The organism is Lysinibacillus sp. UBA5994, assembly GCF_002429725.1.
Taxonomy (GTDB): Bacteria; Bacillota; Bacilli; order Bacillales_A; family Planococcaceae; genus Lysinibacillus; species Lysinibacillus capsici.
In genome coordinates, this window is record NZ_DJAU01000058.1 from 1 (window position 1) to 57,671 (window position 57,671).

Genomic DNA, 57,671 nt, shown 5'->3' on the forward strand with positions numbered 1-57,671 from the left:
GACCCCGACCACCGGTATCATCAAATTAATAAAAATTAAGAAAGCTCATAAATCTTGATATAACAGGGTTTATGAGCTTTTTATATTAGGGGAATTGCAACAGGTTTAGAAAGAGAAGGATTCTTTTTGAAGAAAAGGTCAACGAGAATAAAAAAAGTATAGAAAATTCATTGGAAGAGAATAGTATGAGTTTTAACGTAGAAGTTACTCATGGGTTTGAATCTCCAAAGGAATCATTAGAAACATAATTAAAACAAGAATGTTTATATTAGCATTCTTGTTTTTTTATGTGATAAAACATTGTGTGTCAGAACGTTCGCTATGATAGACTAAGCAGTTATGTTTATGTAAAACAGGTAAATTTGTTTTACAAATTTTACAGGGCTTTAGAGGGTAATAAATATCTTTACAATATTTTTCTATAAAGGTTGTGCCATTTTAGACGCCTGAAAAGAATAGGTTTATCCTATAGATTTTAGGTAAAAGACAAAGACATCTGTTTCAACATCAATAATTTTTTGAACTTTGGTGGAGAGAGAATATTTTCTTTTATACATTGATTTTTAGATTTCTATTTTTAAGATCTTTCATGGACCAATAAAACCCTACGAGTTGCATCTTCTAGTTGATTGAAAGTTAACAATCAACTAGAAGGTGCAGTTTTTATATATGTGTTGAGTGATGGACTTGATGTGGATGTAATCGATAGCACAAGAGTTGTCATTTTACTCCACTACATTTATATAATCATAAACGTAATGGAGTAAGTAGAAAAAATACGGTTATGTGGAAGAAAGAAGATGATAAGAGTAAAGAGACTGTTAGAGCTTATGACTGTGTATAGTAGTAATACAGGAACAGTATTAAAGGATTGTTCACAATGTAAAAGAGGAGGAAGTGGTAAAAGGGATGCGTGTAAAAAAATCAAAGTATCTTCTTTCCTATAAAGAAGAGGATGAATATCTAATTATTAATATTTATACGAATCAAATTTACGCACTAGATAAATTTAGTTCATTTATTTGGGAAGAGTTTGATAAAACACCAATAGTCTCTGATATTTCCAAATTAATAGCTAAAAGGACAAATGAAGATATTTTAATTATTCAAAAGGATTTAGATGGATTTTTAAATTCGTTGTCAAAAGGAGGTTTAATTAAATTTGTATAATATTTTATATTTATACAAAGAATTAATATTTTTAGATTTCCAAATACGGAGAAAAGGTTTTGATGAAGTCTTTAGACGCTATATAAAAAAATATACTATAGAGGGTTCTAAAGAGATTTTTACTGAGGAGAATTCTGAAGAGATTTTGGAGTGGTTTATTCTTTTAGACCAAGTTTGCTGTTGGTATCCTAGGAAAGCAGATTGTATACACAAAACGTTAATTGGTTATAAGATACTTCAATCTAAGTATGGTATACCAGTAAACATGGTAATAGGGATAAAAAAATTTCCCTTAGAGGCACATGCCTGGATTCAATATCAGGGCCACAATCTATTTGAAGAAATGGAAAATCTTGATTCGTTGAAAGTGATTATAGATTCAAACTCGTATATGAAGGGAGTTGAACTTAGGTGAATTGGTATGTGTTTGAATTTATGGATAATTCGGAGGGAGAAGTGGATAAAAATGGACATCTTAAGATCAACAGTAAATCAAAAGTAAATTATTTCAACACATCCTCACAGAACTTTGTTTTGAAAGCAGCATATGCTCAAAATACGACCCCATATGTGTTTTTTGAAAATAATGATGTGTTAATAGTGGGAGACATTGTGATATACAATATTTTGAATCATGGTGTATATGAAAATGTTGATTGGACTGAGCAAGAATTACTCACTAATTTAATTTCCCTTTATAACACATTTGGTTTGGATTTTGTGAAGCGTTTAGATGGCGAGTTTTCATTTGTTCTATTTGATAAAAAGAATTTAACATTAATGGCCTGTAGAGATACCTTGGGGGTAAAAAGGCTCTTTTATTTAAAAACCGATACAAAATTAGTAGTTGCGAGCGATATCTTTCTATTGAAAAGTTATCTAAATACACCTGAGTTGAACGGTGTTTACTTTCAAGAATATCTAAATGCAAAAGGAATTGTTGATTCCTATTTAACGCCATATAAAGAGATCTTGCGTTTACCGAGTGGGAATATGTTTGTTTATGAAAATAAGGAAATTAACCTAATAAACTATGTGAATTATGATGAATTATTTTCTGATAAATGGATGATGAAGGAGACAACTATAAATCGGGAAGCGTTAATTGAAGAATTCGAAAGTATTTTGAACAAAGCAGTTTTGAGGAGAGTACGGAAAAGCGAGCGAAATACGGTGTTATTAAGCGGTGGCTTAGACTCAACTACTATTTTTAATGTGTCAAAACGATTGGGGCATAGATACGGAGAAATTAATTCGGTAAGCGTTGTTTTTGATGAATTAAAGGAATGCGATGAAAGTGCATATATAACGGAATTATTAGAACAATATAATTCTAAAGGTACTTTTCTAAATTATGATTCAGTATTGATGTATGAAGATCTTCGGAATAATATATTACGTTTTGACGAACCGTATGCTACTGCTCCTACATGTGAATTTATTTCTCCCTTAATAGAGTCAAGTGTGAACAATAATACATATAGTATCCTAACAGGTTATGGTGGTGACCAACTTTTAACGAATCCGCCGTATTTATTAAGAGATTACGTTAGAGAAGGAAAAATAAAGGATATGTTCGGCGATTTAACTAAATATTGTATGTATACAAATATGTCTGCTTTTAAAGGATTACGTGAGTACATCATTCAACCACATCCTTTTAGTAGAACAACTAAAAATAAACGGAATCATGCTAGAAATTTATTGCATCAAATGTTAAATGCAAAAGCCAATCATTATATGGATAGGGCGATAGGTGGCTTTTATGGTGCGGATATAAAACATCCTTTTTTAGATAGGGAGTTAATTTCTTTTATGATTAAAATCCCTAGTCATATTCTCTTTGATCCTTTCTACACGAAAAAAATTTTAAGAGACTCTCAGAAAAATAAGTTACCTGACAGTATTCGACTGCGTATAAATAAAACATCACACATTGCTCATACATTAAAGAGTATAAGGAAAAATTGGAATTCAATTTATTCTAATGTAAAGTCACCTTTAGTTGTCTCAAAGTTAGGTCTTTGTTCCGAAGAGTTTTGGGAAGAAAATTTATATAAGTGGAGAAATGGTTTGTTGATAGATGAGGCTTTTTTATTACTGTTCTCCATTGAAGTATGGATTATGCAAGAAGTGTAATGAATCAATATTAATAAGGAGGCTGTTAGTGTAGGTGTATTGTGCTATTTCTAAGGGTTGCAGGAGGAAATAATTATGTTAATGACATATAGCAAACCAATGCTTTTAGATAGTGGAAATAGTTCGGAAATCATTAAAGGTCAATGTGGCTGGGGTAAAGAATTGCCATTTTTTGATGAAACAGGTGCTGTAAAAGGTAGTTATAGAAGACGTAAATATAGAACCGAACCATGTTATGGTCCTGGAGTTGTAAATATATGTTACGTTTGTAAGACTGAAACGGTTAGTTGTTCTGCAGAAAAAGATGACTGCTAACTTATAAATAGGTTAATACCAAAACTATTTTATTTATTTCGATGTTATGTTCTACTTTTTTATTACATAAAAGTTGTAACAGGAATGTATAGTCAAGAACAGGTTTTGGTGAAGAGTCTACGATGAATCGTTATGGTTCTATAGCAGAAAATAAATACAAAAACTAAATTTGCCCTATAGTAATAGCACAATACTCCTACAAAATGTGAAATGAACGTTTTCATATTTTTCTAACTGATAAATAAAGTATGACACTAATTTTCGGGATTGTATTTTTGATTTTCTTTTTTTACAATTTGACAAAATTAAGAAACTGCATTGATTTTCAGCGGAGATTTATACAGATTGAGCAAATAGATTTCCTGGAAAAGGGAAGAACATATTTGATTTCGGATGAAAATAACATTTTTGATAACTTATATGTTTTGAATGCTTTTTATCGTAGAATTTCAAAAAAGAGAGAAGTTATTTTGATAAAAGTGTTATTTGAAAACGATAACGAGATAAAAGTCGAACATTTGATGAAATTAAATCAATTGCAAATTGAAGAAATTCCAGTATTACTATATATGGGTGAAAAATATTATTGGGAAGATATAATGAATTTTTCTTCATAAGGTAAATCTCTTTGAAACAATATAAAATTTTGTGTGTATTTTACTATTAAAATCCTTGTATATTAAAGGATTTTAATAGTGGCTTGAAAGAAAAGGAGTTGACTGAATATCATTATTGTTTATCTGGTTGTAGCAATTATTTTTCTAAAAAACGGATTCAATAAAGTTTTTAAAATTTATCATTATTACGTGGCGATAAATGAAAAAATAACAATATCTCCGATATTCGTAAGCATTTTAGTGAGTTTAGATGTGCTTGTAGGTATCTCCTTATTAATTCAATTTGTGAATGTTTACATATGTATGACCGCTGTAATGTTGCAATTGTTCAATCTTTTTTTACTGTTTAAACCTTCTAAAGGAGGAAAGACACGTAACTGTGGTTGTTTTGAAAACATACCTATCAATATAAATATAAAAAATTTAGGATACAATTATGTGAAATTCACATTAACTTTCTTAATTTTTTTAGGAGAGATACTATGATTTATATTTTTTGTTATGGTTCTGCTTTAGTATTGATACTTTCTGGGATTTCTAAATTAATCTCACATTCAAATACAAAGCAGTTTTTTTTAAAGTATATTCCTATCAATGATATTTTAATTACATTTTTGGCATTGTTATTCCCATTATTTGAAATTGTAATAGGTGTCAGTTTGTTTATTTATGCTCACCCTATACTTTATATTAGTGCCTTATCTTTAATTTTACTCTTTATAATTATTAATTCGTATGCACTTATTAATAAGATAGAAGAGGACTGTAAATGTTTCGGCAATTTAATTCCAACTAAGACAGGACTGGGTGGCTTAATACAAAGTCTATGCATGTTTTTCAGTATAGTGCCACTACTCTATTTTGATAAAGGTAATATGAATATACTTGACTTTGGCAATATATTTTATCTCGTACCTGTTCTTTTATGGTTCATCACTTTAATAATTATTAGAAGAAACGTAGAGGTGGTGTAACGATGGACATGGAAATTTATTATGCTTTCGTCATCATTTCTTGTGTATTAATGCTTAGCATTTTGATTTCATTAAGAACTAGACGAGTGCTAAATGTAGAAAAATGGGGACCGATGGAAAAAAACGTTTTTCCGTTGATTCCATTGAAGAATAAACAATTTGAATCTGTTAAAGTTCAAGATATTATGAATGAGATTAATGTGCAGACTTTAGTATTTATTGATAGTCAGTGTTCTGCTTGTAAAGCAACATTAAAAAAACTCAATTTTTTAATTCCTGTTAAAAAAGAAAAGTATATTTTTATAGCAACGGATACTATAGAAAATCGGGATAACCTGAGCTATTTAGAGGATGAATATATTTATTTTATAGAAGAAGAAATTCTTTCTAATCAGTTAAAAATAGATGTCTTTCCAATGTATCTAGTTTTGAATACTAATAATTTTGTAGTAGAGAAGAAAGGAATCGCAAGTTTAGAAAATCTTTTGGATGTGAATGACTATGAAGTTGAATGAATTAAAATTCCATGAGAAAGATCGACCTGTTAGAGACTTTTTCTATTCACAGTATTTTTATTTGAAAAATATTTGGAGAGAACAAAAGAGCATATTTCTTTTTTTAACTATTTTAAGCATAATAACTTCTATTATGTTACCTTTAGAAATTTTGCTACAGAAAAGGTTGATAGATCAACTAACGGTGGTGCAGAAAATTCCTAATGAATTGGGGTTTGTGTTAGTTCTCCTTGTAGCAATAACGTTTCTTAGTCTATTTGGACAACTATCTGGAAAAATTCAAGATTATCTATTTCGAAAAATTTCTTTAAGAGTGAATTATTTATTTAAAGCGATGTTAAACAAAAAAGTAACTAGCGTTTCTTTAGAAAACTTTGAGTCTAGCTTTTTTTACAATCAAGTGAATCTGGCAGCCAAAGCATTGGAAGGAAATGGGTTAGGTACAACATATTCTTTTTTGCAGATCATTACAAGTGTATTTTCGTTATTTTCAGTTTTTGCGATTTTAATGGCTATTCATTGGACATTACCTTTAACTGTGCTTTTATCAACAATTCCCGGGGTTGTCATTGTTTTTTTTAGCAAACTTAAAAATTATAAAGTTGAAAAAAACGTTGTATTTAAAGAAAGAGAGCTTTCTTATACAGAATCCCTTTTTTTTGACAAAAGCTATTTAAAGGAAATTAAAGTGTATACATTGAGTGATTATTTACTGGAAAAATGGAAAAAACTTTATTTTTATACGATGAACAAGAGACTTGAAGTGACAAAGTGGGAACTGAAAAATAGTGCAGTGATGATACTATTTGTAGGAGTTATCAATACAGGTGTATCTGTATTCTTTGTTTATCAACTAGTAGAGAACGCTTTAACAATAGGGAGTTATGTGGCGTTAACTGCAGCTATAATTACTTTACAGGGCATTTTTGCTCAAATTGGTGCACATATAGCTTCTATTTTTGAAGCAGCTATTTATAATAATGCATTAATCAAGTTGTTGAAAATAGAACATTTTGATGACGAAAAGAGAGAAGAAATTAATTCTATTGAAACGATTGATATTAAAAATGGCACTTTCAACTATCCTTATTCTGATATTTCAGCTTTTTCAAAATTGAACTTTTCAATACGAAGAGGAGAAAAAATTTCGATTGTAGGTGGAAACGGTTCAGGGAAAACAACACTCGCCCATTGTTTAGTAGGATTATTCAATTTGACAGAAGGAACGATTTTAGTAAATGGAGAAAATATGACCGACATTGATAAATCTAGTTTACATAAACAAGTTGCTGTTGTTTTTCAAACATTCCCTAAATATATGTATTCCTTAAGAGAAAATATTGGTTTTGGCAATGTAGATGACATGGAGAATGACCAGAAAATATGGGATGTCATAAGAAAAGTAGGATTGGGACATAAATTATCAATCCATAATGTTGACTTAGATACTTATTTATCTAAAGAAATGGATGGCGGAATTGATCTATCTGGGGGAGAATGGCAAAAAATAGCTTTAGGACGAGCGCTAATGAAGGATGTTAGTTTGATTTTGTTGGATGAACCTACAGCGTCATTAGATCCTCATTCAGAATTAAAAACACTTGAATTATTTGATAGCATGACAGATGATAAAACAACGATTACGATTACACATAGAATCGGACCCACGAAATTATCAGATAAGATTATCGTAATGGATAAGGGGAAAATTGAAGAAATTGGTACTTTTGATGAATTAATAAATAATAAAGGATTATTTTATCGTATGCATCAAGCCCAATCCAAATGGTATGAGCGAAAGGAGCATTTTCATGAAACCGTTGAAACTACATGAGACACAAAATATGAAAGAAACCCCATTAGTAGTGATGAAAAATGTGTCAAAGGAATTTCAGTCAAAGGATTTTATTGTACAAGCACTAGATACAATCAATTGTGAAATTTACCAAAACGAAATCGTAGCAATAATGGGTACGAGTGGTTCAGGGAAAAGTACATTACTTAATATTTTAGCTGCTTTAGACAAACCTACACATGGGGAATTAATGTTTCAAGGTGTACCAATGATTGAGCAATTTCAAGAACCGATAGCATCGGAATTTAGAAAACGAAATATAGGTTTTATATTTCAAAATTTTAACTTATTAGATGAATTGACGGTATCAGATAATGTGGCTCTGCCTTTAATTTTGCTAGATGAGGACTCTAAAAAAATTGCGCAAAAGGTGAAAGATGTTTTAACAAAAATGTCAATTAGTGATTTAGCTGTGAAGAAACCACATGAATTATCTGGTGGGCAAAAACAACGAGTGGCTATATCACGAGCGATTATTGCCAATCCGCTATTATTACTGGCAGATGAGCCAACAGGGGCCTTAGATGTGAATACAACTAATGATATTTTAACAACACTTGTTCAATTGAAAAATCTAACAAATCAAACAATTATATTGGTAACACATGATCCACATGTATCGACTTATGCTGATCGTGTACTATTCTTTCATAAAGGGAAATTAGTAGATAGTTATATCAATCAAGTAAATAGCGATAATTTATCGATGATTTTTGACAAATTTAAAAACATACAGAGGAGTTATCTCAATGTATGATTTAAAGAATATTGCTTGGAAACTTTGTAGAGCTGCTAAAATACAAGTAATCATTGCCATACAAGTTGTAGCACTCGCTGTTTGTTTAATTGCAACAATGTTGATCTATGTTGAAAATGCACGAACAGAAATGGAAGACAATATTCGTAACTTGTATGGGGATGTGGATATTTCTGCTGGTTATAACCTTTCATCTAGTCAAGAGTCTAGTCAATGGATTACGAAAGAAAGTTTTAATCAGATTAAAACTTTAGAAGAAGTCGAGCTTGTGGAACCGATTTTACTACAATTTACATCTATTGATAAGATTGAAGGAGCCTATACATTAGGTGTTACAAATGGGCATTTAACAAAAGGATTTTATCATTTGAACGACATACCGAAAGATAATGAAGTTATTATTTCACATTCGTTATCAAAAACATTAAATAAGTCTGTTTCAGATTCAATTATGGTAAATGGTAAGCCGTTTCTTATAAAAGGAGTGCTATCTCCTAATGAATATGGAGAAGATGCGCCTATTCTCTATATGGACATTGATTCTTTGAAAATTGTAAGTAGTATTCCATCGGATGTAAAAGGCTTGTTTGTCATGATTAAAACAACGGATGTGTGGCAGACAGCTACTGTATTACATCAATTTTTCCCAAATATACGTGTAGATATAACGAAAGAAACGGACTGGGTACAAGCAAATTTAAATTCCTTACTCGTTTTCATCATGATGTTAGTGTTTAGTATTATCATTATTAGTGGTCTATTATTGAAGTCCACTTTTTCATTATTATTTAGTCGTTTACAAGCCCAATTTTTCGTTTTAAGAACAATGGGAGCAACGACAGGGCAACTAAAAAAGATTGTCAACTATCAATCGACTATCATATTACTAATAGGTGTGGGGACAGGCACAATCAGTAGCCTTTTGTTGCTAAAATTCGTTGTCCCATCTTTGGTTGAGATGGTTGGCTTACCACAAGCCCATTTTAACATTCCTGTTGTCTATTTTTCAGCAATTTTACTTGCTATTTATTTCTTACTCTACATGTTTGTGTTTGTTCAAGTAGCGAGGGTAACTAAAATATTACCTTTAGCAATGAAAAGAAATTATGAGTTTAAATCATATCATTGGACGAAATGGAAGACCGTACTTACTTTTATAGTAGGTGTGATGTCCTTACTTATTCTTGCACAAGGTATTTTGCAAAATGATGCAATTCAATCAATTATTCTCATTTTTACTGGAAGTGTATGTATCATAGGTTGTCTATTCTTTTTATTCCCATATATGATAGTATACACATTGAAAAAATATTCTTCCTGGATTCATCGCTATTTAGGAAACAAAGCGCACTATGTAAAAATTCAATTCATCCCTAATTTAAGTAACTATGTTCCTGTTGTTTGTATATTAGCGATTTTGATTATGATTATTACGTTTAATGGTACATTTTTGAAATCTATTGTACAATCCGAGGAAACAACGATTGAAAAAACCTATCCGTATGAAGTAGCGATTGATAATCCTTATTTTGAAAATATTTCTTATAATGATATAGAGTTATTGCGAAAAAAAATTTCAATAAAAGAAATACAATTAGATAGTAAGGGTAGTTCTTTTCTCACTAATAATGGTGTTAATCTGAATTATTTTGCCAAAGATTTTGGTGGAGCAGATAGAGTTGAAATTACAGATGATGTAGCTGATAAGTATGATTTAAAAATAGGCGATGTTTTAGAAGGCGATTACTTAGATAGACGGTCAAATGAAAAAGTCATTCGTTTAAGAATTACTGGAATTGTTCCAACTGAAAACAAATATAAACAACTTTTTGTTGATTGGAATTCCCCTTTGATTAAAGATGTTGTAACAATTGATAAAATCCATTTAACTTTAGGTAATGGCACAACATTAGACGATCTCCAACAGACGATTCATGATTGGCCAACGTTAAAAATTGTGGAGCGAGCTGTTCTTTTAGAGCAAGCCTCGGAATGGTTTTATCAACGATGGGCAATGTTCATGCTCATTTTGACTGCTTTAGTAGTAGCGAGTTGTACTGGTCTAGTGCAAACGATTTTTCATATAATCTTTAAAAGAAGAGACCAATACAATACACAACGTTTAATCGGGCTTGCCCCAAAAGAATTAAAACAGGTTATTTGGTCTGAAGTTCTCTTTATTGTCACTATCGGTTTACTACTTGGATTAACAAGTGGCATGTTTTTAACAAAGTTAATCATGCAAATTGACGCAGATGGGCCAATAGAATGGGATTTCTTATTTATATTTAGTTCAAGTATAGGTACAGCGATGATTATTTTAGTATGTTGTCGACTATATATTGCTCGATTTGTAAAACGGAGTGTTATATAGAAATGTTCGTGTCAGATAACAGAATAATGTATATCTTAGTACATTCAGATTACACGCTTATGCAAGAGCTTTTAAAAAATATGTTCACTATGTATAGACCGTCTTGGGTAGTTGATACCATTAACTTGTTGAGTGAGGTTGTCATAAGGATAAATGCCAATAAAAAATATGATGTTGTGTTAATTGACACATCTTATAAGCATTTTGTTCACTATATACCATATTTAAAAAACCTCGAAACAATGAAATGCCAAATTGTTTTTATGACAGATGAAAATATTGGAGAGATTCATTACTACACAAATAATATCTTGAATTGTAAGGTAATAAATAAAAATATGACGATAGAACAACTAGTTCATATCATTGAAGGAGACTCAATAGAAATAGTTGATACAAGACGATTGGGCGGATTGAATATGTTAGAAATGAATGTGCTCATGGAATTGGCAAAGGGTCACTCCATTGACTTTCTTTGTAACTCTCAAAAATTTACAAATACAGAGATAGAGCAATCGATTAGACATATTAATGCATATTTTGGAACATCTCATTATTTAGAAGCAGTTTATAAAGCATATACAGAAAAACTTATTTAAGGGAACGTTAAGTGGCACTTTACGCTTACGTTCTTTTTTTGAACGTTTATGTAAAAGAGAAGATTGAAAATAGGCGATTATCTTTAAAAATATACTTTTTAGGATATTTTTAACTATTTTGATGTTACATGTTTTATACTAGTGATCAAGGAGGTGATGAGATGGAATTTACTGCAAAAGAGGAAATGCTAGTAGATTTTTTTGAACATAGAAGACCGTTAACACAGTTAGATAAAATTAAATTAGTGTATGGATTTCGTGTTGTTACAAGCGAGTTAAAAAAATTTTTGATTATTTACGGTATAGCTATAGCGTTCGGTTTATTTTGGAGAATGTTACTGGTTCAAATTGGATTTCTATTGGTGCGTCAAGTAGCATATGGTGCGCATTGTTCATCATTTAAAACGTGTCTTATTGTTAGTTGTATTTCATTTCCGTTCATCACATGGCTAGCTGTAGCATTGCCTATCACTTCACTCGTTGTTTGGGGGGCGTTTTTGCTAGGAGCTGTCATCTTGTTGTTTATTGGTCCAGTGAGTTCTAAAAAAACAAAAGTACAGGGTGAAGCTCATCGAACATTTTTGTTTAAAAAACTGTATAGCAGACTTATTGTGTTGGGGGGACTACTCGTTATTTTTCCAACATCCATAAGTGTATTTTTCTTAGCAGGATTTTTGAAGGGGATTGTTTTAGTGGTTATTGCAAAAATAGGAGGATCTCATTAATGAAATTTATTATCGACAATATTATTGATTATTTATATAATTTATTCGTTAAATTGGCTGACTTTAGCTCTGTTTATATGTGTTGGGGAGCTTTAGGAGAAGAGGAGTTGCCACAAGAATTAAATTTCAATAAATTTGAAAAAAATACATAAATATTCTAAGATAGATATTGATTATATGTTATTTTGGAAGGATCATGTTATTCGTATGTGGAGTATATCCTATTTAACTTTGATTATTTATCAATTTTTGATATTAAGTATTTTACCGTTATATTTTAGCAAAATTGCAATAACCAAAAAAATGATATTGAAGATTTCTTTATTAATAGTTTCGCCATCAGTAGTGTTGTTTGCTTTTATAGGTGTCTATGCTATGGCGTACATCCTATTAGTGGAAAGTTTCTTCGTCTACCGGCAAACAAAGCGTTGGCGGAATGTGGCCCATGTGCTGTTTACGATTGTTTTAGTTGTTTTGGCAGATCATATTTCTTCGCTTGTCGTGTATCATTTATCGAATGGCATGGATGCTATCATCACTTCTCCATTGGTACAACTCATTTTTTCGATGAGTATCCTATTTATATTGGTGCTTGTCTACATAAAGTTATTCGATTATTTTGTTAGATGGTATGTGTTTAAGCAATACATTATACCTGCAATGATTCCCTTGATGCTTATGACGATTGTCTTTATGTATACTGATATTGTGTTGATGGATGGTACATCGTTTATCAAAAGTGTCCAACATAATTTGTTCTTTTTTGTGATTTATTTGATGATCTTTATCATTATTATTGGTTTCTTTGTTTACTTAGCTATTAAGAACATACATATTAAACAAAAGGAAATGGAATTAGAAGAATTTAATTCATATGTGTCTTCGCTTGAAGAAATTAATAGAGATATGCGTCAATTTAAACATGATTATATGAATATTTTAACATCAATGCGTCATTTTATAGATTCTAAAAGTTACTCAGAACTAGAAACATATTTTTATCGACATATTTTACAAACTGAAAAGAAAGAGCAAGCGCATGAAATATCCTTTTCGATGCTTAACTGTTTAAATATAGCTAGTTTAAAAGGACTTTTAACAACAAAACTTATTCAAGCGCAAACGTTTCACGTTCCAATGTACATTGAGATTGTCGAAAAAATCGATAGAATAGCATTGGATGAGATTCAATTAAATCGTATGTGCGGCATACTATTGGACAATGCGCTTGAAGCCAGTAAACATGCTACAGAGCCTTGGATTCGATTAGCATTTATTCGAATGGAAAAAGCTGTGTTAATTGCATGTATGAATACATTTTCATCCAATAAAAGTTATGAGTTAAAAGTGCATGAAATTTTCAAAGAAGGCTTCTCGACAAAAGGAGAGGAGCGAGGCTTGGGCTTATCTATATTACGTCAAATGGTAGATGCATCTCCAAAACTTCGTTTAAATACAAAAATAAATGGCAATTTATTTATACAAGAGTTGTTTATTGAGGAGGAGGGGGTGTAAATATGAAAGTGATTATTTGTGAAGATAATGTTGTACAATTAGAGCATATCAAAAAAACCATTAAAAACTATGCTATGATGGAAGGGAACGGGATTGAAATTGTACTTACAACTACAAACCCTAATGAAGTCATTACATATGAAAAAGCAGATTGTTATTTTTTGGATATTGATTTGAACCATGAGGTGACAGGGCTTATGTTAGGGGATATGATTCGCCAACGTGACCCATTGTGCAGTATTATATTTGTCACAACCCATGCAGAAATGACCTATTTAACGTTTATGTATAAAATTGCTGCGTTAGATTTTATTATTAAGGATCACACAGGTATGTTACAGCAAAAAATATTAACAACACTAAAAGTTGCATATGAAAAGTATATACAAATTGGCCAACAACAATCACCTTCACAGATTCAAATAAGAGCAAATGGTTATACAAGGAATATTGCTATTCAGGATATATACTTTTTTGCGGCATCCCCAAAATTACATAAAATTATATTACATTTAGAAAATGAGCATATTGAGTTTTATGGTCGCTTAAAGGATTTTAAGGAAGCACATACATCGATGTATCAATGTCATAAGGCTTTTATTGTGAATAAACAAAACATTGAATTTGTAGATCATAAGGAACGAGTTGTATATTTCAAAAATGGTGAAACTTGCTTTGCCTCTGCACGACTTATAAAGGGGTTAAAATAGTTAGACATCCACCTAGTAAAAAAACTTATGCTTACTTTTTCATCGATATAACAAGGATTGTGAGTTTATTTTGTATGACTGAACTCGCAATCCTTTTGCTTTAGACGTTCCTGATAAATGTGTGAAACAACCTTTGTTAAATGTGCTATATACTCTGTTGCTTCAATCTATACTACTACGGATAAGAAATGTTTAAAGATACTATTCTAATCACCATTAAACACTGTATTATAATAATGAAATAGTTCTATTATTCTTCCCATATCCAAATTGGCTGCTGAAGAACGATGGAAGTAAAATGAGGGTTGATTCTTTTAGAATTCACTGTCATCTCGTTGCTAAGAACAATCACTGTTAACTTCTCGTCATTGAGCCGTGCTATGACGGAAACGACTTAGATAGGAGATGACTTATTTGAATAGACCCTCCATTCGGAAAGTCTGGAAAGTATTGTAAAATTGGATTATCTAGGTTTAAAAGTCCTTTTTCTTCTAGTTGCATGATCGCTACAGCAGTGAATGTTTCTGAGTGTGGTTGGGCTATTAGGTAAATCAGTGTCTGCCAAACCGTAACCTTTTGTAAATAAAATTTTACCTTTCTTTGCAATAAGAACGATATCTTGAAATTTTTTATTTTTTAAGTATTGATCGATTTTTTCAGCCATACTTCCAATAGATTACTATGATTATTACGTCCAAAATTACTATAGACACTATGACAATAACAAGGGTAGAAATAAAGAAATTCTTGGAAATTTTTCGTGTATATAACTTTTGATTTATGTAATCTGTTAAACAAACCTTATTATAAGTTTTACAAAATATATAATTGTTATTAAAAATATCAACTCATTTATAGTAGGAGAAATTTTGTTAGCAAAAAAGATTTTAGCAAGTAAAGATAAATAAGATTCAAAAAAGAAGCCACTCTATGGGATAAAAATGTCTTTATAGAGCGGCTTTTTATATAATCTCTAAATTTTTACGATTAGTTCATGCTCTGTTCATTTAACAATTTTAAGCTAGGAGTAATCAAAGAAATGGAGGGGTTAGTGATGAATCTTGCCTGGAAAGAAATGAAGAAGAATAAAGTACGGTTTTTAATCTTGGGCTCCATCATCTTCCTAGTTAGTTTTTTAACGTTTATTATCTCGGGTTTAGCAAATGGTCTGTCACAGGATAATGCAGCTTTAATTAAGGATTTACCGAAGGGACAATTTTATATGGCTGAGGATGCGGATGGCACGTTTAATCTTTCAAGAATCGATAGCGACCTGCAACAGAAAGTCATAAGTAAAGAAAAAGAGGCAGTAGCTTTTTCGATCCAGATGGGCTTTTTAAATGATCAGGATGATAAACAACAAAGTGTAGCCTTTGTGACATCAACGGAATCTACACTTTTTAGCAATGTGCATCAAGACGAGGTGCTTTTGGATAGCTCACTACAAGATAAAGGAATACAAGTTGGAGATATATTAACGAATAATCAATACAGTGGAAAGTTCATTGTAAAAGGTTTTGTAGAGCAAAAAAAATATAGCCATGCTCCCGTTGCTTATGTTAGTGAAGAGGCTTATCAGGAGATGTATCGGGTAGCTGATAAACAATTAATTTTTGTACCAAATAGTGAGCCAAATGATATTAAGGGATTGCAAGCATATAGCAATAAAGAGTTTCTCAATACTATCCCTAGTTATAATGCGGAACAATTATCTTTAAATATGATTATATGGTTCTTAGTTGTCATTAGTGGGATGTTGTTTGCTATCTTCTTCTATATGATGAATGTGCAAAAAATTGGCTTGTATGGCATTTTAAAAGCGATTGGATTAAAAACAAGTAAGCTATTTAAAATGATCTGGACACAGATGGCTATTATTACAATCTTTTCACTTTTGGTATCTGTCAGTCTTAGCCAGCTATTTAATATAGTTGCTCCTAAGGGGATGCCATTCACTTTAACAATAGGCACTACAACACAGTTATCCGTTGTATTCCTCCTCATAGGCTTTATTGGTGCGACCTTGTCAGGAATGCAAATTAAAAAAATTGAACCGTTACAAGCAATACAGCAAGGGGAGGCTTAATCATGACGTTATTTACAATTGATGAAGTACGAAAAACGTTTAAGAATGGTGAAGTCGAGGAAGAGATCTTAAAGGGCATCAATCTTTCTTTAAATGAAGGAGAGATTACAGCATTGGTAGGTGCTTCTGGCTCTGGGAAAAGTACATTATTAACGATCGCTGCAGGACTACAACCCGCAACAGATGGGCAAGTGTTATTTGAAGAGCAGAATCTTACGACGATGAAAACCGACCAGGTACGAAAATTACGTGCAAGTAAATTCGGTTTTGTTTTTCAATTTGCACATCTCGTTCCATTTTTGACAGTGGAGGAACAATTGCTATTAATGCTAGATGTAGCTGAATCTCCATTAAAAAAGAATGAACAGAAATATGAAGTCAATCGGCTATTGGAGTTAGTTGGAATGGAACATCGTAAAACTGCCTATCCTTCCTCCTTGTCAGGGGGAGAGAAGCAACGTGTAGCAATTGCACGTGCTATTATTCATCAACCGAAAGTATTGTTTGCTGATGAACCAACGGCTAGTTTAGATTCACAGCGCTCTAAAGAGATTATGTTGTTATTAAGAACATTAACAAAAACTTTAAATATAACAACATTATTAGTGACGCATGACGAAGAAATGTTGGCATATACAGATCGTATTATTAAAATGAGCGATGGTGTCGTATTATAAAATAAGCAAGGCTCCCATTAGTAGGGAGCCTTGTGAAACATTAGGTTAAACGTGCATTACGACTCACTTTACAAACCATTCTCATTAACGCTTTGTGTAAAAAAGGAAAAATAGTAAAAACAACATCCAGTGTTTTGCGCATTGGCATTGGACAAATGATAGGCTTATTTTGATGAACACCCTCTATAGCCATTTTTGCAATTCGCTGAGGTGAGATCATTTTTTGCTGCTTTAATTGTTTGGTGATAATGGATTTATCCATATGAATCGCCTTTGCATTATCGAAAATTGGTGTATCCACAAACGTTGGACATAGAGTGCTCACCTTAATCCCGAATTCCTCAGCCTCATAGTGTAGAGAGGTTGTTAGTCCTATAACAGCATGTTTGGTAGTAGCGTATGCAGTAGAAAAAGGAGAAGGTCCTAACCCTGCAGCAGAGGAGGTATTGACGATATGACCAAAACCTTGTTTTTTCATAAGTGGGTAGCCTATTTGAGTCCCATAAATGACACCCCATAAATTAATGGCCATAATTTCTTTCCAATCCTCAATAGTCATTTCACCCATCTCCCCATACATAGCGATACCAGCATTATTAAACAGATAATCTATACGGTGAAATTCTTCAAATACATCATGAATGACAGAAGCTACATTTTTGTAATCGGTTACATTTAAATGTACAAATTTTACATGGGCGATATCCTTATTTAACTCTGCTTCTAACACACGACCCTCATGATCTTGAATATCAGCGATAATGACAAATATATGTCGAGCAATTAATTCTTGGCAAATAGCCTTTCCTATCCCTGATACACCGCCAGTAACAACAGCAATCTTTCTCATCTTTAGGACCTCCCAATTTTGTCTCCTTCGACTTTATAAAGTTCAATGATAGAGCTATATTGCTGTGCCACTAAATCAGCACCTTTACTATTCAAATGAACACCATCTAAAGTTACATGTAGCCCTCTTTTTTGAGATAATTTATCGATACGTAAAGGACTTTTGTAAAATAAAACATCCAGTAGGACTCTTATTACATTCGTATTAATAAAGCTTGAGCACTCCAAATGTTCTAAATGCTCTTTAAAGAGATTTTGCATATTTACAAAATAAACATTGCCAGATTTCAATGAAATAGACTCCATAACAGACGTTAATTGTGTTATTTCTTTGTTAGAGGGATTTTGAAGATCTTCTCCTACTAATGCTGGAGATACTAATACAACATTTTTGGAAGCGTCATGTGCTTTCTCTAATACCTTGAGGCAGTACTCTTCGAATTCAATGTGATCCTTCGCCACAGGCTGTGCTTGCACCTTTAATAATTTTGAATAGACGTCATTGACGCCTATCCAAAGAATAAGGAGATCATAGGAAGATTGGAGCGGCATTTTTTCCAAGCGAGTAAATAAACTTTTAATCGTCTCGCCTGGATTTCCAAGATTATCGAATGAAATATGAGGATATTGATGTTTCAAGAGATCATAAAATGAAACGCCTGGACGACCTTCTGTTAAGCTATCACCTATTAAACCTACTTTCATTTAAACCCCACCTTTTTTAATTTCTTTTAAGAAAATCGTTATTGCCTGTTGAAAGAGTGGTTCTAATGATTTCAAGTTATGAGTATTGGTCAGCTGACATAATCCACCTAGCCATGTGCCAAGTAAGACGGTCCATGTATCTACATTGCCATGAACAAATTCGTTTTGGTCGATGCCCTCTTGAAGAATTGCTCGATAAGCATTCATTGGCGTAATAGCTAAATTGTATAACTGTTGTATTGAATCAGGACTTGATTTGGGATTAGATGCCAGTTCCTGACCTGACTTTAGTAAGGGTGTTTGATACTCATAGAGGACATGCATGGCCATACCATACAATTTATCTGTTGATGTGGTGTATGAAGATTCTTGTTGCAACCATTTGTCATGCCAATTTTTCATCGATTGCTGCGCCAAAAGCACAAATAACTTTTCTTTATTTTCGAAATGATAATAAATATGTCCTTTACTATAACCAGAGGCTTTTGAAATATCACCAACAGATGTCTGATTATAGCCATGTTGAGAAAATAATTGGATGGCATGTTTGATAATCTCAATCTTTGCCTTGTCACTGTCATAGCGTCTTTTACTCAATGTTGTACTCCTTTAATGATTTGAACAATCGTTCTAATTTAATTATACATAATTTTCTAACTAATTAAATACATAAATTTTTTATTTGGAATATTGTCAAATTTCTAAAGTTGCAGGAAGGGAATTCCAATTAATTGTTGAATTATTTGTTATGCTAAAAATGAGGGGGTATATGTATGGGAAAAGTGATTGGCTTTGAATTAAATAGTCAGGAACCGGAGAAAGCGGCAGCTTTTTATAGTAAAGTGTTTGGCTGGGAGGTGGCAGCTCCAAAGTGGGATTATTGGGCAGTTATGACTGGGAATGAAGACAAAGCTGGAATTAATGGTGGCATTGGTAAAGGACCAAGCGATTTTCCGCATGGTACAAGAATTCAAATTGAAGTGGAGGCAATTGACGAAGTCATTGCACAGGCAAAACACAATGGTGCTACTATTTTGCGTGACAAAATGGCGTTTGATGATTTCTATCTAGCTTATTTGGTCGATCCGACTGGAATAGGAATTGGATTAATTCAATATAAAAATAACGAATAAAGTCTCTTTTAATAGAGGCTTTTTTCATTTTAAGCATATGGGTACGTCTTTATGGGTATAGAATCGAAGGAGGAGGGATAATGTGAAGAACATATTGAAGCTAGTATGTTTGATCCTGATAACGATTGGTATATTACCGAAGGAAGTGCAGGCAGCCAGCTTTATCGATCTAACGGATGATACATTAACGACGGAAATTCATTATTTAGTAGAACAGGATATTGCGAAAGGGTATTCGAATAACTTGTTCAAGCCGAATGATTTTATTACGAAAGCACAAGTAGCTGTAATGCTAACACGTGCTTTAGGATTAAACACGATCCATGTGCAAAATCCAAACTATCAAGATGTCACAACTACTCATAAATTTTATAAAGAAATTGCGGCTGTGCAAAATAAAGGTATATTTGATACTGCCCATAAATTTCATCCAGATGCACCGCTTACTAGGGGGGAAATGGCGATTGTGCTAAATAGGGCCTTTCAATTAAAAGGTTCAGATCCTTATTATTTTACAGATGTGAGTAAGCAGACACCAGGTTATAAAGAAATTTTAACACTGGCCCATAATCATTTAGTAAGGGGCTATGAGAATGGTTCGTTTAAACCTAATGCCCCTGTTACACGCGCCCATTTCTCAGCGTTTTTAGCGAGAGCAATGACTCTTTCTAAACCTAACTTGCTAAGGGACCCCGCATTTGAATATACGTATGCCTATTATTCTTTAAGTGACAATAAGCGTTATACTTTAAACTATCAATATCAGCAACACGACGGTAAAAATGATGTATGGACAGTCAAAAATGTAAGTACAGGACAAACTATCTCTGATGAGCTTTTATATGGTCATGATCGTGCATACGGACAAGCAATTTCTAGTGAAGCTAACACACATTATGATTTATATATAGAACTTCCACTTAGAATAGGTGTTGTTTTACATGAAGATGATCCAGGGGTTTCAGCAGGGGAACGAGTAACTGTAAAATCTACTGATGGTACGGTACAAGCTGGTGATGTGCAATATACGGGCGTGGTTATAGTCGAGAAAAGGTCAGAATTTAGTGATGTAGTGAAAACTTATTACTTTGTAGATGATATAGGTTTAGTTAAAGAGCTACACAATGACATAGTTGTGTTTGAATTGCTCAATAGGACAATGAAATAATGTGAAAGGAAAGCAAGCCACCGATGGACTTGCTTTCCTTATTGTTGTACAGAGATATGAAAAAAACGCTGTAGAGCTTGCAGCCATTCCTTCTCAGTGTTTGTTGTATAGGTAGTTAAAGATTGTCCTTCATAAATTCTAAATTCGTTGTTCATCATGGTATGACGGCCACCAATGGTTCGAATCATAGCAATTTTATTTTTTTGCTTGGAAAGTCGTGGTGCAAATTTTGCATCATTGGCATCGTCGTGAAAACTATAAAGCAAACGCCAACTATGTTTAGCTTGTTCCAACAGCATCCAACCATTCGCTTCATCATAATCTATTTTATATAACTCTTTACCTTCACGGTGTTGATAGCCAGCAATCAGTGGCACTGGTTTACAGGGTGCTAATGCACCGACACCTACATCCGAGATATAGTATTGTCCACTCATATTTACTAGTAATAATTGATGCATAGGAATTTCCTCAGGAGGGGTATTTTCCGCTACGTTGCGCCAAAACTGGGCATAACGATTGGTGACAGAAAAGCCAAGCTCTCGTAGAAGCCAGCTGAATAAGATATTTAATTCAAAACAATTGCCACCACGTTTATCAATAATTATTTTCTTAAATATATCAGGAATAGCGAAGGAGATACCACGATTCAAGGCAACATCTAAATTTTCATAGGGAATGGTTAATAGATGTTTAGTTTGTAGTTGTCCAAGTAGTTGAATAGATGGCTCTAACGTTCCTTGAAATTGAATATACTGTAAATAGTGCTGAATTTGTAAATTCATAAAATCGCCTCACTTCCTTATTAATAACATAACCGAAATAGTCTTAGATTACACGCATAAACTGAAGTAGGAAATGATAGAAAAATAGCTAAATAACTAGTAAGATTAATATATTAGCTACTATAAAGTGAAATATTTTACATATTAGTTAATAATATTAATGGTAAGGTAGGTATCGTATAAAGAATGAAATGGATAGAAGTGAATACATATGAGGAAATGAGTGAAGTGGCAGCTACTATTTTCTCAAAACAAATACAAGAGAAACATGATAGTGTTTTAGGTTTAGCAACTGGTGGATCACCTGTAGGCATGTATAAAGAATTAGTGGCACGACACCAAGCTGGCCATTTATCTTTTAAGGAAGTACAAACTTTTAACTTGGATGAGTATGTTGGCATTGAGCAATCAAGTCCAGCAAGCTACTTTACATTTATGCATGAGAATTTATTTAATTTTGTGGATATACAGCCGAAAAATGTCCATTTGCCAAATGGACAGGCAGCCAATTTAGCTGAAGAATGTGCTGCATATGATAAGCGCATTGAAGAAGCAGGAGGCATTGATTTACAGCTTCTAGGTATCGGTGTAAATGGACACATTGCTTTTAATGAACCAGGCACATCGTTTGATGCCAAGACGAATATTGTGGAGCTAACAGAGTCAACAAGAACAGAAAATGCTATTTATTTTGATGATCCGTCTGAAGTACCAACACATGCCATTACAATGGGCATCCACTCCATAATGAAAGCAAAGGAAATCGTTCTCATTGCCTTTGGTGAAAAAAAGCTCGCGGCGATTGAGAAATTGAAAAGTGGTCATATTACAGAAGAATTCCCAGCAAGCCAATTATTAAACCATCCTAATGTTACAGTAATTTATGGTGGTACGAATTAGCAAAAATAAGCAAAGACTTCTTAGGGTTGAAGTCTTCGCTTATTTGTTTTTCCTGATAGAATAACTCCTGCAACAACCGCTAGTCCACCTATAAGCTGAAATGAATGCAATTTCTCATCAAGAAAAAGGACGGCAAAAATGGAGGCAAAAACAGGAATGAAATTTAAATAAATACTTGCCTTGTTCGCTCCAAGCTGTATAACACCACTGTTCCAGCAGAGAAAAGCAATGATAGAGGCAAAAATACCAACATATAAAATAGCAGCAAAGGTTGACCATTCCCAATGAATTGCTGTTGCACTAGACAGTGTTTCATAGAGAGAAAAAGGAAATAACATCATAGCCCCAAGTCCAATCGTCACTAGAAAGGTAGACTGCCCTGGTAAGCGAGTTGCATATTGTTTAATGAGTAATGAATATATGCTCCAACATAATACTGCTGCGATTACAATTAAATCCCCTTTGTTGAAAGTAAAATCGACAATCCTTGTAAAAGAGCCACCCATTATAATAAAGGCAACTCCACTCAGTGATAGAACGGTCCCTATTAACTGATATTTTGATAGTTTTTCCTTCAAAAAAATAAAGGAAAGTATGTAAATCATTATGGGCGTAGAAGAGTTCATTAAAGATGCATTAATAGACGTTGTGTAATGTAATCCAATGTAAACAAGTGTGTTAAATGCTGTAACCCCTGTTAATGAAAGAATGATGACAATCAACCAATGTCTTTTCAGTATCCGCCATTCACGTTTTAGTTGGTGAAATGCAATGGGAAAAAAGATAATAAATGCGACGCACCAGCGTAAAAAGGCAAGTGTTAGGGGAGGGATATCTTCACTAACGGCACGTCCAATAACAAAATTACCACCCCATAAAAGAGTTGCGAGTACTAATAATAGATATGGTGGAATTTTCAAGATGCTTTAACCCCTTTATTAATTGAATAGTAAAGTTAATTATAGGCAGTCAGTATAGCAATAATCAATGCCCCTGAAGTTTTGCTATGCTAAAATAAGGAAAACAAGAGGAGGAATAACTGTGAAAAGTACCGTACCATGTTTACAAAAGGGAGATTTAGTCGGTGTTGTTGCACTTTCAAGTCTTGTAGAGCCTGAAAAACTAGGAGAAGCAGTAGCTTTTTTGGACGAGTTGGGTCTTCGCTATATTGTGGGTGATACGATTCATGCAAAACATGAATATTTGGCAGGAAGTGATGAAATCAGACTAGCTGATTTTCATGAGATGGTAAAAAACCCAGAAGTGAAAGCAATCTTTTGTATAAAGGGTGGCTATGGCTCTGCCAGAATTGCTGATAAAATTGATTATGCTTTAATAGAAGAAAATCCTAAAATTTTCTGGGGCTTTTCTGATGTTACATATTTACATTGTGCGATTAATGAATATGCCAATATGGTGACATTTCATGGGCCAATGCTGATGTCAGCTAATAAGATGGATGATTTATCAAAGAAAATGTTTTTACAGCTATTCTCCCCGATGGAAATTCAATATACAGAGGCAATTTCTCCGTTAACAACGATTGCTGGGGGCATCACACGTGGTGAAATGATTGGAGGAAATCTCTATCGTCTTGTCAGCACACTAGGTACCAAATTTGAAGTGAGGACTGAAGGCAGGATTTTATTAATAGAGGATGTAAATGAAACAATTCCAGTTATTGATTCAATGCTTCAGCATTTAAAACAAGCAAGGAAGTTTGAGCAATTAGCAGGAGTCGTCATTGGTTCGTTTACACAGACAGGATCTGAGGAAGCGGCTCTTCATTCGTTAATGAAGGAGTATTTTGCAGATTTAGGAATACCAGTTGTGGCAGGTTTTAAGTTCGGACATGAAACAACGAATATAGCGATTCCATTAGGAACAGAAGCAATTTTAGACGCACAGGAAAAGGTATTGAAAATATTACCAGGTGTGCATGTATGATAGGAAGAGGAAATATGGCTATTGAAAAAATACTGTATGAAGCTGCCGTTGCACTAGCAGAAAAAAGATATCCCTCTGGATGGGGAGGAGCTGCAGCCTTATATACCGCGGATGGACAAATTTTAACAAGTGTCGCACCCGAGGTCATGAATGCTGCTACTGAATTATGTATGGAAACAGGTGCTATTTTAGAGGCACATAAATTGAATACAAAAGTTACACATTCGATTTGTGTTGCTAGGGAAGATGAAACATCTAAATTTGTAGTGCTGACACCCTGTGGAGTCTGTCAGGAAAGACTTTTCTATTGGGGAGAAAATGTAAAGGCAGCGATTACGAATGCAGATGGAGAATTGGTATTTAAATCATTAAAGGAAATTCAACCTTATCATTGGTATAAAGCATATGAACAATAAAGTAAAAGACATTACAAAAAATGTAATGTCTTTTTTAGCTTCGTTAATAAGGCTCAGCATCGTGTCCTTTATTCATGGCATCTTGAGGTGCTTGGTCACCCTTGATATTGCCAAGTGGTTTTGATGCAGAGGAATCTTTTTTAGCGTTGTGCAAACCTTCCTTGAGTAAGCGACCATATTCTTCGTCGGCTTCTTGTGCCAAAGCAATCATGGCATTTTGAATATCCTCATGACAGACCGATAGATCACGGATTAAATTTTCAAGAAGTTCATCGCGTTCCCACTGTTCAAAGTTACGATAAGTTTCACCAGCCTGTTTCGTATTACTTTGACGATCAATCGATTCACGAACAAGGTTTCCTTCAATGTATGGTGTATATTCTTTACCAGCTTGTGTTGCTTCCTTTAACCCATTCAGCATGGATGGCTCATAGTTAATATGTGGATTTTGTCCAGGTGCCAAATCACGCTTATACATCATTTGCCCACCATGTTGATTGGTCGCTACACGTTTTTTTGGTGCATTAATTGGAAGCTGTAAGTAGTTGGCTCCTACACGATGGCGTTGTGTATCAGAATAAGAGAAGGTACGACCTTGCAACATTTTATCATCAGAGAAGTCTAAGCCATCAACAAGCACCCCTGTCCCGAAAGTAACCTGTTCCACCTCAGCAAAATAATCTTCAGGGTTTTTGTTTAGCACCATTTTGCCAACTGGATACCACGGAAATTGATCGTTTGGCCAAAGCTTTGTGTCATCCAATGGATCAAAATCAAGCTCAGGGTGTGAACCATCCTCCATAATTTGAACATGTAGCTCCCATTCGGGGAAGTCTCCACGTTCGATAGCATCATATAAATCTTGTGTAGCATGATTGAAATTTTTCTGTTGGATTTCTTCTGCTTCTTTTTGTGTTAAATTTTTAATACCTTGTAGCGGTTCCCAATGATATTTGACAAGGACTGCCTTGCCTTCACTATTCACCCACTTGTACGTATTAACCCCAGAGCCCTGCATCATACGATAATTTGCTGGAATCCCCCAAGGAGAGTAAACGAATGTTACCATATGGAAGGTTTCTGGTGAGCTAGCACAAAAATCAAAAAAACGTTCAACGTTTTGAATATTAGTAATGGGATCAGGCTTAAAAGCATGAATCATGTCTGGAAATTTGAGCGCATCACGAATAAAGAAGATCTTTAAATTATTGCCCACTAAATCCCAATTGCCATCCTCTGTATAAAACTTTACTGCAAAACCGCGGGGATCACGTAATGTTTCTGGGGAGTGACCACCATGTATAACAGTTGAAAAACGCACAAATACAGGTGTTTTTTTCCCTTTATCCTGAAAGACTTTTGCACGTGTATACTTAGAAATAGGTTCATTGCCAACAACACCATAGGTCTCAAAATACCCATGTGCTCCAGCTCCACGAGCATGCACAACTCGTTCTGGAACTCTCTCTCTGTCAAAATGACTCATCTTCTCTAGGAAATCATAATTTTCCAATGTTGCAGGACCCCGATTACCGACTGTTCGCAAATTTTGATTATTGGTAATTGGATGTCCCTGTCTGTTGGTCATTGTCATATCTTGCTCATGTGTTGCATCATCTTGCTGTGTCATAGTATGACCCCTTTCCTATAGATACTTCCATTTTGTCCTTGAAAGGGGCAAACTAGTCATCCAAATTATCCCTTTGAACTACTTAAAAAAGCTCTCCATACATAAATGTAGGAGAGCCCTGGATGGCGTTTTCAAATGGAATCAAGTTGTTTTGAGTATGGCCATTGCTTATAGTTGGTCATTAGTCATCGGTCATACAGTAACAGGTAACTTGTTATTGGTTTTTAACTAATTAGCTGAAAAGCTAGATTTGAAAACAGCACATCCAACTCGGGTTGGAGTCTCACCGTCCCGAGTCTAGAAATAACGGGAATCGTCAAAGTTAATTTGAATACTGTAATTTTTTGAATTAATAAGATTAGATAGCTTATGTGCATCTTTTTCAAGCTTTGTAGCTCGTTCTCTATATTCATCTGGCTCATACAAAGCAATTTCATATAACATTGTATTTTCGCCATAGCCAAATCTTACACTCTCTTTTTCTCGCATACTGAAATCTTTACACATATCAGCCTCGGCACGAAGTTGTGTTGCTAGTTCGATGGCTTCTACTAGTGCTAGCTTTTGACCTTTAAAGTCTACTGTGTTTTGGATGTTTGCTTCGTAAACGAGGCGGTCTAATGTACGAGTATCTAGACGAACTTGGGCTAAGTCAGCTTCAATAAGGGGGAGTGCTCGATTACTTGTTTTAGGGGCTTGTCCCTTTTCAACTGTTACAAAGGCACTGCGATGTAGTTCGTTTACTAGCTCTTGAGTTTTCTTTCCTAAAATACTTTTTAGTTTAACAGCTTCTGCAAGATTAATCACGAAAACACGTCCTTTTTATAGTGTTATAGATGGTACATCATTTGATATAATTGCGATTTGATAATGTCCGCCATGAATTTGATTAAACATTTTCCCAGCTGACGCTAGCAGTCCATTCGCTGCGTCATTTGTTAAGGAAGGGCGGAAATAAAAAATATGTAACGCATCAGTTGTTTCCTCTGTGACAGCTGTGCGTTTAGAATCAACAAAAGGTGAGCCAAATGCTCCTACCTCATCACGACTATACAGAATATTTTCTAATGTGTTAAAGCGCCCATTCAAACCTTCATAACCAATCTCGTCATGACCAAGATCAATTGTTACAAACCCTTTGATTTGAGCAACATCATATAGCCCAATTGGCATTTCATATTGAAGTGAAAAGAAATTATTTAAATCAACACCTGAATGAATTGGCGTTAAATAGTTTTGCTTACTAATTCGACGCATAAGGCTTTCTGCTGAGTGACGATAGCGATTTGGATCAGCACCAAGCTTTTTCCAAATCTGTCGCCATTCTGCGATCCCCTCACGCTGTGTTACAGGAAGTTCCTGCATTTCAAGAAAAAGATTTTCCTGATACAATTGCATACGCCCTTTAATCATTTGAGGGGATTCTGCTACAACAATTTTGGTATAATGAATAATGCCGATTTTTAGCTCGGGATGTTGTGTTAATAGAGTTGGGTTAATGGAAATTTCCAATGAACATCACCTACTTTATCTATTTCTAATATTGTACCATGTAAGGAGTTGGAAATAAAATGAACATACACGACCTACAACGTGATTTTGTGGCATATGCGATGTCCATTGGTGTTGATAAAATAGGTTTTACAACAGCAGCTCCCTTTACAGAATTAAAAAACAGATTGCGTCGCCAGCAGGAGCTTGGCTATCAGTCTGGATTTGAAGAAAGTGATATTCAAAAACGTACAGAACCCCTTCAATTACTAGATGAAGCAGAGAGTATAGTAGCGATAGCTGTGGCTTACCCTTCACGTATGCAAAATGCACCAATTGGTAAAAGGGGTGCGCGACGTGGAATTTTCTGCCGTGCTTCATGGGGTGTCGATTATCATACAGCATTACGTGAGCGTTTAAAGCTATTATCCACTTGGCTTGAGGAACATGTCAAAGGTGTACGTATTGAATCAATGGTTGATACAGGAGCCCTTGTAGATCGGGCGGTAGCTGAACGTGCAGGCATTGGGTGGAGCGGAAAAAATTGCTCGATTATAACGCCTGAATTTGGTTCCTATGTGTATTTAGGAGAGCTCATTACAAATATTCCATTTGCGCCAGATAAGCCAATGGAAGATGAATGCGGAGATTGTCGACTGTGCTTGGATGTTTGTCCAACGGGAGCCTTAATTCAAGGTGGACAATTGGATGCACAGCGTTGTATTGCTTTTCTGACTCAAACGAAGGGTACATTACCAGATGAGTTTCGTAGTCATATCGGTAATCGACTCTATGGCTGTGATACATGCCAGACAGTATGTCCTAAAAATAAAGGGAAAATTAATTGGATTCATGAAGAATTTATACCAGATCCTGAGCTAGCCAAACCATTATTGACACCGCTTTTAACGATTACTAATCGGGAATTTAAGGGGAGATTTGGTCATGTTTCAGGCTCATGGCGTGGAAAAAAGCCTATCCAGCGTAATGCCATCTTGGCACTTGCTCATTTTAAAGAGGAAGCCGCCATACCAGATTTGATTGCTCTACTTCATAAAGATGACCGTCCTGTCATTCGAGGCACAGCCGCATGGGCTTTGGGTAAGATTGGCGGGAATACTGCACAAACTGCCTTACATGAAGCAGAAGCTACAGAGCAGGACGAAGAAGTGCGAAGTGAAATTTATAAAGGGTTGCAGTTTTTTAAGTAGTGTTGGATGTAGAAGCAATTGACTAACTACAGTTTAATGTAGGGATGAAATCAATTGCTTGGAGTTCCTATGATTGAGAGCGGATCCGCTCTAATTGTGAGAAGAGTCGCTCCAAAAGAGGAAGGCTTCGTTAACTTTTTAAAGAGTCATCTTAAAGAATTTTTTAATAAGGAAGTGTGTCGTTATGCCATTGCATATCGTTTTATATCAACCAGAAATACCAGCCAATACGGGGAATATTGCACGTACCTGTGCGGGTACTAATACATCGCTCCATTTAATTCGTCCGCTAGGTTTTTCAACGGATGATAAAATGCTGAAACGGGCGGGCTTAGATTATTGGCATAGTGTAAATATTGTCTATCATGATTCACTTGAGGATTTTATAGAGTACTCTAAAAATGGAGATGTTTATTTAATCGAAACATACAGTGATGAGCCGTTTACGAAAAATGATTTTAGTGATCAAGACCGAGATATTTATTTTATGTTCGGAAAAGAAACTACAGGTTTGCCGAAGGACTTTGCTTATGAACGCCGAGATATGTGTTTACGTATTCCACAAAGTGATCATGTGCGATCACTTAATTTGTCCAATACGGCTGCAATTGTTATTTATGAGGCATTACGTCAACAAGGATATCCAGGGTTACATTAAAAAGCAGTTCTCCGCTTGTGAGAACTGCTTTTTAATATTAAAACTTTAATAATACAACATTCCCCGCAGGATCCTCTGTTTGGAACCCTCTGATGATTTCTGTAACAGGTGCACCTATACCACGAAGATTATCTTTCATAGTTGCCGCTTGTTCTTCGTTATCTAAACGCAATGAGAACGTTTTTAAGCCAACTTGATTTTTTCCAAGCTTTGGTGCATTCTCTGAGTGCCAAGTATTTAAGCCAATATGATGATGGTAACGGCCTGTAGAAATAAATAATGCTTGGGACCCGTAGCGTGTGACAATATCATAACCTAATCCCTTTGTATAAAATTGCTCGGCTTCAGCCAAGTTAGAGACCGATAAATGAATATGGCCCAATACTGTGCCAGCAGGCAGACCAAGCCAGTTGCCATCGCCCTCTTCTAAAATAGAACGAATATTGAGTGGTTCTGTCACCATATGCACCTGATTGTTATGCCATGTCCATTCACTTTCAGGACGATCTGCATAAATCTCGATTCCATTATGATCAGGATCATTTAAATAGAGTGCTTCACTTACAGCATGATCAGAAGCCCCAAGGTACACACCTTTTTCGTGAAAATGAGAAATAACATTAGCTAAGTCACGTCGACTAGGTAATAATAGGGCGAAGTGATAAAGTCCTGTCGTCATGCTAAGCTTATCTTCTACGGTTTTAGGCTGAACAAGAGTTAATAGAGCTGTTTCTCCATCGGCAGTTAACATAGCTTTATGTGAATCTTGTTGTAACACTTTAAAGCCAATAATTTCTTGATAAAAGGTTAAAGAGCGGTGTAAATCACTCACTTTTATTTCAACATTCGTTACATAGGTGTTTGGTTTTTCATGAAAATGCATTTTGAATACCTCCAAATAGTTATCTTTTTTCATTAAGTTACTTTATGTAAGTTAGTTTATTTTAAAAATAAAGGAAAGTCAAGTATTTCTATATTTCTATTGTTCCACAAAAAAAGAAAATCACTAAGCTTTTCGAAAAGCTTAGTGATTTTCTTGAGATATTATTTGTCAGCTTTGTAGTCGCCTTCGTATCCAGCAGTGAAAATAGCTGTTAAGAAAGCAACTGTTACACCAATGATTAATAATAATTTCATGGAAGTAACCCTCCTCATGTTATAAAGAAATCTCTTTTTAGTATAGCCTATCTACTTTAAAAATGAAACGACATAGCAGAATAAAATATGTCAGAAATGGTTCAAACAGCTTGATATCGGGAAAACTAAAAGTGAGGTGATTAATATGGAAAAAAAGGTGCCAAATATTGAAAACGGGACAATGGTGAGAGATATGAAAGAATTAAAAGATTTGGGCAAGCAGATGGAGCATTTACGTGATGGTCTAGAGCTTGCGGAGGATGAGCGAATCGCTGATCCAATTCAATTGGAAGATGTTGAACAGAAGAAAAAGTAGTATATAAACTAGCCGCTTTATTTTTCTTAAATCCAATTTTTTGTATAATGGAACGAGGATAAGAAAGGGGTTGTGCTTTTTGAATTTACAATCAACGAAAACATTATCAAATGGTGTAGAAATGCCTCGTTTTGGCTTAGGTGTTTACAAAATGACAGAACGTGAGGAAACATTACAGGCTATTGATAAAGCACTTCAATACGGTTATCGAGCTATTGATACAGCATCCTTATATGGGAATGAGGTAGAAGTAGGAGAAGCTATTCGTCATTCAGGCATTCGTCGTGAAGATATTTTTGTTACAACAAAAGTATGGAATAATGACCAAGGATATGATGCAACATTACGTGCTTTTGAGGTTTCGCTAAAGAATTTAAATATGGATTACCTAGATTTATATTTAACACATTGGGCTGTCCCTGAAACATTTGAAGAAACATATCGAGCTATTGAGCGCCTTTACGATGAAAAATTAATTCGCGCAACAGGTGTATCGAATCATCATGAGCATCATTTAGAAAAAATATTGGCTAAGGCAAATACTGCACCGATGGTTAATCAAGTGGAGGTACATCCATATTTACAACAGCAGCCATTAAGGGCATTTTGTAGTGAACACCAAATTGCTGTTACTGCATGGTCTCCACTAGGACGTGGTGGTGTACTTGCTGATCCTACCATTATTGAGATTGGGAAAGAAATCGATAAAACCCCTGCTCAGGTAGTACTGCGTTGGCATTTACAAAATGATACACTCGTTATTCCCAAATCCGTAACACCGAGCCGAATTGAGGAAAATGCACAGATTTTTGATTTTGAATTAACCCAAGATCAAATGGAGAAAATGGCAACATTAAATCGTAACCAACGATTTGGACAAGATCCTGATCATTTTAAATTTGATTTTTAAAAAAGAATAAATCCCGCACTCCTATAGAGGCGGGATTTTTCTTATTGCTCGTCCTTGACGATAATACGTTTATTTAAAAAAGGATGGTCAAATTCTAATTGAATGGCATGTAGTTCGTAGTCATCACTTACTGTTTCTCGTGCACCATACATTGTATCCCCAATAATTGGATGGCCAATATAGGCTAAATGCACACGGATCTGATGTGTTCGCCCAGTCTCAAGTATGAGATGAACGACACAGGAATTTTTGTAACGCGCCACCACTTCATAGTGTGTTACAGCATGCTGTCCAGTTTTGGACACAACACGTCTTGTGGCATGGTGTCTGTCTTTGCCAATTGGTTCAGCAATCGTTCCAGAAGACGTTCGTAAGTTACCTTGCACCTCTGCTGCATACGTACGAATAATGGTTTTTTCCTCAATCATTCGATCGAAAATGGACTTTGCTAAAGGGTGCTTTGCTACTAGTAATAAGCCCTGTGTCCCTTTATCAAGACGATGAACATGTTCAGCATAAATGCCACCCTGTTCTTTGATATGTGCCATGACATGGTTCATACATGTATGTGTATCACGAGCATCATTAGGATGTGTTGCCATACCTTTTGGCTTTGATACGATTAAACAATGGTCATCCTCATAGACTACATCAATAGCACATACAGGTGTTGGTTTGTAGCTAGAAGTTGGAACAGGAAACGTAAATTTTATTATTGTTCCAGTTTGTAATGGTGTATTCCATTGAATCAGCTCATCATTTACCAATGTGATGGCTTTGGCCATACGCAATTCATGAACGAGTTTTTTACCGAGTCGCCAATGATTACGTAGCAATTCTTCCACACTTAAGTTATCTTCAGCAATTTCATAATGAAACATAGATCTTCCTCCGTAGAAAAAACCGTATTCCAAAGGTAGAACACGGTCTTCCGATTATTTTGCAGCTTTAGAAGCTTTGATTAAATAAAAGCTTGCCCCTGCGATTAAAATAAATGCAGTTAATGCTAAAAACGGAATAGTAATAAAGCCTAACCAATTAATATATTGTCCTGTACAAGAAACTGCGCCACAGGAGGGGGCATTTTCAGCTAAAAAGCTAAGCTTTTGAATTCCGTAATGGTAAAGTGAAATACAGCCGCCAACCACAGAAAATACAGCTGTTGTGACAGCAATACGTGCATTTTTTTGTATAAATGCTACTGTCGTCATTATAACAATTGGGTACATAAAAATACGTTGAATCCAACATAATTTACAAGGTTCATAATGACGAATCTCAGAAAAATATAACGAACCTAGTGTTGCTATAGCAGAAACAATCCAAATAAATAATAAGCCATTTTCTTCTTTTTTAGACATATTCAATCTTCCCTTCATAAAACCATGTCCTTGTTCGATTATAGTGGTTCTAGTTTTATATGTAAATCAACTTACACAAAATAAGGTATGTGATGAATTTCAGTCTAAAGTATGAACAGTGGAAGCAGACGCTTTCAATAGCTTAATGGTATCATTAACAATAGTAATGCTAAAGAAGAGGTGTTTTCGTGAGGGAGAATGAGCATTCCAATATCAGTATTTTAAAAGAGATTGCTGAACTATTAAATGAAGAAACTGAAATTGTCACAATGCTAAAAGGTGCGCTCATCAAATTTTTAAATGGCACCAATTTTGAAACAGGCTGGATTTTTTTTATTGATGCAAAGGGGCGTTCAGAACTTGTTGTCCATGAAAATCTACCAGAGGCATTGGAATATAACAATTGCCATTATTTAAAAAAGGGCGGTTGTTGGTGTGTATCGCGTTATCGTAATGAAGAGCTAAAAAAAGCCTCCAATATTATCGAGTGTCAGCGTATTGAAAGTGCCATAGCTGCAAATGTTGGGGATCATGAAGGAATCACGCATCATGCGACAGTACCTCTTCAATCTGGACAAGAACGTTTTGGCGTATTAAATGTTGCATCTAAGGATACAGTACGCTTTTCAGAAGAGGAGCTTGCTTTATTAGAATCAGTTGCCTTTCAGATGGGTTCAGCTATTAAGCGAATTTTACTGACAAAGCAGGAGCAGGAAATGGCGCTTGTGAAGGAACGTAATCGCCTAGCTCGTGATTTACACGATTCAGTTAATCAACTACTATTCTCGGTTACGTTAACAGCTAGGGCTGGCATTGAAATGACGGATGATTGCGAAGTGAAAGAAACATTTAAAGAGATTCAGCATTTAACACAAGATGCACTTACAGAGATGCGTGCGTTAATTTGGCAATTGCGACCTAAAGGATTGGAAAATGGTTTACTTGAGGCCATGAAAGTATACGCTGAAATGCTTGGCTTAAAACTACATGTTACAGTTTCAGGCGTATTGCAATTTCCCTCACGTATTGAAGAAACATTATTTCGCGTAGCCCAAGAGGCGTTAAATAATGTACGTCGCCATGCAGGTGTATTAGAGGCAGCATTGTATATTACTGTTACATCAACAGATATTTTGTTGGTTATTCGTGATGAGGGACGAGGCTTTGTCATTGATAATAATACGAAGTTGCTTTCGATGGGCTTACAATCTATCAAGGATCGTGCAAAATCAGTGGGTGGGACTGCCGACTGGGTAAGTGAAATTGGCAAAGGTACGGAGCTGCTAATCCGCTTGCCATATTAAGGGGGAGAGGACATGATACGTGTATTAATTGCAGACGATCATCACGTGGTGCGTAGAGGACTACTGTTTTTTTTAAAAACACAAAAGGATATTGAGGTTGTTGGAGAGGCCAAAAATGGGCACGAAGCTGTTGCATTAGCAGAAAGCATACAACCAGATATTATTTTAATGGATTTAGTCATGCCTGAAATGGATGGCATCCAGGCGACTAAACGCATCAAAGCGAAGTTTCCACAAATAGAAATTTTAATGCTTACTAGCTTTTCTGATCGAGATCATGTGGTTCCAGCAATGGAGGCAGGAGCGGCAGGCTATCAGTTAAAAGATATTGAGCCAGATGAATTGGTCTTATCCATTCGTCGTATTATGCGTGGTGAAAACACTCTACATCCTGAAGCAACGTCAACGCTTGAAATGGATCGCCAGGAGTCTCAGAATGCACCCCATTTATTAAATCCGCTGACACCTCGTGAACAGGATGTGCTAGCAGAGCTTACAAAAGGAAAGAGTAATCGGGAAATTGCATCCTCACTATTTGTCACAGAAAAGACGGTGAAAACCCATATTTCGAATATTTTTACAAAGCTACAAGTACAAGACCGTACACAGGCAGCGCTGTATGCTGTTAAACACGGGCTAACTGAAGGTAGTGGGATGTAAATAAACGGCGAGCTTCTACTCACATAGAAGCACTCGCCGTTTTTTACATTATTTATGTTGAACAAATAATTTTTTAGATATCTCTAATAATGTAGAGCTAGGTGTTAGTGCTAAATCTTCCTCTAGTCTTTGCGTATATGTTTGGAAAATTTTGAGTGCCTGTTCATGAAGCCCTGCCTGTATTAACGTATATAAATAGTGCTCAAGTTTTTGTTCATTATAGGGATCATACTCTATTAATGCATGTAAAAATTCCATAGCTCTTTCAGTATCTGAAAAGACCGTTGTTTGAAACCCTTTTTCTAATAGCTCTATGTATGATTTCATTAATTTATCTTTATAGGCAGTTGACCATTCATAATCATCAAAAACAAATAAGCCATTCTTATAAATAGAAAGACATTGATTAATCAAAGAAATAGAAGGAAATTCAAGTCTTGAAAAATCCTCATGAAGTTTTTGAAAATCGTATAAATCACATACGATATTTGGTTTTTCGAAGATATAGTATTTATTTGAAAAGACAATACAGTTTTCGTAGCCAATTGTATTTAGAGTTTTCCTTAAATAAGATAGAGCTGTATGAAGATTTGATTTGGCTCGTACATAATCTAAATCTGGCCATAGAATTTCAATTAAATAATCTCGATGAATCGGTATATTTGGATGCAAAATAAAATAAGCAAACAATTCTTTTGTCTTTTCTGTTTTAAATGCCACTAAACTATTGTTACTATAGACGGCAAATTGATCGAAGCATTGTACAGTTAAGACAGTTTGTGTAGCCTGTTGAAGCATTTGCTGAATTGAAAATTCATGCTCAATACGGGCTACAGTTTTTTCTAAACGGGCATGACTGATAGGCTTTAATACATAGTCGAGACTGCCAATTTCATAGGCTTGTAATGCAAATTCATGATAGGCGGTAATGAAAATTACACTGACTTGCGGACGTTCCGTTTTGATAATATCAGCAACTTCAAGTCCTGATAATTCTTGAAGTTTTACTTCTAAAAAGATAGCCTCAAATTCCATAGTTGGTAGTTCATTCAGAAATACTTCTACGCTTGTAAAGGTTTGCATCACCTGTATTTGTTGAAAGGCATGTAGTTTATTTTGAAAATAGTGTAAAGCTAACGGTTCATTGTCTATTAAAACGGCTCGAATCACATCAAACTCTCCTTTATACAATTAAATTAAAAACATTAAACTCTAGTTCATTTTGGGTGAAAAGGCTTCCTATATATAGTGAAGGGCAAGAAAAGTGAAAATCACTCAACTTTTCTATTAAAAATTTGATGCCAGAAAAAAGCAATTTATGGTGTAGTTCTTTCACGGGTGAGAGTCAATGAATCCCGATGTGTTTATCACATCGCGTCAAATCCATTCAAAGAAAATTTCGCCGTTCATTATATAGAAGAAAAAAGTTTTTTAGTTTGTGTTAAGAGAATTGAAATAATTGCTTAGGCGTTAAAATCAAACTATTCTTATACAAAAATGAAACAACATAGTATTGTTAATGAAAGTTGCATATGGGCATAAGCCTTGTTTTTTCTTTTATTGTTAAAATAGTATAATTGTTGTAACAATAATTAGGCGTTATTATAGTACATTTGTCTTAAAAAATACTCAAAAAGTACTTAAAAAATACTTAAAAAGATAGGTTATTAATTAAAATAGAAGTATATATAGGAAAAATGGGATGGCAAGAAAGGAGATTTTACCATGAAATTAGAAAGACTTCTAACCATGACGATGATATTAATCAACCGTAAAAAGGTTAAGGCACAGGAATTAGCAGAGTTATTTAATGTTTCGATTCGTACCATTTATCGAGATATTGAAACATTGAGCTGTGCTGGTGTACCTGTTATTAGTCAGCAAGGTGTAAATGGTGGCATTAGTTTAATCGATGGTTATCGTGTTGATAGGCAAGTGTTGACGAAGGATGAGCTCACGTCACTTTCTATTGCGATTAAAAGTGCTTTGACTACCTATGAAGATTCCCACGCTGAAGCCGTGCTCGAGAAAATAACGAGTATTGCTGATGATCATGTAAAACAATCGATGGACCATCTATTTGTTGATCTTAGTCCATGGGGACCAAACGCTCTCTTTAAAGAGCTTATTACGACGCTCAAGACAGCTATAGAGAATAATCGTTGCATAAGCTTTCATTATTCTACTACTTATGGTGAACAAACAAGCCGAATAGTCGAACCACATACAATTGTTCAAAAAGGGAAGATATGGTATTTGTATGGCTATTGTACATTAAGAAAGGACTTTCGTTTATTTAAGCTTGCGCGAATGAAACATTTGCTTCAAGCTGATTCTACCTTTGAGCGTAAGGAAGTGAATTTAAGTGAACTCCCTTGGGGTAAAGAATGGCATCGACCACAAAACGTAGTCGATTTAGTCATTTCTTTTGATAAAGACATTACAACATTAGTGGAGGAATCCTTTGGTGCAGAACATATAGACCATGAACAATCCATGATTTATATATCTATACCCGAAGATGAATGGCTTTATGGTTTCTTGTTAAGCTTTGGGCATCGCATTAAAATTATGGAACCACTTTATATAAGAGATATTATTCAAAAACGAGCTTTAGAAATTGTTCAATTATATAAAAATCTAAATAATTGATGACAGACAGTTGTCAGGTTTCCTTTGCTATAGTAAGTACAAATAAAGCGAAAGGTGGAATGACGATGCAAAGCTATTGTCAAAGCTGCGGTATGCCTTTAGTAGAAGAGGCATTATTGGGTACTGAAAAAGAAGGGGAAAAAAGTCAGGATTATTGTACATATTGTTACGAGGGGGGCGAGTTTAAACAACCCCAGTTAACAGTAGACGAAATGATTGAAATTTGTGTACCGCATCTTATGGAAGGTGGTATGCCAGAAAATGAAGCACGTAATATGCTGACTTCCTTTTTGCCAAATTTAAAGCGATGGAGAAAATTTGAGTGGCGAGAACCAAAAGTAGTTGAATTAAACTCATTTAACATCGTGGGTATTTCAACTCAAACAAGTAATGCCAATGAAATAACAGAGCAAGCTAAAATTCCGCAATTATGGGATCACTTTTATCAGCAAAATATTACGGACCAAATAGCCGAGCGAAAAAATGGTCATGTCTATGGTTTGTATTCAGACTATGAGACGGATGTGAATGGTAATTATACTCTTACACTAGGTGTAGAAGTAAATAATGATGACATTCAAGCTAATTTAGTAGTAAAAAAGATTCCAGCAGCTAAGTATCTAGTTTTTACATCTGATAAAGGCATGATGCCTGAAGTTGTCATTCAAACTTGGCAAGAGATTTGGGCTTGGTTTGCAAATTCTAAAATTGAACGAACGTATACAGGCGACTTTGAACTGTATGATGAACGATGCGCTAATCCACATGAATCACAAGTGGATATTTATATAGCTATTAAATAAGAAAAGTCTCCTACCAATCAATTGGTAGGAGACTTTTCTTCGTTTTGTGGAGGAATGATATGTGGCTCAATATGCACAAGAACCTGACAAAAGCGATTTTCACGCATAATGGTATGTTCGATTTCTTCAGTTATGCGATGACTTTCAAAGACATTTAAATAAGGATCTACTGTGACAGTTACGTCAATGAAATACATATTGCCATGGGCACGTCCTTTAAAGTCTAAAAGCTCCATTACCCCGTCCACGTTACGGATTAAGACCGATAACGTTTCAACTTCATCGATATCAAATGCATCTGTAAGACTTTGAACAGCTTCCCAAAAAATTTCTACTGCTGTTTTAATAATTAAAAGGGCAACAATGAGAGCTGTAAGTGAATCAATGATCGGAAAGCCGAAAATAGCTCCAAAAATACCAATGGCTGTACCGATGCTGACAAGTGCATCAGAGCGATTGTCAAAGGCAGCAGCTTTAACAGCGGCACTCTTAATTTTCTTTGATAGTGCCAAATTATAGCGATAAACCACATACATGACAACTGCACTACCTATTGCTACATAGGCTGTTAACAGTGAAGGTGTTGTACCAGTGGGCTCCCACAAGCTTTTTAGGGAACTAACTAATACTTGGAGACCGACAACAAGCATAATGAACGATGCGACTAAAGAGGCAACAGTCTCAGCTCGTAAATGTCCGTATTGGTGGTTGGAATCAGGTGGTCTTTGGGCAATGCGTAAACCAACCAGTACCGCGATGGAAGCAATGATATCAGTTGTGTTATTTAAACCATCTGCTTTTAGGGCCTCAGATGTACCAATGTAGCCTATTGTAAGCTTAGCAGAGCTTAGGATTAGATATGTACCAATGGATAGCCATGCACCTTTTTCCCCTTGACGTAAATTTGTATAGAGCTCCATTTTGTTTCCTCCTCGCAAAACTTTCGGACATTAGAAAACGACCCCCTTTTAAAAGGGAGTCGTTTCATCTATTTATTACGGTCGTTGCTCCCACCTATATAAGGTGTGAAGAAAAGATCATATTTATAGCCTAGATTATACAAGCGTGCTTCTAATAGTACCACGACAAGTATGGCAAATCAATTCAATTTTAGTCAATGACTGCGTCATATTCATTTGATAAATCACTGTTAGGTAATTTCAGAACTTCTAAGTATAAAATATGGTGACCATCTAATTCTTTTGCGATAAATTCAAAACCTTGCTCTTCAATACTGTCACCTTCGACTGCATCAAAACGCTTCGTCATGAACCAACCACCGATAGTATCAATATCATCATCTTCTATGTCAGTACCAAGCATATCATTTACATTTTCAAGAAGCATCTTAGCATCTAAAATAAAATGATTTTCTGCAATTTCTTGTACTTCCGGGATTTCGTCTTCATCAAATTCATCTTGAATATCGCCGACAATTTCCTCAATAATATCTTCAATCGTCACTAAACCAGATGTTCCGCCATATTCATCCATTAAAATGGCCATATGAATACGTTCACGTTGAATTTTTAGTAATAGATCGTTAATTTGCGTTGTTTCCATCACTCGAATAATAGGTTGCATATAATCAATGACTGGCTTATCACCATTTTTAGGATCTTTAATGTAAGCGGTTAATAAATGCTTCATGTTAACTAATCCAATAATATGATCTTTATCTCCATCCAGAATTGGATAACGAGTATATTGCTCAACACCCATTAAATCAAACACTTCTTTAATTGTTAGCTCTTTTTCTATGCCGACAATTTCAGTTCGAGGAACCATAATTTCTTTTGCAAGACGATCAGAGAACTCGAAAATACTGTTAACATATTCATATTCTGAGTTATTAATTTCTCCACCTTTTAAACTATCCGACAAAATCATACGCAGCTCTTCCTCTGTATGAGCAACTTCTGATTCTGACATCATTTTTAAGCCGAAAAGACCTGTTAAACCACGGGCAGAGCCATTTAATAGCTTAATGATGGGATAGGTAATATTGTGGAAGATAATTAATGGGCCAGAAAAGTTTAATGTGACAAATTCTGCTTTTTGGATGGCTAATGTTTTTGGCGCCAATTCCCCAATAACAACATGCATAAACGTAACGATTGAGAATGCAAGTATGAATGAAAGGATAGATGTAATACTACCATTCAAATTTAGAAATTCAAACACTGGGTGTAAAATGATTTCAAATGTAGGTTCACCTAACCAACCTAAACCAAGTGCAGTGATGGTAATACCTAACTGACATGCAGATAAGTACTCATCTAAATCTGAAACAACACGTTTTGCATTTTTCGCTTTTTTATGCCCTTCCGCGAGCAATTGATCAATGCGGGTAGATCTCACTTTTACGATTGCAAATTCAGTTGCAACGAAAAATCCAGTCATTATAATTAGTAGGGCGAATGCCGCCAACCTAATGGTTATCTCCAATATGTCTCCGTCCAAATAATTCCTTTGTTCCCGCCCGAATGAGGGAAGTAAACAAAGTGTACACCTCCTATGATTTAAAAAATTGTTGGATGTTTCAATCATAAATTATTTAAAAGAAAAACACAAATATTGACAACAACTTTTTCACTTGTTTTTCATGGATCTTTTGAAAAAATGCAACTAGATTCAAATACCAAAAGATTGTAATTACCATGGCTATATGCTAACTTTAGAAAGATCAAAGATAGTTTGTTTAGGGAAAGAAGCATTTTGCATCTCATATAATACGACACGTCAAAAATCTCAAGAGTGCTTTAGCTTGCGGATTTTTTTAAATGAATTATTTTTTATAGAAAGGGGGAGTCTCAATCGTCATTTGAGACTCCCCCTTTCTAAATGTTTGACCTATTTATTCTTGCTGGAAGCGTAATTTTAAACACGCTTTTTCAACATCATGAACCGTTTCCTTTAAAGGTATTTCACCTGTAAACGGAGCGATAGATACAGGTGCTTTTTCCGTTATGCCTTGCTGTGTTAAAACATAGTTCTTATTATTATACGTTAAATAGAACGTTTTAATCGATTTCTTGCCGAAAGAGCTAGTAGAAGAATCAAAGAAGCCCTTTAGTTGACTGCAATACTCATTGTAAAAGTCGCTTTTATAGCCAGAAAGTTCCTCGAATTTCTTACTATTAACAGCACCCGCTTCATCCACTAATTCGAATATTTTAGCGGAAAATTCTGAAAAAAATTCTTTTACTTTTACACGAATTAACGCTTTTGAATTATAGCTATTTAAGTCATCCGAAAGTGTGACTTTACTCATTGAAATGGCCCCCTGCATAAAAAACATTTACTATTAAGCTGATATCATAAATGTATAAGAAAAATATACAAATTTCAACAGGATTCAACATAATTAGCTTAAATGGCGTGCTATTAATAGTAAATATAGGTATTTTTATACGGGATCACAACGAAAAATTGACTATCAAATTCAATCGTATACATGAAACAGCATAAGTTCATGTATCATTTTTTTAACAACCTCCTCGTCTGATGGAATGGCTCCTATCCACTCAATCGTACCGTCCTTTAAATATTCCGCTTGGTATCGTTCTCGTTGATAAAAAAACGAAATAGACCACCCAGGTAGTTGCGTGTTTTCAAATAGTGGTTTAAAACTGAAATGTTGAATCATCATCAAACCTCGCTTCTTAAAGTATGTAGTCATATTATTCAAGTATAAAGGTATTTTTGCAACTATTCACTTTTCATAGAAGTAAATAGGATGAGATTGAAATTCTAAAGGGGTATTTCTTTCGTTGAAAATCATTGCTCTGCTATAATGAGTGCAGAAGGCGACAAAATACGCCAATCTTGAATACAATTGAAATGAGAGGATACTAATGGATAATTTTATAGTGACATTACTTTTTATGGCTATCATTGGGGCTGCAATTGGGGGCGTTACAAATCACTTAGCCATTAAAATGCTTTTTCGTCCATATAAAGCGATATATATTAAAAATTGGCGTGTACCGTTTACACCAGGGCTTATACCCAAACGACGTGATGAATTAGCTAAACAGCTGGGTCTTACAGTAGTAAATTATTTACTAACGCCTGAAACATTTAGAAAAAAGTTTTTCTCTAAGGATATTCAAGACAAAGTAGAACACTTTGTGCAATTAAAAGTTGAAGAAACAATCTTTACAAACGACAAAACAATTCAGGATTGGCTAAACTTAGCTGGGTTTGCTCATCTACCTACTACCATTGAACAGAAGGTTGAAGCAATTGTTGAGGGACAATTTTCGTCGGTAAAGAATACACTATCAACAAAATCAATTCGTACGCTGCTATCAGATGATATCCAAAATACAATTGATGCTAAAATTCCAGTAGCAGTTCAGCACATTTTAGAAAAAGGCGAGGATTATTTTTTATCACCAGAAGGTGAAATGACGATTAAGGCAATGATTGATGACTTTTTATCATCAAAAGGGTCTCTAGGCGGCATGATCAATATGTTCTTAGGTGATTCCTCTTCATTAGTTGGGAAAGTTCAACGTGAGCTTGTGAAGTTTTTACAAGCACCAGGAACAACAACATTACTAACAAAAATATTTTCACAGGAATGGGAAAAACTTAAAGATCGACCAGCTATGGACTTTTTGCAAGATGTTCAATTTGACCCCATTTTATCGAAATTACAAGTGTACGTGAAAGAACAATTAGCAATCTCTGAACGTTTAAATCAACCGATTTCTTATTATTGGCCAGAAGGAAATGACTGGGCGAAGTATACCGTGATTCCACAAGCTATAGAAAAAGCTTTTGTGAAGGCAGAGGAAAAACTTGAGGATGTACTAAAACGTTTAAACTTACAAGAGGTTGTGCGAGAGCAGGTTGATTCATTCCCAGTAGAGAAATTAGAGGAGCTTGTATTAGGTATTTCAAAACGTGAGTTTAAAATGATTACTGTATTAGGTGCAGTGCTTGGTGGATTGATTGGGATTGTGCAAGGCTTGATTGTTTACTTTATTTAAAAGGAGATTGTATGAATGATTAATATTTATAATGACATTAATGCGTTAGAAGCAACTTTCCGTAAGATTCCAGAATTTGAAGCGTTAAAAGCTGCTGTTGAAGTTGTTAAAAATGACGAAGATGCATTAAATGTCTTTAAAAACTTCCGTAAAATCCAAATCGAATTACAGAAAAAGCAATTAGCTGGTGAGGATATTTTGGAGGATGAGCTTGTCTATGCACAAAAAGCGGCACAGCTTGCACAGCAAAATGAAAAAATTTCAACGATGCTTGAGGCAGAAATGAAGGTAAGTAAAGTAATCGAAGAAGTAAATCGCATTTTAATAAAACCTATCCAAGGTTTATATGAAGGAATTCAATAATAGGTGATAATCGCAATTTAAAAAGGAATAATTTTTCTAGGAATTGCACATATAACAAGTGAGAGGAAAACGTGTATCCGCTATTGGTCGGTACACGTTTTTGCTTTATGTACCAGTTAAAGAGTATGGGAGGTTATGAATATGCATGTCATCATTGAATGGACCTATAAAACACCAAAAGGAGCAACAACAGTTTTACGTTCCGCTGAAATGCCTGCAGCTCAAGCACTTTTACTTGCAGAGGATATGGAAAGAACGGGAAGGGTAAAATCGCTACATTGTATTGATCGGCAAGATACAAATTGGTCACTTAAAGAGCTAAAAGCATATTTAAAGGAAATTGATACAGAGCCTCATAATATTACGCTCTATTTTGATGGAGGTTTTGATCGTGGGACAAGGCAAGCAGGACTAGGCTGCGCCATTTATTACGAACAAAATGGTAAACCTTTACGATTGAGAAGGAATGCCTTTTCGTCTGAATTGAAATCAAATAACGAGGCAGAGTATGCAGCGCTTTATTTAGCCTTAGTAGAGCTAGAACTTTTAAATGTCCACCATTTGCCTGTGCGTATTATAGGAGATTCACAAGTGGTCATCAATCAGCTGAATGGGGAATGGCCAGCATTGGAAAAAGAACTAGCAAGCTGGGCAGATAAAATTGATGCTAAGCTGGAGCAACTTCACATTCAAGCCGAATACCAGCTTGTTTCACGTAAGGATAATTCGGAAGCGGATCGCCTTGCTACTCAAGCTTTAAATGGCATCGATATTACTGGTTTGAGCGAGATTGTTAAAGAATAGGAATAAGAGGTGGCAGTAGATACTGCCACCTCTTTCTCATAAAATCCTCGGTTTGCACTGAAACTTTTTCCATTTTAAAACTACTACTACTATGAATCCAAACAATAAGGAGAGATTTTATGAACATGAAAAAAATAGCACCTGCAGCTATGTCTGCATTATTATTTGGAAGTGCCCTTGTACCGGTAGCTTCAGCAAATGAGCAGCAATCTACAGAAGCAGAGGTACCACAAATACAAATTGATCCCGTACACATTTTTAATGATACTCGTGGTACTGTGGAAGATGTTCGTGTTGGGGAAAATATTACATATTACACAGTAAAAGAAGGCGAGCAAACAAATGTATTAGAAATTACTAAAGATACTCTCGTGTTCGACAATACTGGGAAGAAAGTGGAGCTACAAAAGGGTGATAAAGTATTAGCTTATACCTTTGCTAACAAACCGCAAAAATATATTTATCCACCACAATTCAATCCAGAGGTTGTCATCGTTGAAACAGAAGAAGTTGGTTTTGTAGAAGTGGATTATTTCTTTGAAGATTTAACTAATACGTATGATATTTTAAAATTAAATATTGGGAAAGAAACAGAGCTATTCAATGAAAAAGGTGAAAAGGTGGACGCTAAAGATTTAGCAGAGAAGCATCTGATTGTTTTCTATAAGGCCTCTACTAAAAGTATCCCAGCTCAAACAACACCATCTAAAGTAATTGTACTGGACGATGATTCCTCAACTACTAAGAATCCAATAAATGAAGAAATTGATAATATTATCGCATCAGATTCTTATGAAGTAGCTGGTACAAAAATGGTGCCATTACGTGTGATCGCTGAAAAGCTTGGCTTCAAAGTGGATTCTACAGGCAAGGGGGCAATCCTTTCAAAAGGGAATATGTCTTACACAATTACTCGCGGTGAAAAAACATTTGGCTATAATAAGGCATTACGTACACTAACAGTCGCACCGACCTTAAAAGATACAAAGACATATGTACCTGTTGAATTTGTGGATGAATATTTAAAATAATTAAGAAAATAGTATGCCAACAATGCTTGGCATACTATTTTTATTTGTGGTTACTCAGCCATTGCTAGAGCGTAATGGTTCTTTGAGGAAATAAAGGCTGGATACTTTTTCGCAAATTGTTGGAGACATTGTTTAAAGGATATTGTACTCATGAAGTTTTTAGCTAATACCATTTCATCTGAATACAATAAAAATTGCTGAAAATGCTGTTGAATAAATACCCTTGTCTTTTCATAATGCTTGTTAATTGAAATAGCGCCATAGATTTCTTGTTGATCAATAATATAAATAAAATCACAAAGTACTTTATGTGTGCCGTAATTAAGTTTTACCGTGACATATAATGTTTTTTCGTCACAGCGCTCTAAATCAAAATGGTGGAATGCTACTTCTACTTGATGAATAAAGCTCGAAACAGATGTATAATTGTCATTTTTTAAAATAAACATTCTCGACACCACCTTTTCTGAAAATTATAATGACAAAAAAATAGTTTGTCTATATTTAAACTGAATATTCTGTTATTTTATAGATTCTAATTGTTATTTTGCTTATAGTCATAGAAATTTGTTAAACTTAAATCTGCAATATATAAAAGAAGAGAGCGAAACGAAATGAAAATTATTCATATAGATCAAAAATATCCTGAAGATTGGATTCGCGTATTAAATCATATTGCGAATTTATTTTTTGAGGATTCCAAGCTGAAGGTTGAACCAATGGGAGCAGATATGTCTGCTTCATTTGACTATCAGACTGGAGACGATTTTTCCATTTCTACAAAAGCAAACTTGATTGTAGATGGTAAGCAATACACAAATGAGTACAGTATTCAATATGAGTCCCCAGCAACAGATCGTGAGCTAAATATTCGCATAAAACGTGCATTGTCACATGTATTTTTAGATGTTCTTGAACAGCATACTGGAGTGCATCAGCAATGGGGGATTTTAACAGGTGTACGCCCAACAAAGCTGTATCATAAATTTAGAAAAGAAGGTAAAAGTGAGCAAGAAATTGCTGATCTATTAATTCGAGATTTCCGCTTATCAAAGGAAAAAGTTGGACTATTAAAGGAAATTGTGGACCGACAACTAGTGACCATTCCTGATCTTGATGCCATTGGACAAGAAATCAGTGTTTATATTGGTATTCCATTCTGCCCTACCAAATGTGCATATTGCACTTTCCCAGCCTATGCGATTGGTAGTAATCGTAAGCAAGGGCGTGTTACGACTTTTTTAGATGGCTTGCATATTGAATTGCGCGAAATGGGCAAATGGCTGAAGGACAATGATATGAAAATCACCTCCATTTATTGGGGTGGTGGTACACCGACTTCAATTGAGGCCGATGAAATGGATGCCTTATATCAAACGATGTATGAATCATTCCCTAACCCTGAAACAATTCGAGAGGTGACAGTTGAAGCAGGAAGACCTGATACCATCACACCAGAAAAATTAGAAGTACTAAAAAAATGGGGTATTGATCGTATTAGTGTAAATCCACAATCTTATACTGATGAAACATTAAAAGCAATTGGTCGTCATCACACAGTCCAGGAAACCATTGATAAGTTTTGGCTTGCAAGAGAATCAGGTATGAACAATATCAATATGGATCTTATAATTGGGCTACCGAATGAAGGGATTGAAGAATTCCAACATTCATTAGAGGAATCGGCAAAAATGCAGCCAGAGTCTTTAACTGTTCATACGCTATCATTTAAACGTGCTTCAGAGATGACGCGAAATAAGGATAAATACAAAGTAGCCGACCGTGATACGGTAGCTGAAATGATGGCAATGGCACAAATTTGGACAAAAGAAAATGATTATGTTCCATACTATTTATATCGTCAGAAAAATATTTTAGGTAATTTAGAAAATGTGGGCTATAGTAAAGCGGGAGAAGAAAGTATTTATAATATCGTTATTATGGAAGAAGTGCAGACAATCTTAGGAATTGGCTGTGGGGCATCCTCAAAATTTGTTCATCCCGAAACAGGGAGAATTACACAATTCCATAATCCGAAAGATCCTGCTGCCTATATTATGACCTTTGAAGAGGCTATTGGGAAGAAAATAGAATTTTTAAATGAATTATATAAGGCTTAATGATGAAGGCAATCTGATCTGTTCAGATTGCCTTCATTGTTTGTAGTGTTCGTAATGTACAGGCCATTTTTAGCAGAACAGCATCCTCAAAGTATTGCGGATCATAGCCTGTTAATTCCCTTATTTTATTTAAACGATAAGTAAGTGTATGTCGATGAATATTTAATTGCTGAGCACAATGCTTTAGCTGTAAATTACAATCAAAAAACGATTGTAATGTTTCCAATTGTTTAGCGTCTAAATTTTTGAGTACACGACGGTAAAATGCTTGTACCTCCTCCGATTCACGAGGTTTAAAAAGGGAATATAACTCGATATCTTCAAAAAAAGTCAATTCATTATTGATTGCAGCAAATTTTAGAGCTGTTTTGGCACCTTGGTAGCTATAGGGAAGCTGAGATAAATGCTGAACCACAGGCCCTACACCAATTTGAAGGGAGGGAAGTTTCTGCTTCTGCTTACGCAGTGCTTTTATAATAGGACGGCAATTTTGCTCCACACAACTTGTTAGTAGGATATAGTATTCCTGTAATTGGCTATGACCAGCAAGAATAGGCTGTTTGTAAAATAGATCCTCAAAAAAGAAGGGTATTGTATTTTCTGCGTAGGATGCTTCATTTAAGCTCACTAAAATCACCTGAAAAGGACCCGAAAGAGCAAATGGTAATTTCTGAATCCGTTCAGTTAAGGTTCCGTCTAGCTTACTTCCATGAACGAGTGCTTCAAATATGTAATCGTTATTCTTTCGTTGCCATTCGCTTTTAGATTCAACAATCGCTTGATGGGCCATAATCTCTGTTGTGAGTTGAACGAGATTAGCAATTTCAAGCATATCGTCTGAATCTCCTGTAATACCTATAACACCTACAACCTCATCTTGATACATAATTGGCATATTGATGCCTGGTTTTGTGTTTGGATAAAGTGCTATATTTTCCTCATTTATAATTAGAGTCTCTTTTGTCTGTGCTACATATAGTGCACCTTCATGAATATTTTCCACCCTCATTTTATCTCCAGAAGCTAAAATGACCCCACTTGGGCTGATAACATTAATATTGTGACGCAAGCGCAACATCGTTTGATGGACGATGTCTTCTGCTAACTTTTTTGTCAACATGTTTATACACCTCGCATAAAAAACAGCCTGTTATATGACAGATAAATTGTACACTTATTATAATGTTTTCTGAATTTATTGTCATTATAATAAATTGTAAGCGCTTAACTTAGGGATATGAAAATTTACGTAAATGTCAATGGACGACATAAGTGGAGGTATAACATGAAAGTTATCATTAGTCCAGATTCCTACAAGGGTACTCTGTCAGCAGTTGAAGTAGCAAAGGCAATGCAAAAAGGAATCTTAGATGTGGATCATTCAATTGAAACAATTATACTACCAGTGGCAGATGGTGGTGAAGGTACACTGCACTCACTTATTGCCTCTACAGATGGTCGATATTGCTCAGCAACTGTGCTTGATCCATTGGGAAGAGCTATCCAGGCTCAATATGGTGTACTGGGCGATCAAGTAACCTGTGTAATAGAGATGGCTCAAGCATCTGGTATTATGCTGTTACAAGAAAATGAGAAAAATCCTGAACTTGCTACATCTTATGGCACAGGACAATTAATTAAAGCTGCACTTGATCAAGGTTTTAGAAAATTTATTATTGGCATTGGTGGGAGTGCTACAAATGATGCGGGTACTGGTATGTTACAAGCATTAGGTGTGCGGTTATTATCAGCGGAAGGGGTGGAACTTGAGGCTGGTGTTTCTAACCTTATGCAATTAGATGTCATAGATATGAGTCTACTAGATACTAGATTAGCAGAAGCAACATTTACGATTGCCTGTGATGTGGATAATCCGCTTATTGGTGAACGAGGAGCCACTGCCATCTTTGGTCCACAAAAGGGTGTTCAAAAACACCAGGTCGCTGAATTTGATCGTTGTTTAAAGCATTTTGCAGATATTGTTGAAGCTCAATTTGCTATACGATTACATGACTATAAAGGTGCTGGAGCCGCTGGGGGAATGGGGGGCGCATTAATCGCTTTTTTAAAAGGAACCTTCCATGCAGGAATTGACCTTGTGCTGGACGCCGTACAGCTTCAGGCTCATTTAGCAGAAGCACAGTTAGTGATAACGGGTGAAGGAAAATCTGATCTTCAAACATTACATGGTAAGGCACCATTAGGTGTAGCAAAAGCTGCAAAGCAAGCGAATGTAGAGGCGATGCTGCTGTCTGGAGGAATTGATACCAAGGCAAATGCAGCATTACAAGCGTATTTTACAGTTGTTGAGTCATTGGTAGATGAGGAGATTGGTGTGCAGCAGGCAATGCAAGAACCTGCACACTTTATTCGGTTAAAAACTAAAAGAATGATAGAGCGTTACTTACAAAAGGGGGATGTCTAGATGTTGTTCATTATTATATTAATAGGGGTATTATTTGTTGTCTTAGGAACAGCTAAGTTAAAGCTTCATCCGTTTTTAGCTTTATTAATCAGTGCTTTCTTCGTTGGAATTGCTTCAGGTATGCCATTATTGACAGTAGTGGAAAGCATTAATACTGGATTTGGAGGCTTAATGACAAGTATTGGTTTAGTCATTATTGCTGGTACTATTATAGGCTTAATATTAGAAAAATCAGGTGCTGCTTATCGAATGGCAGAAGTAGTGTTAAGAATTGTAGGACCTAAACGTCCACAATTAGCGATGTCTTTAATTGGCTATATCGTATCCATACCAGTATTTTGTGATTCTGGCTTTATTATTTTATCCAGCTTGCAAAAATCATTAGCAAAGCGAGCCAATGTTACGATTGCATCTATGGCAGTAGCTTTAGCAACTGGCTTATTTGCGACGCATGTATTAGTACCACCAACTCCAGGGCCTATTGCAGCAGCAGGAAATATTGGCGCAGCTGATTATTTAGGAACAGTCATTGTCATTGGTTTACTAGTCGCGATACCAGCAACATTCGTAGGTTATCTATGGTCAGTAAAAGTGGCGACAAAAATTCGCGTTCCTGAAGATGAGGTAGAGGCATTAGATTATGAGGAAGTCATTAAATCCTTTGGTAAAATGCCCTCAACATTTAAAGCATTTTTACCAATCGTTCTGCCGATTGTGTTAATTGGTTTGGGTTCTATAGCAGCATTAGTTGGTGATACGGAATCGACTTTCAATACCATCTTTAAATTCTTAGGTTCTCCAACAGTGGCCTTATTTTTAGGTGTAGCAGCAGCCTTTTTATTATTACCTGAAATCAATGAAACGACATTAACAGGTTGGATTGGCGAAAGTCTAAAAGAAGCAGCACCAATTTTACTTATAACAGGGGCTGGTGGTTCGTTTGGAACTGTTATAAAAAATGCTGGTGTTGGAGAAATGCTTCAAGAAATGGATTTAGGTATGTTTGCCTCAGGTACATTATTCCTTCTTGTGCCGTTTATAGTAGCAGCAGCGTTGAAAACGGCTCAAGGTTCTTCCACAACAGCTCTTGTGATTACATCTACTTTAGTAGCCCCAATGCTTGTGACATTGGGGATTGATGGAGCGGTACCATTAGCATTAGTGGTGATGGCAATAGGTGCAGGAGCAATGACAGTTAGCCATGTGAATGATAGCTTCTTTTGGGTGATTACGCAGTATAGTGGTATGGAAGTAACACAAGCCTATAAAGCCCAAACGGTGGCCACATTACTTCAAGGGCTTGTGACTATTATTATTACGATGATTTTATGGTGGATATTTGTTTAAAGTAAAAGGAGAGCAGCCCATGGCTAGCTCTCTTTTTTGTATAATAGGAAAATAGAAAGGAAGTTAGTAGATGAAAAAAATAATAATGGTATTACTCCTTTGTCTTTTTTTATTAGCCGGCTGTACCGAGGCAGTCAAGACAGAGAAAATTCCTGTAACAGCTGGTCATGAAATGCAGGTTCATTTTATTGATGTAGGACAGGGGGATTCTATACTGATCGAATCACCAAGTGGTAAAACGATGCTTATAGATGGGGGAGTGAAGGGCGCAGGGCAACTGATTGTCTCTTATTTAAAAGAACTTGGGATAAATAAGCTTGATATTGTAGTAGCAACACACCCAGATGCTGATCATATTGGAGGGCTTATTCCTGTATTAGATAACATGACGATTGAGCAATTTTATGATTCGGGAAAAGTACATACATCGCAAACCTTTGAAGAGATGCTGACACGTATCGATGAAAAAAATATTCCTTATCATGTGCCAAAAATCGGCGATGATATCGAATTTGATAAGGATGTAAATGTGAAAATTTTAAATGCCAATGATCAGGCTACAGACAATAACGATGCCTCCATTGTCTTAAAAATGACTTATGGGAATGTCTCTTTTTTATTGACAGGAGATGCGGGAGTGGCATTAGAAAAGGAAATGTTGCAGTATGATGTGAAAGCAACAGTTTTAAAAGCTGGACATCATGGCTCTAACACAAGTAGCTCAGAGGAGTTCATTCAGGCTGTAAAACCAGAGGTCACGATATTAAGTTATGGAGAGGATAATAAGTATGGACATCCACATGCAGAAATTGTGGACCGTTTGCAGGCTATTGGTAGTAAAATATATGCCACCGCGGATTTAGGAACGATTACGGTGTCCACAGATGGGGTAAACTATACGGTGAACGGTAAGGAAACTTTTAGTGTAGAAACTGGTAATATACTATCTAAAGAAGAACCGACAACAGCTATTGAAATCGTTAGTAAGGATCTAGTTACTGAAATTGTAGGAATTAAAAATAGTGGACAACACGCAGTATCTTTAAAAGATTGGCAGCTTATTTCAATTGAAGGGCATCAAGTTTATAACTTCCCTAATCTTTCTTTACAGCCAGGGAAAACGATTTATATTACTAGTGGAACCAATGCACGGGAAGGGCAAAATTATTTGAAATGGACAACTAAACAAATTTGGTTAAATGCTGGAGATGCTGCGCAATTACGGAATGAGAAAGGGGAACTTGTAAGTGAGCTTGAGTAAATACACATTGGACCGTATTGAAGATGGCTATGCGGTTTTCTTAAAGTTTCCAGCAGAAGAGGAACAACTCATTATTTCACAGTCAGCCATGAACAAGCCTGTGCAAGTAGGTGATCGTGTTCAGATAGAAGAAAAAGATGGTATTTACCATATTGAAATTTTAAAAGAAGAAACACAGCAAAAAAGAGCAGACCTTCAGAGTTTAATGAATCGTTTACGAAATAAAAATAATTAATACATGACAAGCTGTGAAGATTTGACGTACAGCTTGTTTTTAGATACAGGAATTGTACTTAAATTGTTATCCTAAATATTTTGAAAATATGCTAAAATAGTAGTATTAATCGGGAGCTAGGAGCGGACAAAAATGTCGATAAATACAATTATTTTTGATTTAGATGATACACTACTATGGGATAAAAAATCAGTCAAAACTGCATTTGAAAAAACATGTGACTATGCAGCAACAGTACATAATGTGAATCCTACTGAGCTAGAGGAAGCTGTTCGCCGAGAGGCACGTGCTTTATATGAGGGTTATGAAACATATGATTATACGGTATTAATTGGTATCAATCCATTTGAAGGACTTTGGGGAACGTTTGACGACTCGACAGACTCCTTCCAAAAAATGAAGGAAATTGTTCCTAGCTATCGTGCAGCGGCTTGGACAAAAGGGTTAGCTGCTCTTGGTATTGAAGATACAGCGTTTGGAGAGGAGCTAGGAGAGCGCTTTGTAGCCGAGCGTAAAGTAGCGCCATTTTTATACGAAGATACTTTTGCAGTGTTAGATGAATTAAAAGGAAAATATCAGCTTGTATTGCTTACAAATGGCGCACCAAGTTTGCAAAATTTAAAGCTAGAAATCACACCAGAAATTGCCCCATATTTTGATCATATTATTATTTCAGGTGACTTTGGTAAAGGTAAGCCGGACGCATCTATTTTTGAGTATGTGATGGAGAAAGCAGGTATTACAGCGGACGAGGCAATTATGGTTGGCGACAATCTTAATACTGATATTTTAGGATCATCTCGTGTGGGAATGCGCAATGTATGGATTAATCGTGAAAGCAATATCGCCAACGGGGCTGTGACACCTACCTATGAGGTGGATTCTTTGACAGCGTTTTTGGAGCTTGTAAATAAGCTATAGTATAAAAATGTACTGACCCTTCATGGAGTCAGTACATTTTTTTATTAAAAATAGACATTCAGTCCAAGGTATAAACATGTAAAAGCTATCGCTATACAAAGCTGAACAAGAGCGCTAGCAATTAAGTAACCCTTAGGTTCACCAGCCTTTTTACGATAATAGATTTGCATAAAGGAGTAGAGTGAGAAAAGGCCATAAATAATTGTTGCATGAATTGTATGGTGAACAAGATAGATACCAAATGAAATACCTCCAAACAACACGAGCATGATGGCATTGGCAATAGCATGCTCAACTGTCGCAGCGAAAAAGCGACGTTCTGTATAAGGCATTCTTTTTTTAGCAATCCATAGGATGAAATGCATAAGTAGGATGAAAATGTTCCCTAAAATAAGTTTCGTCGACCGCTTCTCATCATAAAAATAGCGTAGAGAGTCAATTGATTCTTCAATCAGAAAGGCTTGCTGGGTTTCAACATTGAAGAAAATCTTGTTATTGAGTACCTTCCATTTCTCTTGTGTACGGTCATTATAGAGAATCAAAATATCATAGATAGTACCACTTTTCCATTGACTAGCGGATATTGTTATAGGAGAAGCGTTGTCCCAATTCTGTTGTAGCTGTGTGATTGCCTTTGAATGAGCATAGCATTGCTGAGGAACATAAAGGCAAGAATCCTTTGCTATAAAGGTATCCTTGTTCAGATTCTCCTTTAAGTAGACACGTTGGATGGCTTTGGAGGAATCCATTGTCATAGGAGAATCAGTCGGACGTTGAACAAAAGTTAAAATTAATAAAGAAAGAACTACTATAAATAGCACTGACACAGACGGAATTTTCCATCCATTTCCAGTAGTTTGTTTACTAATTACTGAGGGCTCTGTCATATTGCGTAATAATTTTTTTTGCTGCTGATCAGATAACATTAAATCATCTAAGTGTTGCCATGTCTTCTTATCATTCTTCATCCATCTCACCTCCTAACTGTTTTTTTAATGCGATGAGTGCTCGTTTTAATGTGTTTTTTACTTTCCCCTCATTCCAGCCAAGAATAGCGCAGGTTTCTTCGATGGAAAGCCCCTCTATTTTGCGCAGAATGATCACATCACGATAGGTAATTTTTAGTTTTCGAATTGCAAGATACAGTATCTTGGCATCTTCTCGTTGCATCAGCCATTGATGAGGAGAAGGTGACGCTTGTTCTACATGCTGTTGTAAAAAAGGGACAAACTGAATAATCTTTTTCCGACGATAATGATCATAGGCAAGGTTACGTGCAGTGCACCGCAACCAAGCGAGATCGGCTCCTACTTTTATTGTTTGGTGATGGTTCAAATAACGGACAAAGGTTTCCTGTGTATAATCCTCCGCTAATTTTTCATCATTTAGTAAGTAATATAAGTATTTAAAAATGGTGTGATTATGTAAGTAAAATATTTCTTCTATGTTCAAGCTGAACACCTCCTTTTCTTTAAAGACGAAGAACTCATAGAAAAGTATCATTTTCCCAAAATAAAAAGCAGAGAGTAGAGACTCCCTGCTTCTTGTTATTATTAATTATAGGTTAATGGCTTTTACCTCATCAATGTTTTCAAGCTGTGCCACAAAAACTAAATCTTCTTCTGTTACAACATTATCAACCGTTAACATCATAATCGCTGTACCACCAACCTGCGCACGACCAACCTGCATTGTTGCGATATTAATTTCTTTTTCTGCAAGCTTTGTTGCTACACGGCCAATTGCACCTGGTTTGTCAGTATTTTTAATATAAAGAAGGTGGCCTTGTGGAATGACGTCAACAACATAGTCCTCTACTTTTACAATACGTGCACCTAAACCGTTTAATAGTGTACCCGCTACAGTATGTGTTTCGTTAGCAGTAATAATTTCAATCGTAATTAAGCTAGTAAAGCCTTTTGCTGTTGTTGTTTTGTGCTCATTAATTTTCATACCAATACGTTCAGATAAGTAACGAGCATTCACATCATTGACATGATTACCGTGATTTTTAGACAGTAAACCTTTTAATGCATTTGAAGTTAATGGACGAACATCATAGTTTGCTACTTCTCCAGCATAAGATAGATTGATTTCTTTGACTGGCTCTGTTGTCACTTGTGATAGGAATGAACCAAGTTTTTCAGCTAATTCAAAGAATGGCTCAACTTGTGCAAGAAGCTCTTTAGGTATAGATGGCATGTTTACTGGATTTGTTACAGTACCTGTTTTGTAAAATTTAATGATGTCATTTGATACGTCAACCGCTACAGATTCTTGTGCCTCGATTGTAGATGCTCCTAAGTGAGGCGTTGCGATAACTTGTGGTAAAGTCAGTAGCTTATGATCTGTTGCTGGTTCAGAAACAAATACATCAAGAGCTGCTCCAGCCACTTTACCTGCTACGATTGCATCATATAAATCGTCTTCATTGATGATACCGCCACGTGCACAGTTAATGATACGTACGCCATCTTTCATCATCGCAAATTTATCTTTATTAATAAGGTTGCGAGTTTCAGGTAGAAGTGGTGTATGAACTGTAATGAAATCTGCAGCTACACAGATTTCTTCAACCGTTGCTTTTGTTACACCTAATTCTTTGGCACGTTCATCTGTTAGGAAAGGATCGTATGCCATAACATTCATACGTTGACCCTTAGCACGATAAGCTACTTCAACACCAATTCGACCAAAACCTACAACGCCTAAAGTTTTATTTTTTAGCTCCACGCCAACAAAAGATTTGCGATCCCATTTGCCATTTTTTAATGTATTAAAAGCTTGTGGAATATGACGGGCAAGTGAAGTCATCATCGCAATTGTATGTTCGGCAGCTGAGTTAGTATTACCATCTGGTGCGTTTACTACGATAATGCCGTGTTCTGTAGCAGCAGCAAGGTCAATATTATCGACACCAACACCAGCACGACCAATTAATTTTAAGCTTTTTGCTGCTTCAATTACTTCACGTGTTACCGTTGTTTGAGAACGAACAAGTAATACATCTATATCAGCAATTTTAGCGATTAATTCTTCTGGTGCTAAACCTGTGTCTACAATAATGTTTAAATCTAAATCTTGTTCCTGGCGTAATGGG

Annotated in this window: 64 protein-coding genes (1 of these 64 running past the window's edge); 41 read left to right on the plus strand and 23 right to left on the minus strand. The window is 35.3% G+C overall.

Annotated elements, in window-relative coordinates; genetic code table 11:
- The first annotated feature begins 909 nt into the window (after positions 1-909).
- The 16 genes from B3D98_RS20065 (at position 910) to B3D98_RS20135 (ending at position 14,265) form a co-directional block, all read left to right on the plus strand.
- Positions 910-1,170 (plus strand): PqqD family protein, encoded by a 261-nt coding sequence (locus B3D98_RS20065; protein ID WP_131521047.1) that lies wholly within the window; start codon positions 910-912, stop codon positions 1,168-1,170.
- Positions 1,163-1,585: a lasso peptide biosynthesis B2 protein gene (locus B3D98_RS20070; protein WP_227744937.1), complete on the plus strand. Its 423-nt coding sequence runs from the start codon at positions 1,163-1,165 to the stop codon at positions 1,583-1,585. Before B3D98_RS20065 ends, B3D98_RS20070 begins: the two co-directional genes overlap by 8 nt.
- On the plus strand, positions 1,582-3,309 hold the full coding sequence (locus B3D98_RS20075; protein WP_131521048.1) for an asparagine synthase-related protein: 1,728 nt from the start codon (positions 1,582-1,584) through the stop codon (positions 3,307-3,309). Before B3D98_RS20070 ends, B3D98_RS20075 begins: the two co-directional genes overlap by 4 nt.
- Before the next feature lie 75 nt (positions 3,310-3,384).
- On the plus strand, positions 3,385-3,624 hold the full coding sequence (locus B3D98_RS20080) for a hypothetical protein (RefSeq protein ID WP_131521049.1): 240 nt from the start codon (positions 3,385-3,387) through the stop codon (positions 3,622-3,624).
- 383 nt (positions 3,625-4,007) lie between these two features.
- The gene (locus B3D98_RS20085) at positions 4,008-4,241 is read left to right on the plus strand and encodes a hypothetical protein (RefSeq protein ID WP_131521050.1); all 234 of its coding nucleotides are present in this window, start codon (positions 4,008-4,010) and stop codon (positions 4,239-4,241) included.
- A gap of 123 nt (positions 4,242-4,364) precedes the next feature.
- Positions 4,365-4,727 (plus strand): hypothetical protein, encoded by a 363-nt coding sequence (locus tag B3D98_RS21705; protein WP_373565033.1) that lies wholly within the window; start codon positions 4,365-4,367, stop codon positions 4,725-4,727.
- On the plus strand, positions 4,724-5,215 hold the full coding sequence (locus tag B3D98_RS20090; RefSeq protein ID WP_131521051.1) for a MauE/DoxX family redox-associated membrane protein: 492 nt from the start codon (positions 4,724-4,726) through the stop codon (positions 5,213-5,215). The genes B3D98_RS21705 and B3D98_RS20090 overlap by 4 nt, the downstream gene beginning before the upstream one ends.
- Positions 5,216-5,217: 2 nt before the next feature.
- Positions 5,218-5,730, plus strand: a complete 513-nt coding sequence (locus tag B3D98_RS20095; RefSeq protein ID WP_131521052.1) for a hypothetical protein — start codon at positions 5,218-5,220, stop codon at positions 5,728-5,730.
- Complete coding sequence (locus B3D98_RS20100) at positions 5,717-7,564, plus strand: ABC transporter ATP-binding protein (RefSeq protein ID WP_193767369.1); 1,848 nt, start codon at positions 5,717-5,719, stop codon at positions 7,562-7,564. The genes B3D98_RS20095 and B3D98_RS20100 overlap by 14 nt, the downstream gene beginning before the upstream one ends.
- Positions 7,542-8,342, plus strand: coding sequence for an ABC transporter ATP-binding protein (locus B3D98_RS20105; RefSeq protein ID WP_373565032.1), 801 nt, complete (start codon positions 7,542-7,544; stop codon positions 8,340-8,342). The genes B3D98_RS20100 and B3D98_RS20105 overlap by 23 nt, the downstream gene beginning before the upstream one ends.
- A complete protein-coding gene (locus B3D98_RS20110; protein ID WP_131521054.1) occupies positions 8,335-10,716 on the plus strand; it encodes an ABC transporter permease in 2,382 nt (793 codons plus the stop codon). Before B3D98_RS20105 ends, B3D98_RS20110 begins: the two co-directional genes overlap by 8 nt.
- Before the next feature lie 59 nt (positions 10,717-10,775).
- Complete coding sequence (locus B3D98_RS20115) at positions 10,776-11,315, plus strand: hypothetical protein (protein ID WP_205445576.1); 540 nt, start codon at positions 10,776-10,778, stop codon at positions 11,313-11,315.
- 161 nt (positions 11,316-11,476) lie between these two features.
- Positions 11,477-12,040 carry an accessory gene regulator B family protein gene (locus B3D98_RS20120; RefSeq protein WP_193767371.1) on the plus strand — a complete coding sequence of 188 codons (564 nt, stop codon included), beginning with the start codon at positions 11,477-11,479 and terminating at the stop codon, positions 12,038-12,040.
- Complete coding sequence (locus tag B3D98_RS20125; protein WP_131521057.1) at positions 12,040-12,192, plus strand: cyclic lactone autoinducer peptide; 153 nt, start codon at positions 12,040-12,042, stop codon at positions 12,190-12,192. The genes B3D98_RS20120 and B3D98_RS20125 overlap by 1 nt, the downstream gene beginning before the upstream one ends.
- Before the next feature lie 223 nt (positions 12,193-12,415).
- Positions 12,416-13,555: a sensor histidine kinase gene (locus B3D98_RS20130; RefSeq protein WP_193767372.1), complete on the plus strand. Its 1,140-nt coding sequence runs from the start codon at positions 12,416-12,418 to the stop codon at positions 13,553-13,555.
- Between the two features lie 2 nt (positions 13,556-13,557).
- Positions 13,558-14,265: a LytR/AlgR family response regulator transcription factor gene (locus B3D98_RS20135; RefSeq protein WP_131521058.1), complete on the plus strand. Its 708-nt coding sequence runs from the start codon at positions 13,558-13,560 to the stop codon at positions 14,263-14,265.
- A gap of 378 nt (positions 14,266-14,643) precedes the next feature.
- Here B3D98_RS20135 and B3D98_RS21710 read toward each other — a convergent pair whose 3' ends face one another.
- Both B3D98_RS21710 and B3D98_RS20140 read right to left on the minus strand, forming a co-directional pair.
- The gene (locus B3D98_RS21710) at positions 14,644-14,766 is read right to left on the minus strand and encodes a hypothetical protein (RefSeq protein WP_376748066.1); all 123 of its coding nucleotides are present in this window, start codon (positions 14,764-14,766) and stop codon (positions 14,644-14,646) included.
- Entirely contained in the window at positions 14,729-14,929 is a 201-nt protein-coding gene (locus B3D98_RS20140) for a hypothetical protein (RefSeq protein ID WP_288585619.1), read from the minus strand. The genes B3D98_RS21710 and B3D98_RS20140 overlap by 38 nt, the downstream gene beginning before the upstream one ends.
- Before the next feature lie 390 nt (positions 14,930-15,319).
- Here B3D98_RS20140 and B3D98_RS20145 point away from each other — a divergent pair, with 390 nt between their 5' ends.
- Both B3D98_RS20145 and B3D98_RS20150 read left to right on the plus strand, forming a co-directional pair.
- A complete protein-coding gene (locus B3D98_RS20145) occupies positions 15,320-16,351 on the plus strand; it encodes an ABC transporter permease (protein WP_288585621.1) in 1,032 nt (343 codons plus the stop codon).
- 2 nt (positions 16,352-16,353) lie between these two features.
- On the plus strand, positions 16,354-17,028 hold the full coding sequence (locus B3D98_RS20150) for an ABC transporter ATP-binding protein (RefSeq protein WP_048391842.1): 675 nt from the start codon (positions 16,354-16,356) through the stop codon (positions 17,026-17,028).
- A gap of 40 nt (positions 17,029-17,068) precedes the next feature.
- Here the strand turns inward: B3D98_RS20150 and B3D98_RS20155 are convergent, their stop codons facing one another.
- The 3 genes from B3D98_RS20155 to B3D98_RS20165 are packed head-to-tail and all read right to left on the minus strand — an operon-like array spanning position 17,069 to position 19,179.
- Positions 17,069-17,878, minus strand: coding sequence for an SDR family NAD(P)-dependent oxidoreductase (locus B3D98_RS20155; RefSeq protein ID WP_112116659.1), 810 nt, complete (start codon positions 17,876-17,878; stop codon positions 17,069-17,071).
- Positions 17,879-17,880: 2 nt separating this feature from the next.
- Positions 17,881-18,582: an SGNH/GDSL hydrolase family protein gene (locus tag B3D98_RS20160; protein ID WP_288585625.1), complete on the minus strand. Its 702-nt coding sequence runs from the start codon at positions 18,580-18,582 to the stop codon at positions 17,881-17,883.
- Positions 18,583-19,179, minus strand: coding sequence for a TetR family transcriptional regulator C-terminal domain-containing protein (locus tag B3D98_RS20165; RefSeq protein ID WP_259420063.1), 597 nt, complete (start codon positions 19,177-19,179; stop codon positions 18,583-18,585).
- Between the two features lie 176 nt (positions 19,180-19,355).
- Between B3D98_RS20165 and B3D98_RS20170 the strand changes: the two genes are divergently transcribed.
- Together B3D98_RS20170 and B3D98_RS20175 are read left to right on the plus strand one after the other, a co-directional pair.
- On the plus strand, positions 19,356-19,715 hold the full coding sequence (locus B3D98_RS20170; protein WP_048391834.1) for a VOC family protein: 360 nt from the start codon (positions 19,356-19,358) through the stop codon (positions 19,713-19,715).
- An 82-nt stretch (positions 19,716-19,797) separates the two neighbouring features.
- Positions 19,798-20,883 (plus strand): S-layer homology domain-containing protein, encoded by a 1,086-nt coding sequence (locus B3D98_RS20175; protein ID WP_288585632.1) that lies wholly within the window; start codon positions 19,798-19,800, stop codon positions 20,881-20,883.
- Between the two features lie 38 nt (positions 20,884-20,921).
- On the opposite strand, the gene B3D98_RS20180 is transcribed toward B3D98_RS20175, so the two are convergent.
- Positions 20,922-21,668, minus strand: a complete 747-nt coding sequence (locus tag B3D98_RS20180) for an arylamine N-acetyltransferase family protein (RefSeq protein WP_288585635.1) — start codon at positions 21,666-21,668, stop codon at positions 20,922-20,924.
- A 186-nt stretch (positions 21,669-21,854) separates the two neighbouring features.
- Between B3D98_RS20180 and nagB the strand changes: the two genes are divergently transcribed.
- Complete coding sequence (gene nagB / locus B3D98_RS20185) at positions 21,855-22,568, plus strand: glucosamine-6-phosphate deaminase (protein WP_288585638.1); 714 nt, start codon at positions 21,855-21,857, stop codon at positions 22,566-22,568.
- A gap of 20 nt (positions 22,569-22,588) precedes the next feature.
- Here nagB and B3D98_RS20190 read toward each other — a convergent pair whose 3' ends face one another.
- Complete coding sequence (locus tag B3D98_RS20190) at positions 22,589-23,488, minus strand: DMT family transporter (protein ID WP_288585639.1); 900 nt, start codon at positions 23,486-23,488, stop codon at positions 22,589-22,591.
- A gap of 121 nt (positions 23,489-23,609) precedes the next feature.
- Between B3D98_RS20190 and B3D98_RS20195 the strand changes: the two genes are divergently transcribed.
- Positions 23,610-24,515: a S66 peptidase family protein gene (locus B3D98_RS20195; RefSeq protein ID WP_131521070.1), complete on the plus strand. Its 906-nt coding sequence runs from the start codon at positions 23,610-23,612 to the stop codon at positions 24,513-24,515.
- Positions 24,516-24,529: 14 nt separating this feature from the next.
- Entirely contained in the window at positions 24,530-24,931 is a 402-nt protein-coding gene (locus B3D98_RS20200; RefSeq protein WP_131521236.1) for a cytidine deaminase, read from the plus strand.
- Positions 24,932-24,974: 43 nt separating this feature from the next.
- Here the strand turns inward: B3D98_RS20200 and B3D98_RS20205 are convergent, their stop codons facing one another.
- The 3 genes from B3D98_RS20205 to B3D98_RS20215 form a co-directional block, all read right to left on the minus strand.
- A complete protein-coding gene (locus B3D98_RS20205) occupies positions 24,975-26,561 on the minus strand; it encodes a catalase (protein ID WP_288585643.1) in 1,587 nt (528 codons plus the stop codon).
- Between the two features lie 297 nt (positions 26,562-26,858).
- Positions 26,859-27,368 carry a hypothetical protein gene (locus B3D98_RS20210; protein ID WP_048391820.1) on the minus strand — a complete coding sequence of 170 codons (510 nt, stop codon included), beginning with the start codon at positions 27,366-27,368 and terminating at the stop codon, positions 26,859-26,861.
- A 15-nt stretch (positions 27,369-27,383) separates the two neighbouring features.
- Entirely contained in the window at positions 27,384-28,073 is a 690-nt protein-coding gene (locus tag B3D98_RS20215) for a B3/B4 domain-containing protein (RefSeq protein ID WP_115674047.1), read from the minus strand.
- 59 nt (positions 28,074-28,132) lie between these two features.
- Between B3D98_RS20215 and queG the strand changes: the two genes are divergently transcribed.
- Together queG and trmL are read left to right on the plus strand one after the other, a co-directional pair.
- Complete coding sequence (gene queG, locus B3D98_RS20220) at positions 28,133-29,263, plus strand: tRNA epoxyqueuosine(34) reductase QueG (RefSeq protein ID WP_281217499.1); 1,131 nt, start codon at positions 28,133-28,135, stop codon at positions 29,261-29,263.
- A 184-nt stretch (positions 29,264-29,447) separates the two neighbouring features.
- Positions 29,448-29,921: a tRNA (uridine(34)/cytosine(34)/5-carboxymethylaminomethyluridine(34)-2'-O)-methyltransferase TrmL gene (gene trmL / locus B3D98_RS20225; RefSeq protein ID WP_004230835.1), complete on the plus strand. Its 474-nt coding sequence runs from the start codon at positions 29,448-29,450 to the stop codon at positions 29,919-29,921.
- Positions 29,922-29,958: 37 nt separating this feature from the next.
- Here trmL and B3D98_RS20230 read toward each other — a convergent pair whose 3' ends face one another.
- Positions 29,959-30,804 (minus strand): VOC family protein, encoded by an 846-nt coding sequence (locus tag B3D98_RS20230; RefSeq protein WP_281217498.1) that lies wholly within the window; start codon positions 30,802-30,804, stop codon positions 29,959-29,961.
- 399 nt (positions 30,805-31,203) lie between these two features.
- Between B3D98_RS20230 and B3D98_RS20235 the strand changes: the two genes are divergently transcribed.
- Both B3D98_RS20235 and B3D98_RS20240 read left to right on the plus strand, forming a co-directional pair.
- Positions 31,204-31,374, plus strand: a complete 171-nt coding sequence (locus B3D98_RS20235; RefSeq protein ID WP_004230831.1) for a hypothetical protein — start codon at positions 31,204-31,206, stop codon at positions 31,372-31,374.
- A gap of 79 nt (positions 31,375-31,453) precedes the next feature.
- On the plus strand, positions 31,454-32,284 hold the full coding sequence (locus B3D98_RS20240) for an aldo/keto reductase (RefSeq protein WP_288585646.1): 831 nt from the start codon (positions 31,454-31,456) through the stop codon (positions 32,282-32,284).
- A gap of 41 nt (positions 32,285-32,325) precedes the next feature.
- Here B3D98_RS20240 and B3D98_RS20245 read toward each other — a convergent pair whose 3' ends face one another.
- Both B3D98_RS20245 and B3D98_RS20250 read right to left on the minus strand, forming a co-directional pair.
- On the minus strand, positions 32,326-33,165 hold the full coding sequence (locus B3D98_RS20245; RefSeq protein WP_054548663.1) for an RluA family pseudouridine synthase: 840 nt from the start codon (positions 33,163-33,165) through the stop codon (positions 32,326-32,328).
- Positions 33,166-33,219: 54 nt separating this feature from the next.
- Entirely contained in the window at positions 33,220-33,645 is a 426-nt protein-coding gene (locus tag B3D98_RS20250; protein WP_048391807.1) for a disulfide oxidoreductase, read from the minus strand.
- A 188-nt stretch (positions 33,646-33,833) separates the two neighbouring features.
- Between B3D98_RS20250 and B3D98_RS20255 the strand changes: the two genes are divergently transcribed.
- Both B3D98_RS20255 and B3D98_RS20260 read left to right on the plus strand, forming a co-directional pair.
- Positions 33,834-34,949, plus strand: coding sequence for a GAF domain-containing sensor histidine kinase (locus tag B3D98_RS20255; protein ID WP_054548662.1), 1,116 nt, complete (start codon positions 33,834-33,836; stop codon positions 34,947-34,949).
- Positions 34,950-34,961: 12 nt separating this feature from the next.
- On the plus strand, positions 34,962-35,609 hold the full coding sequence (locus B3D98_RS20260; protein WP_115674050.1) for a response regulator: 648 nt from the start codon (positions 34,962-34,964) through the stop codon (positions 35,607-35,609).
- A 48-nt stretch (positions 35,610-35,657) separates the two neighbouring features.
- Here B3D98_RS20260 and B3D98_RS20265 read toward each other — a convergent pair whose 3' ends face one another.
- Positions 35,658-36,779, minus strand: coding sequence for a response regulator (locus B3D98_RS20265; protein ID WP_048391801.1), 1,122 nt, complete (start codon positions 36,777-36,779; stop codon positions 35,658-35,660).
- Positions 36,780-37,334: 555 nt separating this feature from the next.
- Here B3D98_RS20265 and B3D98_RS20270 point away from each other — a divergent pair.
- Both B3D98_RS20270 and B3D98_RS20275 read left to right on the plus strand, forming a co-directional pair.
- Entirely contained in the window at positions 37,335-38,261 is a 927-nt protein-coding gene (locus B3D98_RS20270; protein WP_048391799.1) for a helix-turn-helix transcriptional regulator, read from the plus strand.
- Positions 38,262-38,326: 65 nt separating this feature from the next.
- A complete protein-coding gene (locus tag B3D98_RS20275; RefSeq protein WP_288585652.1) occupies positions 38,327-39,064 on the plus strand; it encodes an effector binding domain-containing protein in 738 nt (245 codons plus the stop codon).
- A 17-nt stretch (positions 39,065-39,081) separates the two neighbouring features.
- On the opposite strand, the gene B3D98_RS20280 is transcribed toward B3D98_RS20275, so the two are convergent.
- From B3D98_RS20280 to B3D98_RS20295, 4 genes are all read right to left on the minus strand, one after another.
- Positions 39,082-39,984 (minus strand): cation diffusion facilitator family transporter, encoded by a 903-nt coding sequence (locus B3D98_RS20280; protein ID WP_048391796.1) that lies wholly within the window; start codon positions 39,982-39,984, stop codon positions 39,082-39,084.
- Between the two features lie 190 nt (positions 39,985-40,174).
- The gene (locus B3D98_RS20285; RefSeq protein ID WP_004230815.1) at positions 40,175-41,494 is read right to left on the minus strand and encodes a hemolysin family protein; all 1,320 of its coding nucleotides are present in this window, start codon (positions 41,492-41,494) and stop codon (positions 40,175-40,177) included.
- 427 nt (positions 41,495-41,921) lie between these two features.
- Positions 41,922-42,338 carry a hypothetical protein gene (locus B3D98_RS20290; RefSeq protein ID WP_048391793.1) on the minus strand — a complete coding sequence of 139 codons (417 nt, stop codon included), beginning with the start codon at positions 42,336-42,338 and terminating at the stop codon, positions 41,922-41,924.
- Positions 42,339-42,509: 171 nt separating this feature from the next.
- Positions 42,510-42,713 (minus strand): YheE family protein, encoded by a 204-nt coding sequence (locus tag B3D98_RS20295; RefSeq protein WP_048391848.1) that lies wholly within the window; start codon positions 42,711-42,713, stop codon positions 42,510-42,512.
- A 208-nt stretch (positions 42,714-42,921) separates the two neighbouring features.
- Between B3D98_RS20295 and B3D98_RS20300 the strand changes: the two genes are divergently transcribed.
- The 4 genes from B3D98_RS20300 to B3D98_RS20315 all read left to right on the plus strand — a co-directional run bounded on the left by B3D98_RS20300 (position 42,922) and on the right by B3D98_RS20315 (position 46,262).
- Positions 42,922-44,064 carry a DUF445 domain-containing protein gene (locus B3D98_RS20300; RefSeq protein ID WP_288585655.1) on the plus strand — a complete coding sequence of 381 codons (1,143 nt, stop codon included), beginning with the start codon at positions 42,922-42,924 and terminating at the stop codon, positions 44,062-44,064.
- A 15-nt stretch (positions 44,065-44,079) separates the two neighbouring features.
- Positions 44,080-44,427 (plus strand): YlbF family regulator, encoded by a 348-nt coding sequence (locus tag B3D98_RS20305; protein ID WP_112116645.1) that lies wholly within the window; start codon positions 44,080-44,082, stop codon positions 44,425-44,427.
- A gap of 141 nt (positions 44,428-44,568) precedes the next feature.
- On the plus strand, positions 44,569-45,231 hold the full coding sequence (locus B3D98_RS20310) for a ribonuclease H family protein (protein WP_112116644.1): 663 nt from the start codon (positions 44,569-44,571) through the stop codon (positions 45,229-45,231).
- A gap of 119 nt (positions 45,232-45,350) precedes the next feature.
- Complete coding sequence (locus B3D98_RS20315) at positions 45,351-46,262, plus strand: copper amine oxidase N-terminal domain-containing protein (RefSeq protein ID WP_288585657.1); 912 nt, start codon at positions 45,351-45,353, stop codon at positions 46,260-46,262.
- A gap of 50 nt (positions 46,263-46,312) precedes the next feature.
- Here the strand turns inward: B3D98_RS20315 and B3D98_RS20320 are convergent, their stop codons facing one another.
- Positions 46,313-46,711 (minus strand): hypothetical protein, encoded by a 399-nt coding sequence (locus B3D98_RS20320; RefSeq protein WP_054548655.1) that lies wholly within the window; start codon positions 46,709-46,711, stop codon positions 46,313-46,315.
- A gap of 165 nt (positions 46,712-46,876) precedes the next feature.
- Here B3D98_RS20320 and B3D98_RS20325 point away from each other — a divergent pair, with 165 nt between their 5' ends.
- Positions 46,877-48,382, plus strand: coding sequence for a coproporphyrinogen III oxidase (locus B3D98_RS20325; RefSeq protein WP_066037066.1), 1,506 nt, complete (start codon positions 46,877-46,879; stop codon positions 48,380-48,382).
- A gap of 22 nt (positions 48,383-48,404) precedes the next feature.
- Here B3D98_RS20325 and B3D98_RS20330 read toward each other — a convergent pair whose 3' ends face one another.
- Positions 48,405-49,502: a CdaR family transcriptional regulator gene (locus B3D98_RS20330; RefSeq protein ID WP_288585660.1), complete on the minus strand. Its 1,098-nt coding sequence runs from the start codon at positions 49,500-49,502 to the stop codon at positions 48,405-48,407.
- Between the two features lie 165 nt (positions 49,503-49,667).
- On the opposite strand from B3D98_RS20330, the gene B3D98_RS20335 reads away from it, so the two are divergent.
- The 5 genes from B3D98_RS20335 (at position 49,668) to B3D98_RS20355 (ending at position 54,571) form a co-directional block, all read left to right on the plus strand.
- Entirely contained in the window at positions 49,668-50,807 is a 1,140-nt protein-coding gene (locus B3D98_RS20335; protein ID WP_288585662.1) for a glycerate kinase, read from the plus strand.
- Positions 50,808-52,154 (plus strand): GntP family permease, encoded by a 1,347-nt coding sequence (locus B3D98_RS20340; RefSeq protein ID WP_054548651.1) that lies wholly within the window; start codon positions 50,808-50,810, stop codon positions 52,152-52,154.
- A 70-nt stretch (positions 52,155-52,224) separates the two neighbouring features.
- Complete coding sequence (locus tag B3D98_RS20345) at positions 52,225-53,415, plus strand: MBL fold metallo-hydrolase (protein ID WP_288585666.1); 1,191 nt, start codon at positions 52,225-52,227, stop codon at positions 53,413-53,415.
- Positions 53,402-53,650: a DUF3006 domain-containing protein gene (locus tag B3D98_RS20350; RefSeq protein ID WP_048391776.1), complete on the plus strand. Its 249-nt coding sequence runs from the start codon at positions 53,402-53,404 to the stop codon at positions 53,648-53,650. Before B3D98_RS20345 ends, B3D98_RS20350 begins: the two co-directional genes overlap by 14 nt.
- Before the next feature lie 132 nt (positions 53,651-53,782).
- Positions 53,783-54,571: an HAD family hydrolase gene (locus tag B3D98_RS20355; protein ID WP_288585671.1), complete on the plus strand. Its 789-nt coding sequence runs from the start codon at positions 53,783-53,785 to the stop codon at positions 54,569-54,571.
- A gap of 44 nt (positions 54,572-54,615) precedes the next feature.
- Here B3D98_RS20355 and B3D98_RS20360 read toward each other — a convergent pair whose 3' ends face one another.
- The 3 genes from B3D98_RS20360 to serA all read right to left on the minus strand — a co-directional run.
- Entirely contained in the window at positions 54,616-55,539 is a 924-nt protein-coding gene (locus tag B3D98_RS20360) for a hypothetical protein (protein ID WP_115674058.1), read from the minus strand.
- Positions 55,529-56,023: an RNA polymerase sigma factor gene (locus B3D98_RS20365; RefSeq protein WP_016992110.1), complete on the minus strand. Its 495-nt coding sequence runs from the start codon at positions 56,021-56,023 to the stop codon at positions 55,529-55,531. The genes B3D98_RS20360 and B3D98_RS20365 overlap by 11 nt, the downstream gene beginning before the upstream one ends.
- 105 nt (positions 56,024-56,128) lie before the next feature.
- Positions 56,129-57,671, minus strand: the 3' portion of a protein-coding gene (gene serA / locus B3D98_RS20370) for a phosphoglycerate dehydrogenase (protein WP_288585678.1). Its footprint extends 71 nt past the window's final position; only the last 1,543 of its 1,614 coding nucleotides appear in the window; the start codon falls outside the window, past its right edge; it ends in the stop codon at positions 56,129-56,131.

Bases quoted from the DNA above. Each gene is read 5' to 3' on its own strand.
- B3D98_RS20245 (WP_054548663.1), bottom strand. From the start codon at position 33,165: ATGTTTCATTATGAAATTGCTGAAGATAACTTAAGTGTGGAAGAATTG.
- B3D98_RS20340 (WP_054548651.1), top strand. From the start codon at position 50,808: ATGTTGTTCATTATTATATTAATAGGGGTATTATTTGTTGTCTTAGGA.
- B3D98_RS20105 (WP_373565032.1), top strand. From the start codon at position 7,542: ATGAAACCGTTGAAACTACATGAGACACAAAATATGAAAGAAACCCCA.
- B3D98_RS20330 (WP_288585660.1), bottom strand. From the start codon at position 49,502: ATGTTGACAAAAAAGTTAGCAGAAGACATCGTCCATCAAACGATGTTG.
- B3D98_RS20275 (WP_288585652.1), top strand. From the start codon at position 38,327: ATGCAAAGCTATTGTCAAAGCTGCGGTATGCCTTTAGTAGAAGAGGCA.
- B3D98_RS20315 (WP_288585657.1), top strand. From the start codon at position 45,351: ATGAACATGAAAAAAATAGCACCTGCAGCTATGTCTGCATTATTATTT.
- B3D98_RS20140 (WP_288585619.1), bottom strand. From the start codon at position 14,929: ATGGCTGAAAAAATCGATCAATACTTAAAAAATAAAAAATTTCAAGAT.
- B3D98_RS20295 (WP_048391848.1), bottom strand. From the start codon at position 42,713: ATGATTCAACATTTCAGTTTTAAACCACTATTTGAAAACACGCAACTA.
- B3D98_RS20125 (WP_131521057.1), top strand. From the start codon at position 12,040: ATGAAATTTATTATCGACAATATTATTGATTATTTATATAATTTATTC.
- B3D98_RS20290 (WP_048391793.1), bottom strand. From the start codon at position 42,338: ATGAGTAAAGTCACACTTTCGGATGACTTAAATAGCTATAATTCAAAA.
- B3D98_RS20250 (WP_048391807.1), bottom strand. From the start codon at position 33,645: ATGTCTAAAAAAGAAGAAAATGGCTTATTATTTATTTGGATTGTTTCT.
- B3D98_RS20270 (WP_048391799.1), top strand. From the start codon at position 37,335: ATGAAATTAGAAAGACTTCTAACCATGACGATGATATTAATCAACCGT.
- nagB (WP_288585638.1), top strand. From the start codon at position 21,855: ATGAAATGGATAGAAGTGAATACATATGAGGAAATGAGTGAAGTGGCA.
- B3D98_RS20115 (WP_205445576.1), top strand. From the start codon at position 10,776: ATGCAAGAGCTTTTAAAAAATATGTTCACTATGTATAGACCGTCTTGG.
- B3D98_RS20355 (WP_288585671.1), top strand. From the start codon at position 53,783: ATGTCGATAAATACAATTATTTTTGATTTAGATGATACACTACTATGG.
- B3D98_RS20180 (WP_288585635.1), bottom strand. From the start codon at position 21,668: ATGAATTTACAAATTCAGCACTATTTACAGTATATTCAATTTCAAGGA.
- B3D98_RS21710 (WP_376748066.1), bottom strand. From the start codon at position 14,766: ATGCAACTAGAAGAAAAAGGACTTTTAAACCTAGATAATCCAATTTTA.
- B3D98_RS20280 (WP_048391796.1), bottom strand. From the start codon at position 39,984: ATGGAGCTCTATACAAATTTACGTCAAGGGGAAAAAGGTGCATGGCTA.
- B3D98_RS20080 (WP_131521049.1), top strand. From the start codon at position 3,385: ATGTTAATGACATATAGCAAACCAATGCTTTTAGATAGTGGAAATAGT.
- B3D98_RS20235 (WP_004230831.1), top strand. From the start codon at position 31,204: ATGGAAAAAAAGGTGCCAAATATTGAAAACGGGACAATGGTGAGAGAT.
- B3D98_RS20345 (WP_288585666.1), top strand. From the start codon at position 52,225: ATGAAAAAAATAATAATGGTATTACTCCTTTGTCTTTTTTTATTAGCC.
- B3D98_RS20360 (WP_115674058.1), bottom strand. From the start codon at position 55,539: ATGAAGAATGATAAGAAGACATGGCAACACTTAGATGATTTAATGTTA.
- B3D98_RS20305 (WP_112116645.1), top strand. From the start codon at position 44,080: ATGATTAATATTTATAATGACATTAATGCGTTAGAAGCAACTTTCCGT.
- B3D98_RS20200 (WP_131521236.1), top strand. From the start codon at position 24,530: ATGGCTATTGAAAAAATACTGTATGAAGCTGCCGTTGCACTAGCAGAA.
- B3D98_RS20130 (WP_193767372.1), top strand. From the start codon at position 12,416: ATGGCGTACATCCTATTAGTGGAAAGTTTCTTCGTCTACCGGCAAACA.
- B3D98_RS20260 (WP_115674050.1), top strand. From the start codon at position 34,962: ATGATACGTGTATTAATTGCAGACGATCATCACGTGGTGCGTAGAGGA.
- B3D98_RS20145 (WP_288585621.1), top strand. From the start codon at position 15,320: ATGAATCTTGCCTGGAAAGAAATGAAGAAGAATAAAGTACGGTTTTTA.
- B3D98_RS20320 (WP_054548655.1), bottom strand. From the start codon at position 46,711: ATGTTTATTTTAAAAAATGACAATTATACATCTGTTTCGAGCTTTATT.
- B3D98_RS20230 (WP_281217498.1), bottom strand. From the start codon at position 30,804: ATGCATTTTCATGAAAAACCAAACACCTATGTAACGAATGTTGAAATA.
- B3D98_RS20160 (WP_288585625.1), bottom strand. From the start codon at position 18,582: ATGAAAGTAGGTTTAATAGGTGATAGCTTAACAGAAGGTCGTCCAGGC.
- B3D98_RS20090 (WP_131521051.1), top strand. From the start codon at position 4,724: ATGATTTATATTTTTTGTTATGGTTCTGCTTTAGTATTGATACTTTCT.
- B3D98_RS20120 (WP_193767371.1), top strand. From the start codon at position 11,477: ATGGAATTTACTGCAAAAGAGGAAATGCTAGTAGATTTTTTTGAACAT.
- queG (WP_281217499.1), top strand. From the start codon at position 28,133: ATGAACATACACGACCTACAACGTGATTTTGTGGCATATGCGATGTCC.
- B3D98_RS20150 (WP_048391842.1), top strand. From the start codon at position 16,354: ATGACGTTATTTACAATTGATGAAGTACGAAAAACGTTTAAGAATGGT.
- trmL (WP_004230835.1), top strand. From the start codon at position 29,448: ATGCCATTGCATATCGTTTTATATCAACCAGAAATACCAGCCAATACG.
- B3D98_RS20100 (WP_193767369.1), top strand. From the start codon at position 5,717: ATGAAGTTGAATGAATTAAAATTCCATGAGAAAGATCGACCTGTTAGA.
- B3D98_RS20155 (WP_112116659.1), bottom strand. From the start codon at position 17,878: ATGAGAAAGATTGCTGTTGTTACTGGCGGTGTATCAGGGATAGGAAAG.
- B3D98_RS20110 (WP_131521054.1), top strand. From the start codon at position 8,335: ATGTATGATTTAAAGAATATTGCTTGGAAACTTTGTAGAGCTGCTAAA.
- B3D98_RS20170 (WP_048391834.1), top strand. From the start codon at position 19,356: ATGGGAAAAGTGATTGGCTTTGAATTAAATAGTCAGGAACCGGAGAAA.
- B3D98_RS20300 (WP_288585655.1), top strand. From the start codon at position 42,922: ATGGATAATTTTATAGTGACATTACTTTTTATGGCTATCATTGGGGCT.
- B3D98_RS20205 (WP_288585643.1), bottom strand. From the start codon at position 26,561: ATGACACAGCAAGATGATGCAACACATGAGCAAGATATGACAATGACC.
- B3D98_RS20335 (WP_288585662.1), top strand. From the start codon at position 49,668: ATGAAAGTTATCATTAGTCCAGATTCCTACAAGGGTACTCTGTCAGCA.
- B3D98_RS20325 (WP_066037066.1), top strand. From the start codon at position 46,877: ATGAAAATTATTCATATAGATCAAAAATATCCTGAAGATTGGATTCGC.
- B3D98_RS20065 (WP_131521047.1), top strand. From the start codon at position 910: ATGCGTGTAAAAAAATCAAAGTATCTTCTTTCCTATAAAGAAGAGGAT.
- B3D98_RS20135 (WP_131521058.1), top strand. From the start codon at position 13,558: ATGAAAGTGATTATTTGTGAAGATAATGTTGTACAATTAGAGCATATC.
- B3D98_RS20310 (WP_112116644.1), top strand. From the start codon at position 44,569: ATGCATGTCATCATTGAATGGACCTATAAAACACCAAAAGGAGCAACA.
- B3D98_RS20095 (WP_131521052.1), top strand. From the start codon at position 5,218: ATGGACATGGAAATTTATTATGCTTTCGTCATCATTTCTTGTGTATTA.